This is a genomic window from Streptomyces sp. NPDC050743, assembly GCF_044456925.1.
Classification (GTDB): domain Bacteria; phylum Actinomycetota; class Actinomycetes; order Streptomycetales; family Streptomycetaceae; genus Streptomyces.
Genome location: NZ_JBITGJ010000026.1, coordinates 1 through 48,031, shown reverse-complemented (window position 1 = coordinate 48,031; position 48,031 = coordinate 1). Strand labels below are relative to the sequence as shown.

The 48,031-nt window shown below is 71.1% G+C and carries 40 protein-coding genes and 1 pseudogene; 14 read left to right on the top strand and 27 right to left on the bottom strand.

Going from position 1 to position 48,031, the window contains the following annotated elements; all coding sequences use genetic code 11:
* Window positions 1-112 precede the first annotated feature (112 nt).
* A pseudogene (locus ACIBJF_RS24390) lies at window positions 113-548 on the bottom strand (glycoside hydrolase family 92 protein); the annotation flags it as partial.
* A 488-nt stretch (window positions 549-1,036) separates the two neighbouring features.
* Here ACIBJF_RS24390 and ACIBJF_RS24385 point away from each other — a divergent pair.
* Window positions 1,037-3,706, top strand: a complete 2,670-nt coding sequence (locus ACIBJF_RS24385) for a SpoIIE family protein phosphatase (protein ID WP_399176645.1) — start codon at window positions 1,037-1,039, stop codon at window positions 3,704-3,706.
* Here the strand turns inward: ACIBJF_RS24385 and ACIBJF_RS24380 are convergent.
* The 3 genes from ACIBJF_RS24380 to acnA all read right to left on the bottom strand — a co-directional run bounded on the left by ACIBJF_RS24380 (window position 3,667) and on the right by acnA (window position 7,201).
* Window positions 3,667-3,933, bottom strand: a complete 267-nt coding sequence (locus ACIBJF_RS24380) for a hypothetical protein (protein ID WP_399176643.1) — start codon at window positions 3,931-3,933, stop codon at window positions 3,667-3,669. The genes ACIBJF_RS24385 and ACIBJF_RS24380 overlap by 40 nt on opposite strands.
* A 190-nt stretch (window positions 3,934-4,123) precedes the next feature.
* A complete protein-coding gene (locus tag ACIBJF_RS24375) occupies window positions 4,124-4,396 on the bottom strand; it encodes a hypothetical protein (RefSeq protein ID WP_399176641.1) in 273 nt (90 codons plus the stop codon).
* A gap of 87 nt (window positions 4,397-4,483) precedes the next feature.
* Window positions 4,484-7,201, bottom strand: coding sequence for an aconitate hydratase AcnA (gene acnA / locus ACIBJF_RS24370; RefSeq protein ID WP_399176640.1), 2,718 nt, complete (start codon window positions 7,199-7,201; stop codon window positions 4,484-4,486).
* A 380-nt stretch (window positions 7,202-7,581) separates the two neighbouring features.
* Between acnA and ACIBJF_RS24365 the strand changes: the two genes are divergently transcribed.
* Together ACIBJF_RS24365 and ACIBJF_RS24360 are read left to right on the top strand one after the other, a co-directional pair.
* Complete coding sequence (locus tag ACIBJF_RS24365; RefSeq protein ID WP_399176638.1) at window positions 7,582-9,111, top strand: helix-turn-helix domain-containing protein; 1,530 nt, start codon at window positions 7,582-7,584, stop codon at window positions 9,109-9,111.
* A gap of 108 nt (window positions 9,112-9,219) precedes the next feature.
* A complete protein-coding gene (locus ACIBJF_RS24360; RefSeq protein ID WP_399176637.1) occupies window positions 9,220-10,236 on the top strand; it encodes an Lrp/AsnC family transcriptional regulator in 1,017 nt (338 codons plus the stop codon).
* A 75-nt stretch (window positions 10,237-10,311) separates the two neighbouring features.
* Here the strand turns inward: ACIBJF_RS24360 and ACIBJF_RS24355 are convergent, their stop codons facing one another.
* From ACIBJF_RS24355 to ACIBJF_RS24310, 10 genes are all read right to left on the bottom strand, one after another.
* Window positions 10,312-11,766 carry an MFS transporter gene (locus ACIBJF_RS24355; RefSeq protein WP_399176635.1) on the bottom strand — a complete coding sequence of 485 codons (1,455 nt, stop codon included), beginning with the start codon at window positions 11,764-11,766 and terminating at the stop codon, window positions 10,312-10,314.
* 234 nt (window positions 11,767-12,000) lie between these two features.
* The gene (locus tag ACIBJF_RS24350; RefSeq protein ID WP_399176633.1) at window positions 12,001-13,194 is read right to left on the bottom strand and encodes an MFS transporter; all 1,194 of its coding nucleotides are present in this window, start codon (window positions 13,192-13,194) and stop codon (window positions 12,001-12,003) included.
* Window positions 13,194-13,697, bottom strand: a complete 504-nt coding sequence (locus tag ACIBJF_RS24345; protein ID WP_399176631.1) for a GNAT family N-acetyltransferase — start codon at window positions 13,695-13,697, stop codon at window positions 13,194-13,196. Before ACIBJF_RS24345 ends, ACIBJF_RS24350 begins: the two co-directional genes overlap by 1 nt.
* A gap of 1 nt (window position 13,698) precedes the next feature.
* Window positions 13,699-14,949 (bottom strand): alanine racemase, encoded by a 1,251-nt coding sequence (locus tag ACIBJF_RS24340; RefSeq protein ID WP_399176629.1) that lies wholly within the window; start codon window positions 14,947-14,949, stop codon window positions 13,699-13,701.
* 32 nt (window positions 14,950-14,981) lie between these two features.
* The gene (locus tag ACIBJF_RS24335; RefSeq protein WP_399176627.1) at window positions 14,982-16,271 is read right to left on the bottom strand and encodes a DUF6271 family protein; all 1,290 of its coding nucleotides are present in this window, start codon (window positions 16,269-16,271) and stop codon (window positions 14,982-14,984) included.
* On the bottom strand, window positions 16,268-17,314 hold the full coding sequence (locus ACIBJF_RS24330) for a phytanoyl-CoA dioxygenase family protein (RefSeq protein ID WP_399176626.1): 1,047 nt from the start codon (window positions 17,312-17,314) through the stop codon (window positions 16,268-16,270). The genes ACIBJF_RS24335 and ACIBJF_RS24330 overlap by 4 nt, the downstream gene beginning before the upstream one ends.
* Window positions 17,315-17,424: 110 nt before the next feature.
* Window positions 17,425-18,912 carry a glycoside hydrolase family 3 protein gene (locus tag ACIBJF_RS24325; RefSeq protein ID WP_399176625.1) on the bottom strand — a complete coding sequence of 496 codons (1,488 nt, stop codon included), beginning with the start codon at window positions 18,910-18,912 and terminating at the stop codon, window positions 17,425-17,427.
* A gap of 8 nt (window positions 18,913-18,920) precedes the next feature.
* Window positions 18,921-19,751, bottom strand: coding sequence for a carbohydrate ABC transporter permease (locus ACIBJF_RS24320; RefSeq protein WP_399176623.1), 831 nt, complete (start codon window positions 19,749-19,751; stop codon window positions 18,921-18,923).
* Entirely contained in the window at window positions 19,748-20,746 is a 999-nt protein-coding gene (locus ACIBJF_RS24315) for a carbohydrate ABC transporter permease (protein WP_399176621.1), read from the bottom strand. The genes ACIBJF_RS24320 and ACIBJF_RS24315 overlap by 4 nt, the downstream gene beginning before the upstream one ends.
* An 84-nt stretch (window positions 20,747-20,830) precedes the next feature.
* On the bottom strand, window positions 20,831-22,111 hold the full coding sequence (locus ACIBJF_RS24310) for an extracellular solute-binding protein (protein WP_399176619.1): 1,281 nt from the start codon (window positions 22,109-22,111) through the stop codon (window positions 20,831-20,833).
* A 324-nt stretch (window positions 22,112-22,435) separates the two neighbouring features.
* Here ACIBJF_RS24310 and ACIBJF_RS24305 point away from each other — a divergent pair, with 324 nt between their 5' ends.
* On the top strand, window positions 22,436-23,215 hold the full coding sequence (locus ACIBJF_RS24305; protein ID WP_399176617.1) for a GntR family transcriptional regulator: 780 nt from the start codon (window positions 22,436-22,438) through the stop codon (window positions 23,213-23,215).
* Between the two features lie 55 nt (window positions 23,216-23,270).
* Here the strand turns inward: ACIBJF_RS24305 and ACIBJF_RS24300 are convergent, their stop codons facing one another.
* On the bottom strand, window positions 23,271-23,816 hold the full coding sequence (locus tag ACIBJF_RS24300) for a DUF6299 family protein (protein WP_399176615.1): 546 nt from the start codon (window positions 23,814-23,816) through the stop codon (window positions 23,271-23,273).
* A 233-nt stretch (window positions 23,817-24,049) separates the two neighbouring features.
* On the opposite strand from ACIBJF_RS24300, the gene ACIBJF_RS24295 reads away from it, so the two are divergent.
* A complete protein-coding gene (locus ACIBJF_RS24295) occupies window positions 24,050-24,244 on the top strand; it encodes a DUF5999 family protein (RefSeq protein WP_351806179.1) in 195 nt (64 codons plus the stop codon).
* Between the two features lie 10 nt (window positions 24,245-24,254).
* On the opposite strand, the gene ACIBJF_RS24290 is transcribed toward ACIBJF_RS24295, so the two are convergent.
* Window positions 24,255-24,653 (bottom strand): RidA family protein, encoded by a 399-nt coding sequence (locus ACIBJF_RS24290; RefSeq protein ID WP_399176613.1) that lies wholly within the window; start codon window positions 24,651-24,653, stop codon window positions 24,255-24,257.
* A complete protein-coding gene (locus tag ACIBJF_RS24285) occupies window positions 24,650-25,783 on the bottom strand; it encodes an acyl-CoA dehydrogenase family protein (RefSeq protein ID WP_399176612.1) in 1,134 nt (377 codons plus the stop codon). Before ACIBJF_RS24285 ends, ACIBJF_RS24290 begins: the two co-directional genes overlap by 4 nt.
* A 352-nt stretch (window positions 25,784-26,135) precedes the next feature.
* On the opposite strand from ACIBJF_RS24285, the gene ACIBJF_RS24280 reads away from it, so the two are divergent.
* Window positions 26,136-27,728: an AMP-binding protein gene (locus ACIBJF_RS24280; RefSeq protein WP_399176611.1), complete on the top strand. Its 1,593-nt coding sequence runs from the start codon at window positions 26,136-26,138 to the stop codon at window positions 27,726-27,728.
* A gap of 15 nt (window positions 27,729-27,743) precedes the next feature.
* Window positions 27,744-28,556 (top strand): PaaX family transcriptional regulator C-terminal domain-containing protein, encoded by an 813-nt coding sequence (locus ACIBJF_RS24275; protein ID WP_399176610.1) that lies wholly within the window; start codon window positions 27,744-27,746, stop codon window positions 28,554-28,556.
* Between the two features lie 90 nt (window positions 28,557-28,646).
* Here the strand turns inward: ACIBJF_RS24275 and ACIBJF_RS24270 are convergent, their stop codons facing one another.
* Together ACIBJF_RS24270 and ACIBJF_RS24265 are read right to left on the bottom strand one after the other, a co-directional pair.
* Complete coding sequence (locus ACIBJF_RS24270; RefSeq protein ID WP_399176608.1) at window positions 28,647-30,911, bottom strand: bifunctional salicylyl-CoA 5-hydroxylase/oxidoreductase; 2,265 nt, start codon at window positions 30,909-30,911, stop codon at window positions 28,647-28,649.
* A 6-nt stretch (window positions 30,912-30,917) separates the two neighbouring features.
* On the bottom strand, window positions 30,918-31,745 hold the full coding sequence (locus ACIBJF_RS24265; protein ID WP_399176606.1) for an enoyl-CoA hydratase family protein: 828 nt from the start codon (window positions 31,743-31,745) through the stop codon (window positions 30,918-30,920).
* 295 nt (window positions 31,746-32,040) lie between these two features.
* Here ACIBJF_RS24265 and ACIBJF_RS24260 point away from each other — a divergent pair, with 295 nt between their 5' ends.
* Window positions 32,041-32,496, top strand: coding sequence for an ATP-binding protein (locus ACIBJF_RS24260; RefSeq protein ID WP_351806165.1), 456 nt, complete (start codon window positions 32,041-32,043; stop codon window positions 32,494-32,496).
* Here the strand turns inward: ACIBJF_RS24260 and ACIBJF_RS24255 are convergent.
* The 3 genes from ACIBJF_RS24255 to ACIBJF_RS24245 all read right to left on the bottom strand — a co-directional run bounded on the left by ACIBJF_RS24255 (window position 32,453) and on the right by ACIBJF_RS24245 (window position 36,323).
* Window positions 32,453-33,904 carry an amino acid permease gene (locus ACIBJF_RS24255; RefSeq protein ID WP_399176604.1) on the bottom strand — a complete coding sequence of 484 codons (1,452 nt, stop codon included), beginning with the start codon at window positions 33,902-33,904 and terminating at the stop codon, window positions 32,453-32,455. The two genes, ACIBJF_RS24260 and ACIBJF_RS24255, sit on opposite strands and share 44 nt — an antisense overlap.
* A gap of 122 nt (window positions 33,905-34,026) precedes the next feature.
* Window positions 34,027-35,037 (bottom strand): ornithine carbamoyltransferase, encoded by a 1,011-nt coding sequence (gene argF / locus ACIBJF_RS24250; RefSeq protein WP_399176602.1) that lies wholly within the window; start codon window positions 35,035-35,037, stop codon window positions 34,027-34,029.
* A gap of 62 nt (window positions 35,038-35,099) precedes the next feature.
* On the bottom strand, window positions 35,100-36,323 hold the full coding sequence (locus ACIBJF_RS24245; RefSeq protein ID WP_399176600.1) for an arginine deiminase: 1,224 nt from the start codon (window positions 36,321-36,323) through the stop codon (window positions 35,100-35,102).
* Window positions 36,324-36,468: 145 nt separating this feature from the next.
* On the opposite strand from ACIBJF_RS24245, the gene ACIBJF_RS24240 reads away from it, so the two are divergent.
* Window positions 36,469-37,647 (top strand): SPFH domain-containing protein, encoded by a 1,179-nt coding sequence (locus ACIBJF_RS24240; RefSeq protein ID WP_399176598.1) that lies wholly within the window; start codon window positions 36,469-36,471, stop codon window positions 37,645-37,647.
* Window positions 37,644-38,534 carry a hypothetical protein gene (locus ACIBJF_RS24235; protein ID WP_399176596.1) on the top strand — a complete coding sequence of 297 codons (891 nt, stop codon included), beginning with the start codon at window positions 37,644-37,646 and terminating at the stop codon, window positions 38,532-38,534. The genes ACIBJF_RS24240 and ACIBJF_RS24235 overlap by 4 nt, the downstream gene beginning before the upstream one ends.
* Here ACIBJF_RS24235 and ACIBJF_RS24230 read toward each other — a convergent pair.
* From ACIBJF_RS24230 to ACIBJF_RS24210, 5 genes are all read right to left on the bottom strand, one after another.
* On the bottom strand, window positions 38,531-39,064 hold the full coding sequence (locus ACIBJF_RS24230) for a DUF5825 family protein (RefSeq protein ID WP_399176595.1): 534 nt from the start codon (window positions 39,062-39,064) through the stop codon (window positions 38,531-38,533). The two genes, ACIBJF_RS24235 and ACIBJF_RS24230, sit on opposite strands and share 4 nt — an antisense overlap.
* On the bottom strand, window positions 39,061-40,908 hold the full coding sequence (locus ACIBJF_RS24225) for a RiPP maturation radical SAM C-methyltransferase (RefSeq protein WP_399176593.1): 1,848 nt from the start codon (window positions 40,906-40,908) through the stop codon (window positions 39,061-39,063). The genes ACIBJF_RS24230 and ACIBJF_RS24225 overlap by 4 nt, the downstream gene beginning before the upstream one ends.
* A gap of 220 nt (window positions 40,909-41,128) precedes the next feature.
* Window positions 41,129-43,711 carry a polynucleotide kinase-phosphatase gene (locus tag ACIBJF_RS24220; RefSeq protein ID WP_399176591.1) on the bottom strand — a complete coding sequence of 861 codons (2,583 nt, stop codon included), beginning with the start codon at window positions 43,709-43,711 and terminating at the stop codon, window positions 41,129-41,131.
* Window positions 43,708-45,171 carry a 3' terminal RNA ribose 2'-O-methyltransferase Hen1 gene (locus tag ACIBJF_RS24215; RefSeq protein ID WP_399176589.1) on the bottom strand — a complete coding sequence of 488 codons (1,464 nt, stop codon included), beginning with the start codon at window positions 45,169-45,171 and terminating at the stop codon, window positions 43,708-43,710. The genes ACIBJF_RS24220 and ACIBJF_RS24215 overlap by 4 nt, the downstream gene beginning before the upstream one ends.
* Window positions 45,172-45,212: 41 nt before the next feature.
* A complete protein-coding gene (locus tag ACIBJF_RS24210; protein WP_399176587.1) occupies window positions 45,213-45,443 on the bottom strand; it encodes a winged helix-turn-helix domain-containing protein in 231 nt (76 codons plus the stop codon).
* 140 nt (window positions 45,444-45,583) lie between these two features.
* Here ACIBJF_RS24210 and ACIBJF_RS24205 point away from each other — a divergent pair, with 140 nt between their 5' ends.
* The 4 genes from ACIBJF_RS24205 (at window position 45,584) to ACIBJF_RS24190 (ending at window position 47,754) form a co-directional block, all read left to right on the top strand.
* The gene (locus ACIBJF_RS24205; protein ID WP_399176585.1) at window positions 45,584-45,892 is read left to right on the top strand and encodes a hypothetical protein; all 309 of its coding nucleotides are present in this window, start codon (window positions 45,584-45,586) and stop codon (window positions 45,890-45,892) included.
* 389 nt (window positions 45,893-46,281) lie between these two features.
* On the top strand, window positions 46,282-46,500 hold the full coding sequence (locus tag ACIBJF_RS24200; protein ID WP_399176583.1) for a hypothetical protein: 219 nt from the start codon (window positions 46,282-46,284) through the stop codon (window positions 46,498-46,500).
* A 623-nt stretch (window positions 46,501-47,123) separates the two neighbouring features.
* Window positions 47,124-47,597 (top strand): recombinase family protein, encoded by a 474-nt coding sequence (locus ACIBJF_RS24195; protein WP_399176581.1) that lies wholly within the window; start codon window positions 47,124-47,126, stop codon window positions 47,595-47,597.
* Between the two features lie 19 nt (window positions 47,598-47,616).
* Window positions 47,617-47,754, top strand: coding sequence for a hypothetical protein (locus ACIBJF_RS24190; protein ID WP_399176579.1), 138 nt, complete (start codon window positions 47,617-47,619; stop codon window positions 47,752-47,754).
* Window positions 47,755-48,031: the final 277 nt, after the last annotated feature.

Below are 48,031 nucleotides of genomic sequence, written 5' to 3'. Positions count from 1 at the left end.
ACCGTGTAGTGGCCGGGCTCGGCGGTCTCGTCGGCGTGGGCGAAGTCGGAGGCGTAGACGGCGTCCTCGGTGTCGCTCGCCGGGGAGGAGGTGACCCCGGAGGCGAGGCCCACCGTGTAGTGGCCGGGCTCGGCGGTCTCGTCGGCGTGGGCGAAGTCGGAGGCGTAGACGGCGTCCTCGGTGTCGCTCGCCGGGGAGGAGGTGACCTCGCCGGCGTACGGGAAGAAGGGGACGTCGCCGCTGCCGCCGGCGCAGCCGGTGCCGGACATGTGGGTGAGGCTGAAGCCCCGGATGCGCGTGGCGTCGTACTGGTAGCCACCGGGCGCGGCGGTTCCGGTGGCGTCCCCTCTGGTGTTCTCGGGGCTCCAGGAGAGCATGCCGAAGGGCACGACGGCGCCCGGGAAGACATCGCCGCCGTTCCGGGTGCCGATCAGCGGGTCGACGTACCCGGTGGGATCCTCGACGAGGCCGGGAGGTACGGCGGTCGCCGCGAGGGCGAGGGTCGCGGCGGCGCCGGTGGTGAGAAGCGCGGCCAGTAACAGGGACACGGGGCGAAAACGCCTGACGCGGCCCCTCCTCCTTACGGACGGGTCGCGCACCACAGGTCGCACAAGCCGCAGGGACGGTAACGGGCCCAGCGGTACCACGGAAGACCGCGTACGCCCCGGTAGGCACACGTCGGGGACCACCCGGACGGGCTACCCCAAGTAGGTTGACATCGTTGTCGGTTCAGGCGGTAGAGTCATGTACAGACCATAGACAACGTTGTCGTATGCTCAACGCGTCTCACAAGCCAGCACCATCCGGGCGGGTTTCCCCGCACCCCCCTCACCCGCCCGGCTCGCGGACCCGGTGCACCTGAACACCGGGTCCGCCCAGAGCGGTTCGCGGCGCGGGCGCCGGAATCTCGAAGCGATCTCCGGCCCCGCCCTCACGCTCGCAACCAGGGACGATGCGCGTCGATCGGGACGGAGCGGGCGTCCGGCTCGTGGACGAGGCATAGCCACGGGGTGAACCCCGGTGCTACAAATGCCGCATGTCGGACATTACTGACCGACTCAGGCGTCACTCCTGGCGGTCTGTGATCGGCAAAAGCCCGAGGAGCGTCGCCGGGCAGGTCTTCGTCCTGCAGGTGGCGCTGGTCGCGGCCCTCGTACTCAGCGCCGTGTTCGCCCTGGTCCTGCAGTCGGAACGGGACACCGGCACCGAGGCCCGGCGGCGGTCCATCGCCGTCGCCCAGACCTTCGCGCACTCCCCCGGCGTCCTGCAGGCGCTGAGTACGCCCGACCCGTCCAAGATCCTGCAGCCGCTCACCGAGGCGGGGCGCAAGTCCGCCGGTGTCGACTTCATCGTCGTCATGGACACCCACGGCATCCGTTACACCCACCCGATTCCCAGCAAGATCGGAAAGCGGTTCGTGGGCCGGATCGGCCCGTCGCTGGCCGGCAAGGTCTACACGGAGAGCGTGCACGGCCCGCTGGGCCACGAGGAACAGGCGACCGTGCCGATCGACGACACCCACGGCAAGGTGGTCGCTCTCGTCTCCGCCGGGATGAAGGTCAAGAACGTCACCCACGAGGTCAACCGGCAGCTGCCGCTCATCCTGGCCGCCGGGGCCGCGGCGCTGGTGGTGTCGACCGGGGGCACGGCACTGGTGGGCAGGCGGCTGCGACGGCAGACCCACAGCCTGGCCCCGGACGAGATGACCCGGATGTACGAGCACCACGACACGGTGCTGCACTCGGTGCGGGAGGGAGTGCTCATCATCGGCGCCGACGGGCGGCTGCTGCTGATCAACGACGAGGCCAGGCGGCTGCTGGAGCTGCCCGCCGAGGCCGAGGGGGCGCACGTGGCCGGGCTCGCCGGTCTCGATCCCGACTTCGTGGACCTGCTCCTGTCCGGGCGCGAGGCCACCGACGAGGTGCTGTTCGCCGGGGACCGGCTGCTGGCGGTCAACATCCGGCCCACCGACCGGGCCGGATGCCCCAGCGGCACCGTGGTGACCCTCCGCGACACCACCGAGCTGCAGGCGCTGTCCGGACGGGCGGAGGTCGCCAAGGAACGGCTCAAACTGCTGTACGACGCCGGTCTGGGCGTGGGCACCACCCTGGACGTGGAGCGCACCGGGAGCGAGCTGGCGCGGGTCGCCGTGCCGCGCTTCGCCGACTTCGTCACCGTGGACCTGGCCGACGCCGTGCTGCACGGCGAGGAGCCGGCCGCCACCGCCACGGACATGCGGCGCATCGCCGTCCACGGTGTCCGGGACGACCACCCGCTCTACGAGAAGGACCGGCTGATCGACTTCCTGCCGTTCACACCCCAGGCCCGGGGGTACGGCAGCGGCCGCTCGGAGCTGGTGACCGACCTGTCCACCGCCGATGACTGGCAGGCCCAGGATCCGCAGCGCACCAGGGAGATCCTCGACTACGGCATCCAGTCCCTCATCGTCGCCCCGATCCGGGCCCGCGGTGTCGTGCTGGGCATGGCGAACTTCTACCGGGCCAAGCGGGACCCCTTCGACCAGGAGGACCTGTCGCTTGCGGAGGAACTGGTGGCGCGCGCCGCGGTGAGCATCGACAACGCCCGCCGCTACGCCCGTGAACACGCGCTGGCGGTCACCCTGCAGCGCAGCCTGCTGCCGCGGGCACTGCCCGAGCAGAGCGCCCTCGACGTCGGATACCGCTATCTGCCCGCGCAGTCGGGGGTGAGCGGGGACTGGTTCGACGTGATCCCGCTGCCGGGCAGCCGGGTGGCGCTCGTCGTCGGTGACGTGGTCGGCCACGGCCTGCACGCGGCCGCCACCATGGGACGGCTGCGCACCGCGGTGCACAACTTCTCCACCCTCGACCTGCCGCCCGACGAGCTGCTGGGCCACCTGGACGACCTGGTCGGCCGCATCGACCAGGACGAGGCCGACGCGGAGGCGGCCGGGGAGATCGCGGGTGCCACGTGTCTGTACGCGATCTACGACCCGGTGACGCGCCGCTGCACCATGGCGCGGGCCGGGCACCTGGCGCCGGCGCTGGTCCACCCCGACGGCAGCGTCACCTTCGCCGACGTGCCGGCCGGGCCCCCGCTCGGCATCGGGGGCATGCCGTTCCAGACGGCTGAGTTCGAGCTGGCCGAGGGCACCGAGCTCGTGCTGTACACCGACGGTCTCATCGAGGACCGCGCCCGCGACCTGGACGTCGGCATGGAGCTGCTGGGGCAGGCGCTGGCGGGCCATCCCGGCCGGGCACCGGACGCGAGCTGCCAGGCGGTGCTGGACGAGCTGCTGCCCGGGCGGCCCACGGACGACGTCGCGCTGCTGGTCGCGCGCACCCATACGCTGACGCCCGGCCAGGTCGCCGAGTGGGACGTGCCGGCCGATCCGGCGGCCGTGTCGGACATGCGCCTGGCCGTCTCCGCGAAACTGGAGGAGTGGGGCCTCGCCGAGCTGGGCTTCGCCACGGAACTCGTGCTCAGCGAGCTGATCACCAACGCCATCCGGTACGGCGGCGCGCCGATCCGGGTACGGCTGATCCGTGACCGCACCCTGATCTGCGAGGTGGCCGACGGAAGCAACACCTCGCCGCATCTGCGCTACGCGGCGACCACCGACGAAGGCGGCCGGGGGCTGTTCCTGGTGTCGCAGATGACCGAGCGCTGGGGCGTTCGCTACAGCCCTCAGGGCAAGGTGATCTGGGCGGAGCAGGCGCTGCCGTAGGGCGCGGCCGGGCGGGTCATGGCCGCGGCAGCCTCCCCGCGGACCGGTCCGTCGAGCGTGTGCCGTACGTCGTCCACGGGCGGGCCGGCCAGGACGCGGATGCCGCTGGCGTCGAGGGCGATGACGCGGCAGGCGCCGAGTCCGGGGGCCGTGCGGGTGTGGTCCGCGCCGTCGTCGACCAGCCCCGGCGAGTGGCGTCCGGTGCCGAGGAAGGCCAGGACGGTCAAACAGCAGGCGCCGAGTCCGGGGACCGTGCGGGTGCGGGCCGCTTCGTCGTCGGGGACACCGCCGCGAGCGGCCGGGGGCTGTTACTGGTGTCGCAGATGACCGCGGCGGCCAGGATGCGCCCATCGCAGTCGAACCGGGCGGCGACCAGCCCCGGCGGGTGGCCTCCGGTGCCGAGGAAGGCCAGGACGGTCAAACAGCAGGCGCCGAGCCCGGGGACCGTGCGGGTGCGGGCCGCGCCTTCGTCGGGGACACCGCCGCGAGCGGCCGGGGGCTGTTCCTGATGTCGCAGATGACCGCGGCGACCAGGATGCGCCCGCCGCAGTCGAACCGGGCGGCGACCAGGCCCGGCGGATGGCCTCCGGTGCCTTCGGGGTGCCGCGCGGCACCCGTCACTCGCCCGTCCGACTCGCCCATCAGGTGGGCGCCTTGAGCGAGGAGGTGGTCAGCGCGAGCACGGCGCACGCAGACGAGGGTGGCGGTGAGAACCTGTGCCGAGGGCCGCACCCCCGCTGCCGGGGATGCGGCCCTGAACCGCTGTTGCCGGTCCGCTTACTTGCGGATCAGGTTGCGCAGCACGTACTGCATGATGCCGCCGTTGCGGTAGTAGTCGGCCTCACCGGGGGTGTCGATGCGGACGACCGCGTCGAACTCGACACCGGTGTCGGTGGTGACCTTGACCGTGCGCGGCGTGGTGCCGTCGTTCAGCTCGGTCACGCCGGAGATGGAGAAGGTCTCCTCGCCGGTCAGGCCCAGGGAGGCGGCGGAGGCGCCCTCCGGGAACTGCAGCGGCAGGACGCCCATGCCGATGAGGTTCGAGCGGTGGATGCGCTCGTACGACTCGGCGATGACGGCCTTGACGCCGAGCAGCGCGGTGCCCTTGGCGGCCCAGTCGCGGGACGAACCGGAGCCGTACTCCTTGCCGGCCAGGACGACCAGCGGGATGCCCTGCTCGATGTAGTTGCGGGAGGCGTCGTAGATGAACGACACCGGACCGCCGTCCTGGGTGAAGTCGCGGGTGTAGCCGCCCTCGGTGCCCGGCGCGATCTGGTTGCGCAGGCGGATGTTGGCGAACGTACCGCGGATCATGACCTCGTGGTTGCCGCGGCGGGAGCCGTAGCTGTTGAAGTCGCGGCGCTCGACGCCGTGCTCCGTGAGGTACTGGCCGGCCGGGGTGTCGGCCTTGATGGCACCGGCCGGGGAGATGTGGTCGGTGGTGACCGAGTCGCCGAGCTTGGCGAGCACGCGGGCGCCGGCGATGTCCTCGACCGGGGCCGGCTCCATGCCCATGCCCTCGAAGTACGGGGGCTTGCGGACGTAGGTGGACTCGGCGTCCCACTCGAAGGTGTTGCCGGTCGGGACCGGGAGGGACTGCCACTGGGCGTCGCCGGCGAAGACGTCCTGGTAGGACTTGGAGAACATGTCCTCGCCGATGGCGCTCGCGACGACCTCGTTGACCTCGGCCTCGGTCGGCCAGATGTCCTTCAGGTAGACCGGGTTGCCGTCCTGGTCGGTGCCCAGGGCGTCACGGGTGATGTCCACCTTCATGGAGCCCGCGATGGCGTACGCGACGACCAGCGGCGGGGACGCCAGGTAGTTCATCTTGACGTCGGGGTTGATCCGGCCCTCGAAGTTCCGGTTGCCGGACAGGACCGAGGTGACCGCGAGGTCGTGGTCGTTGACGGCCTTGGAGACCTCCTCCGGCAGCGGGCCGGAGTTGCCGATGCAGGTGGTGCAGCCGTAACCGACGAGGTTGAAGCCCAGCTTGTCCAGGTACGGGGTGAGGCCGGCCTTCTCGAAGTAGTCGGTGACGACCTTCGAACCCGGGGCGAGGGTGGACTTGACCCACGGCTTGCGGGTCAGGCCCTTCTCGACCGCCTTCTTGGCGACCAGGGCGGCGCCGATCATGACGTACGGGTTGGAGGTGTTGGTGCAGGAGGTGATGGCCGCGACCGTCACCGCACCGTGGTCCAGCTCGTAGGTGGTGCCGTCGGGGGCGGTCACCGGGACCGGGTTGGACGGGAAGCCGTTGGGGTGGGCGGCCGGCGCGTCGGAGGCCGGGAAGGACTCCTTGCCCGCCTCGTCCACGTCGTCGACGTAGTTGCGCACGTCCAGCTTGAACTGCTCGGCGGCGTTCGCGAGGACGATGCGGTCCTGCGGGCGCTTCGGGCCGGCGATGGACGGGACGACCGTGGACAGGTCCAGCTCGAGCTTCTCGGAGAAGTCCGGCTCGGCCTTCGGGTCCAGCCAGAGGCCCTGCTGCTTGGCGTAGGCCTCGACCAGGGCGACCTGCTGCTCGGAGCGGCCGGTCAGGCGCAGGTAGTTCAGGGTCTCGTCGTCGATCGGGAAGATCGCGGCGGTGGAGCCGAACTCCGGGGACATGTTGCCGATGGTGGCGCGGTTCGCGAGGGAGGTGGCGGCGACACCCTCGCCGTAGAACTCCACGAACTTGCCGACCACACCGTGCTTGCGCAGCATCTCGGTGATGGTGAGCACGAGGTCGGTGGCGGTGGTGCCGGCCTGCAGCTCACCGGTGAGCTTGAAGCCGACGACGCGCGGGATGAGCATGGAGACCGGCTGGCCGAGCATGGCGGCCTCGGCCTCGATGCCGCCGACGCCCCAGCCGAGGACGCCGAGGCCGTTGACCATCGTGGTGTGCGAGTCGGTGCCGACCAGGGTGTCCGGGTAGGCCTTGCCGTCGCGGACCATCACGACACGGGCCAGGTGCTCGATGTTCACCTGGTGGACGATGCCGGTGCCCGGCGGGACGACCTTGAACTCGTCGAAGGCGGTCTGGCCCCAGCGCAGGAACTGGTAGCGCTCCTTGTTGCGGCCGTACTCCAGCTCGACGTTCTGCTTGAAGGCGTCGTTGGTGCCGAACTTGTCGGCGATGACGGAGTGGTCGATGACCAGCTCGGCCGGCGCCAGCGGGTTGATCTTGGCGGGGTCGCCGCCGAGCTCCTTCACGGCCTCACGCATGGTCGCGAGGTCCACGACACAGGGCACGCCGGTGAAGTCCTGCATGATCACGCGGGCCGGCGTGAACTGGATCTCCTGGCTGGGCTGGGCCTGGGAGTCCCAGCCGCCGAGGGCGCGGATGTGGTCGGCGGTGATGTTCGCGCCGTCCTCCGTGCGGAGCAGGTTCTCCAGCAGGACCTTGAGGCTGTACGGCAGGCGGGCCGAGCCCTCCACCTTGTCCAGCCGGAAGATCTCGTACGACTCGTCGCCCACCTGCAGCGTGCTGCGGGCGTCGAAGCTGTTCGCCGACACGACAGTCTCCTTCATTGATGTGCGCGTACCACCGTCAATCCTGCCGCCACGCCGGTCTGGCCGATCCGCTAAGGTAAGGCTAAGTTAGGTAACCCTTAGTGGCTGGCGGCTGCGGTGCACCTGGCAGATATCTCGATGTCGAGATAACACTAGTACATGGGGGCCGGATGGTCATGCCCGGACACCCCGCCGGACCGGTCGCGCGATATGAGGCGACGAGGCCACACGCTGGATTCGTCCCCTACATGGAGGGTAGGGGAGATACCGGGCACTCACCATGAATGGGACGTAGTGCCGCGTCTCCGCAGGCCACTGACGTGTCGTCACCCGAATGGACCCCCCAGCGGGCGCCATCTCATATCTGAGATAACCTCAACCACATGGCAGACGACTATCTCGTACGCATCGGCAAGCTCATCCGTGACGCCCGGCAACACCGAGGCTGGACACAGACGCAGCTCGCGGAGGCGCTCGGCACCAGTCAGAGCGCGGTCAACCGCATCGAGCGCGGGAACCAGAACATCAGCCTTGAGATGATCGCCCGCATAGGAGAAGCCCTGGACAGCGAGATCGTGTCGCTGGGGTACGCGGGTCCGATGCATCTGCGCGTGGTCGGCGGTCGCCGTCTGTCCGGCGCCATCGACGTCAAGACCAGCAAGAACGCCTGCGTGGCGCTGCTGTGCGCCTCGCTGCTCAACAAGGGACGCACGGTGCTGCGCCGCGTCGCGCGGATCGAGGAGGTGTACCGCCTGCTGGAGGTCCTCAACTCCATCGGCGTGCGCACCCGCTGGATCAACGACGGCGTCGACCTGGAGCTGGTGCCGCCGGCCGAGCTGGAGATGGCGGCGATCGACGCGGAGGCCGCCGTTCGCACCCGCTCGATCATCATGTTCTTCGGCCCGCTGCTGCACCGCATGGACCACTTCAAACTGCCGTACGCCGGCGGCTGCGACCTCGGCACGCGGACCATCGAGCCGCACATGATCGCGCTGCGCCGGTTCGGCCTGGACATCGCGGCCACCGAGGGCCAGTACCACGCGCGGGTCGACCGCACGGTCCGCCCCGACCGTCCGATCGTGCTGACCGAGCGCGGCGACACCGTGACCGAGAACGCGCTGCTGGCCGCCGCCCGGCACGACGGCGTGACCGTCATCCGCAACGCCTCCTCCAACTACATGGTCCAGGACCTGTGCTTCTTCCTGGAGGCCCTGGGCGTCAAGGTCGAGGGCATCGGCACCACCACGCTGACCGTGCACGGCGTGCCGAACATCGACGTCGACGTCGACTACTCCCCCTCCGAGGACCCGGTCGAGGCGATGAGCCTGCTGGCCGCCGCCGTCGTCACGGAGTCGGAACTGACGGTCCGCCGGGTCCCCATCGAGTTCCTGGAGATCGAGCTGGCGGTCCTGGAGGAGATGGGCCTCGACCACGACCGGTCGCCCGAGTACTTCGCGGACAACGGCCGCACCCGCCTGATCGACCTGACGGTCCGCCCCTCCAAGCTCGAAGCCCCGATCGACAAGATCCACCCGATGCCCTTCCCGGGCCTGAACATCGACAACGTCCCGTTCTTCGCGGCGATCGCGGCCGTCGCGCAGGGCAAGACGCTGATCCACGACTGGGTCTACGACAACCGCGCGATCTACCTCACGGACCTCAACCGCCTCGGCGGCCGCCTCCAGCTCCTCGACCCGCACCGGGTCCTGGTCGAGGGCCCCACCCGCTGGCGCGCCGCCGAGATGATGTGCCCGCCGGCCCTGCGCCCCGCCGTGGTCGTCCTGCTGGCGATGATGGCGGCCGAGGGCACGTCCGTGCTGCGCAACGTGTACGTCATCAACCGGGGTTACGAGGACCTCGCCGAGCGCCTGAACTCCATCGGGGCGCAGATCGAGATCTTCCGGGACATCTGACCGGTTGCCGAAGGAACGCCGCCGCACCCCGACCGACTCGCACCATGTGAGGGCGGGAGGGGGCGGCGGCCCCTGTGCCCGGGGCCGGCCCCACTGAAGGATGCGTGCATGCTCGACGACCTGGACCGTGCCCTGATCCACGCGCTGCACGTGGCCGGCCGCGCGCCGTTCAGCCGGATCGCTGCCGCACTCGGCGTATCGTCCCAGACGATCGCCCGCCGCTACCGACGGCTGCGGGAGGTGGCATCGCTGCGTGTCGTCGGGCTCGCGGACCCGCACCGAGCCGGTCAGACACAGTGGCTGGTCAGAATGACCGCCGCGGCGGGCTCCGCGGAGGACCTCGCGCACGCCCTGGCCCGTCGGCCGGATACGTCGTGGGTCAAACTCACCTCCGGCGGCACCGACATCGTCGCGATCATCCACGCCCCGACCGACGCCCCCGGCAACTCCCTGCTGCTGCGCGACATCCCGCGCACGAACACCGTCACGGCCGTGTCCGCCCACTGCCTGCTGCACATCTACCTCGGAGGTCCCACGAACTGGCGCCGGAGCGCGAGCACCCTCGACGAGGAGCAGCAGCGCATGCTGCGGTCGGACGAGGCCACCGGCACCGCATACGTCCCCGTGCCGCGTCAACTGACCGACGCGGACGCCGATTTGCTGGTCGCACTGCAGAAGGACGGGCGTGCCAGTCACGCGGAACTCGCCCAGGCGACCGGCTGGTCTCCCGTCACCGTCGCGCGCCGCCTGGCCGATCTGCGGGCGGGCGGCGCCCTCTTCTTCGACGTCGAGGTCGACGCCGGGCTGTTCGGCGCCAACACCAGGGCACTTCTGTGGATGTCGGTGAGCCCCGCGCGTCTGGATCACGTGGCGACGGCCCTGGCGGGCCACGACGAACTCGCCTTCGTCGCCGCGACCACGGGCCCCGCCAACCTGGTGGCCCAGGCGCTGTGCAGCGACCCCGCCGACCTGCACCGTTACCTCACCCGGCGGCTCGGCTCCCTCGACGCGATCCACACCCTGGAGACCAGCCCGGTGCTGCGGAACGTCAAGGCGGCGAGCCCGGTGATCACCGATCTCGCCCGTATCCGACGAGCTGTTCCGGCTTCGCGCGTGCGGCCGTGAAGCGGTGGGGTGCCCGCGCACGCCGATGCGGCGACCGCGAGGCCGCCGCGGGGACCGCTAGGTTGCGTGGCTCGATCAGCGCTGTGCCCCGGCCTTGTCCGAGGCGTCCTTGGCGAGCATCGACCTGCTGGTGACGAAGCCGACCACCACCAGCGCGACGGCGACCCAGAAGGCGGCCTGGACCGCGTGCAGCGCGGCCGACGGGCCGCCGGGCTCCGCGCTGTCGAGGTAGACGCTCCCTAGGACGGCGACCCCGAGCGTGGCGCCCAACTGCTGCACGGCGTTCAGCAGTCCGGCGGCCGACCCGATCTCCTGCGGCTGCAGCGGCTTCAGGGCGATGGTGAAGAAGGCCGGGCTGAAGAGCCCGGCTCCCAGACCCGCCACACCCAGCGCGATCAGCAGCGGCTCGGGGTAGGACGTGGGGTCCGCCTCGTGGTAGACGGCGATGGCGGCCAGTGCTCCGAGCAGGAGTACGGCGAGGCCCAGGGACATCACGCGGTGCCCGTGGCGCCGGACCAGACGGGCGCCGGCCACCCAGGAGGCCACGGCCAGGCCGACCGACCAGGGCGCGAGGGTCAGCCCCGCGTCGAGCACATCGGTGCCGAGCCCCAGCTGGAGCTGCAGCACGATGACCGTCATCAGGCCGTTGGTCACCGCGAAGAACGATGCCGACGTCACCAGGGCGGCCGGGAAACCCCGGTGCGCGAACAGGCTCGGCTCCACCACCGGGCTCCGGCCGGCGGCGGCGACGCGGCGCTGGTGCAGCGCGAACACGACCATCACGATCGGACCGGCCACGACGGCACCCCGGCTCCACGCGGACATCGCGGCGATGTCGGCACCGACGAGGGGGTAGACGACGAGCCCGACGCCGATCGTGGCCAGGAGCGTGCCGGTGAGATCGAGTGTGGGCCGCTGGGGAGCGCGGTTCTCCGGCAGTTTGGGGGCCAGGGCCAGCACGGCCAGGGACACGGGCACGTTGACCAGGAATGTCGCGCGCCACGACGAGCCGAACAGGTCGGCATGCGTCAGGACACCGCCGAGCACCGGACCGCAGACGGCGGCCAGGCCCATCACCGGGCCGATGCTGCCCAGGGCCCTGGACATCTCGTCACCGGTGAACATGGCCTTGATCAGACCGATGGTCTGGGGAATGATCACGGCCGCCGCCGCCCCCTGCACCGCACGGAAGGCGATCAGAAACCCCACCGTGGGCGCCAGGGCGCAGGCGGTGGACGCGAGCATGAATCCCGTGACGCCGACGACGAACAGCCGTCGTCGGCCGGCGATGTCGCCCAGCCGGCCACCGGTGATCAGCAGCACCGCGAACGGCAGGGTGTAGGCCGTCGTGAACCACTGGATGTCGGACACCGACCCGCCCAGATCGGCGTGGATCGCCGGTGCGGCGACCTGCACGATGGTCGCGTCCAACAGGTTCATCGCCTCACCGAGCAGCAGGGCGGTGAGCGCCGGCCACCGCCATCGGTACGCCGTCGTGGGAGTCGGCGCGAACACACGCTCAGCAGTCATCGGGGTTCCTCTCCACCGTTGTCGACGCGCCGACCCGATCCCCTGGGGTGAGGGCATCGAGTTCGGCCAGGGGTCAGCGTGGAGGGACGGGCCCGGGGCCTCCAGCCAGAGCGGGAAGTTGGAAGATTCCTGCCGCGGAGGACGCCTGCGGTGACGATTTCCCACACGCCGGCCGGGGTGCGGGCACCCCGGCCGGCGCGGTGATCTGCCGGCATGTGGATGCCCCGGAGATCCTCACGGGCCGCTGAGCGAAGGGCGGGGTTCGGCCGCGGGTGCCGGGGTGCGATGGCCGACCCAGGGGATACGGAACGCGGTCAGTGTCACGATCAGCGCCGACGCGGCGACGGTCGCCATGCCGAGGGTCAGGCTCGTGGTGCTCGCGACGAAGCCGATGAGGGCCGGGCCCGCCAGCAGGCCCGTGGTGCCCATCGCGGCGACCAGGGCCAGGGCGTCCGAGCCGTGGCCGGCGGCGGCGACGTAGACGCACGGGGTGACGGCGGCCGCGCCGAGGCCGACGCAGGCGAAGCCGAGCAGGGTCGGGACCAGCCCGCCGGCGAGCAGGGCGAGGGCGAGGCCGGCGGCGGCCACCGCGCTGCCGGTCCGGACCACCCGGCCGTCGCCCCAGCGACTGCGCCAGCGGTCCGCGCTCAGGCGGGCCAGCAGCATCATCACGGAGACGACCGCGATGCCCAGCGGAGCCACGGACGCCGAGGCCTTGACGACGTCCTTCAGGTAGAGAGTCGACCAGTCGTTCATCGCGCCCTCGGTGATGGTGCCGAAGGCCATGGCGCAGCCCATCAGCAGGGTCGTCCAGGAGGGCAGGGCCGGGCGGCGGTTCCGCCTCGGCTCGCCCGGTGTGCCCGGCTGCGTGTGGGGGAGCAGCCCGGAGCGGGCGCCGGCGAGCAGGAGCAGCAACAGCGCCCCGGCCACGGCGAAATGCGCCGGCACCGACGCGGTCAGCGTGGTCACGCCCGAGCTCAGCAGGGCGGCGGCGAGCAGACCGGCGCTGAAGGTGGCATGCAGCTGCGACATGGCGGTGCGGCCGTAGGCCTGCTCCAGCGCGGCGCCCTGGGCGTTCATGGCGACGTTGAGGCAGCCGACCGCGACTCCGTCGGCGCAGACGGCCAGGAGGGCGAGCGGGTAGTTCGGCACGGCGGACAGGACGGACAGTACGGCGACCAGGCCGAGGGCGGAGGCCAGGGACAGCCGCCGGGAGCCGAGACGCCGCATCAGGACGGCGACCAGCGGGAAGGAGGCCGCGGCGCCGGCCCCACACACCATCAGCAGCAGGCCCACCTCCCCGGAGCCCAGGTCCAGCCGGGTCTTGAGCGCGGGCAGGCGGGAGACCCAGGTGCCGTACTGGAAGCCGAGGAAGCAGAACAGCGCCGCGATCGACCACTTGGCGCGCGGGAAGGAGGGTGTGGGCATCAGCTCGCCTTCCGTACGGCGGCGACCCGCGTCGACATGTACACCGCGCCGCCGCCGTAGCCGGCTGGGACGTGCGTCTCGTGGTGGGCGCGGTAGCCGTTGGCCCGCCAGAAGGGTTCCTTACCGGCGACGGCGATCAGGGACATGGTGCGGAAACCGCGGGTGCGGGCCGTGTCCGTCAGGTGGCGGGCCATCCGGCTGCCGAGCCCCCTGCGCCGCAGGGGCGCGGTGATGACGAGGTCGTGCAGGTGCAGATTGGTGGAGCAGTGGGCGGCCTGCTCGGCGCGGGCCAGGTCGGGGCAGCGGAACATCGGGTAGGGCAGGGCCAGTGCGTAGCCCGCGATCCGGCCGTCGAGGTCCAGGACGAGGCAGGTGCCCGCGGCGGCCCGTGCGCGCAGTGCGGCCTCCCCCTCGGTGAGCGCGGTGACCGCGTACGCCTCCGCCTCCAGGGCCACGACCTCGGGCCAGTCGGCCTCGGTGATGCCGCGGATCAGGTGGGTCATGTCAGTGGTGTCCTTCCTGGCCGCGGACGCACACGCAGGGCAGCGGGCGGACGCCGTTGAACCCCTGGGTCATGTAGCTGGCGGCGTAGGCGCCGGCGGAGAGGATCCAGACCGGGTCGCCGGAGGTGACGGACGCCGGCACACGCACCGGATACCGGCCCGCGCCGTAGGCGTCGTCGCTGTCGCAGGTGGGACCGGCGACGACGGCGAGGACGTGCTCCTGCGCCCCGAGGTGGCCCGGGAACACCATGCGGTGCGTCACCTGGTCCATCTCGTAGAGGCCGTTGAACTTGCCGCAGCTCAGGTAGAGCCAGTGGGCCTCGGTTCCGTCCGGCCTGCGGCGCCGGGTCAGCCGGGAGACGTGGGCGCGCACGGCACCGTGGTCGGCGACCAGGTGGCGGCCCGGTTCCATGACGAAGTCGAGCGGGGAGGAGGTGAGGTCGCGCAGCCGGTCCATGCCCTCGCGGAGCACGGTGAAGATCTTGTCCAGCGGCGGGTCGAGGGCGTTGCCGTGGCGGTCCCGGTAGCCGAGCGCGGGCAGGCCGCCGCCGAGGTTGACGAGGTCGGGTACGATCCCCCGCCCGGCCAGCGCCGTCAGGGTCCCGGCGAGGGTGTCGAGGGCCTGCTGCCAGGCCTCGCCGGTCATCTGCTGGGAGCCGACGTGCACGGACAGGCCGGCCGGGGTGAGTCCGGCGTCACGGGCGGTCTCCAGCACGCGGACGGCGTCGTCGGGGGCGCAGCCGAACTTGTGGTTCAGGCCCCACAGTGCGCCGGTACCTCCGGTGGTCAGGCGGCAGAACACCCGGGCGCGGGGCGCGTGCGCGGCGATGGCGGTGACGTCCTCGACGCTGTCGGTGGCGAAGGTGCGGATACCCAGGCGGTGGGCTTCGGCGATGTCGCGGTCGGACTTGATGGTGTTGCCGTAGTGGATTCGGTCGGCTGAGGCGCCAGTGCGTAGTGCTTGCGTGATTTCAGCAGGGCCGGCCGCGTCGAACCCGGCTCTGCGGGCGGCCAGGCACTGCAGGACGTCGTCGACGGGGCAGGCCTTGAGGGCGAAGCGGATGTGGGTGCCGGGCAACTCGCTCAGCAGGGCGTCGTATTGGTGCTCTATGCCGGTCAGGTCGTAGATGACGCGGTCGGATTCGGCTGCGGCGAGTGCGGTGCCGAGCGCGCCTACGGAAGTGCCCGGATGTGCCGTCGCGCGAGTGCGGGTCCACCGTGGTTGATCGCGCCCGCGCGGCGGTAGCCCCATATCAGACAGGGCCCCGCGCCCCTTTGGGGCGCTCATGAGCGGGCTGCTTTGATCAGTGCCGGCCAGGCCTCGACCAGGTGTGCGAAGTCCTCCATGTCCGACTCCGCCTCGTCCGATAACCGTTCACGCTCTTCCGCGAGTTGGTCGGCGAACGTCGCGTACCGGCCACCCAGCTTGCGGTACGCCGTGTCTACCCGGTCCAGGCGCCAGACGTTCTCCGTGCGGTCCAGGCCCGTGCTCTCCCGCAGGAACTCCACGATCCGGTCGGGCCGTACCCGATGCCGCTCGTCCAGCAACCCCACACCTTCGGCGGCCATGCGGTCGTAGACGTGGTGGAAGTAGAGCATCGACAGCAGGAACTTCACGAACCGCCGCTGGTAGGCCGGGAAGCCGGTGTCGGTGCGGCGTTCGGGGGTGTGGAAGTTCTCTATGTGGCGGTTGTGCAGGATGCCGGGCAGGCCGGCGTCGTGGACCAGGTGGAGGAGGAAGTAGTCGCTGCCGATGGTGTCGGTGGCGGGTGGCAGGGGGACGCGTTCGTAGATCGCGCGGTCGAAGGCGATGTTGCACATGTCGACGCGCATGGGGTCGACCACGGTGAGGGTCGCCCGGTCGCCGGTGAAGGGTGCCGTGCCCGCGCCGGTGAAGGACTCCTCGACCAGGTGCCGTTTGCGTTCCTCGGACCAGTCGCCGGGCGCCCAGAGGCTGACGATGTCGTGGTACACGCCCTCGTCCAGGTGCCGCATCTCCCCCAAGTCCACGGAGAGTTCGCCGATAAAGGAGGCTCCGGCCAGTGACACCGGGCGGCGCAGCGGCGCCCGGTCGAGGTCGGTGGGCAGACCGGCGGCCGTGGCCTCGGCGGCCGGATCGCCCAGCCAGGGCAGCTCGTGGTGGACGGGGAACACCGGCTGTCCTGCGTGGAGTTGGTAGGTGCTGTCGGAGTCCCTGCGGTGCAGCGAGTGGCAGCCGAGGGCGGCGGCGAGCAGGAAGGCCCGGTTGGTGCAGGCGCCGTAGGAGACGGCGGGCGGGAGCATCAGACGCAGAAGGCGCTCGGGCTCCGCCGGGCCCGCTCGCTCGATCGTCCGGCGCAGGAAGGCGCGCTGGGCGTCCTCGTCGAGGTGGTGGACGGTGACGCCGGTCGCCGGGTGGAGTCCGGCGACGGCCCGGGCGTGCCCGGCGCGGGTGCGGGCGTCGGAGGAGTCGAGGATGAGCAGCCGGACGTCGGCGCCGAAGCGCCGGGCAGCGTAGGCGGCCTCGTCGTGGAGGGCGGTGAGGGTTGCGGAGCAGGCCCGGTTGGTGGGCAGGCAGAGGCAGATCCGGTTCACTGTGCCTCTTCCGCGGCGGTGGTCCAGGAGTCCAGGCCGAGCAGTCTCCTGCCGAGCGGGTCGAGCGTGGCGGGGCCGTAGCGGTCGGCCTCCGGCATACGGGCGTCGCCGAGGAGGGTGGCGTTCCAGTCGGGGGTCGCGAGGGTGCGCCAGGAGTGGACGCGGGAGTCGCGTAAAGCGGTCGCCTCCTCCAGGGCGGGCATCATCGACAGGTACTGGACGGCTCGGACAGCGTTGTCAGAGAGGTTCGGTGCCACGCCGTGCGCCAGCAGCCCGTTGAAGATGAGCAGGTCGCCGGCCTGGAGGTCGGGGCGGATCACCGGGAACTCGGCACGGTCGGTGCCGGGGCGTACCGGGTCGCGGCCGGGCGGCTGGGCCACGCGCCACTCCTCGAAGCGGCGGAAGAGCTCGGGGGCGCACTGGAAGCCGCCGAGTTCGGGCCGGGTGTCGTTCAGGGCGATGATGCCCTGGACGCGCTGCGGGAGGACGGCGAGGGTGGTGTCGACGTCCCAGTGCAGCTCGATGTCGAAGCCCTCGTCGGTGGGCTCGATCCGGGAGCGCGAACGGGTGCGGGTGTTGGGCGGGTTGAGGTTGAGCCGGTCCAGGGTGACCCACAGCTCCGGGCAGTCCCACACGTCCACGAACGCGTCGTAGACCCGCCGGGTCTGTCGGCTGTCCCACAGGAGCTGGTGGTGGTAGGCCTCGACGAAGCCGTAGATGAACAGGTGCCGGTCGAGTTCGGAGCGGAACCGAGGTTCCTCATACCAGGTGTCGGGGCGGTCGGGGTCGAGGCCCTGGAACTGCCAGGCGAAGTCGAGGAGTTGCTTGGCCTCGCCGGGGGTGATGGCCTCCCGTACGACGACGTAGCCGTAGGTCTGCCAGAAGGCGAAGTCCTCGTCCGACAGCACCCTGAGGGGCTGGGACTTCTCGATGTGGCGCAGCGGGGTCGGGGCGAGGTAGGTCTCGCCGTCGGCGCTGAAGTAGGGGCGGGCGGAGGCTGCTCGGTGAAGGTGGGGGTGGGGGTGGGGGTGGGGCGTTTGCATGCGATTCCTCTGGACAGCACGTGCGAGCAGGTGCGGTTGGGATCCGGGAAAAGAGCAAGGTCGAGCGGGCCGCCCGCGACCAAGCGGGCGGCCGGTGGTGGCCGCTTCGGTCAGCCCGCGACGACGGCCTCCGCCGCCGCCACACCGCAGACCCGGGCGGCGCCGTAGGTGGCGATGTGCAGGGCGCCGCGCGGGGCGGCCTGCGGCAGGCCCATCTCCACGACGACGGTGTCGGGGCGGGCGGCGAGCAGGGTGTCGAGGGCGGAGCGCATCCAGTCGTGCCGGTGTTCGTCGCGGACCACGGCGACGATCCGGCGGCCGTCGGCGGCGGCGAGGGCCTGCGGTCCGCCGCCCTCACCGGTGAAGGTCCCGGACACGGTGCCGGGCAGCAGCCGTTCCAGCTCGGCGGCCACGCCCCACGGGGTCTGGTCGCCGACGGCGATGTTGCGGGCCGGCTCGAACTGGGCGACGTACACGGGTTTGTCGGCCGGTACGGCGGCGCCGGCCCGGGTCACTCTCAGTGCGCGGCGGGCCGCGACCAGGCCCACCTCGGGGTCGGGCACGGTGGCGGAGGCGGCGGCACGCGCTCCGGCGGTCCACGCGGCCAGGTCGCGCACCCGGGCCGCCGCGTCCGCGAGCCGTTCCTCGGGCAGTTCGCCGGAGCGTACGGCGGCCACGAGCGCGTCCCTGAGTCCCAGCACGGTGCCCTCGTCGCACAGCCCGCCGCCCACGCAGATGGCGTCGGCGCCGGCCGCGATCGCGAGGACGACGCCGTGCTCCAGGCCGTACGTGCCGGAAATGGCGCGCATCTCCATGCCGTCGGTGACGATCAGGCCCCGGTAGCCGAGTTCGTCGCGCAGCAGCTCGGTGAGGATGCGGCGGGAGAGGGTGCCCGGCCGGTCGGGGTCGAGGGCCGGGACGAGGATGTGGGCGCTCATGATCGCCCGGGTGCCGGCGGCGATGGCCGCGCGGAAGGGGGGGAGTTCGCGCGCGTAGAGGGTGTCGGCGTCGACGTCGATGCGGGGTACGGCGTGGTGGGAGTCGACGTTGGTGTCGCCGTGGCCGGGGAAGTGCTTGGTGCAGGCGGCGACGCCGGTGGACTGCAGGCCCTCGACCCAGGCGGCGGTGTGCCGGGCGACCAGGTCGGTGCTCGCGCCGAAGGAGCGCACCCCGATGACGGGGTTGTCGGGGTTGGCGTTGACGTCGGCGGACGGCGCCCAGTCGAAGTTGACGCCGCAGGCGGCAAGGCGCCGGCCCAGTTCGCGGGAGACGGCCCGGGTGAGGCCGGGGTCGTCGACGGCGCCGAGGGCGTGGTTGCCGGGGAAGGAGGAGCCGGTGCGCACATCCAGGCGGGTGACGTCGCCGCTCTCCTCGTCGATGGCGACCAGCAGGTCGTCGCGTTCGGCGCGCAGTTCGGCGGTGAGGGCGGTGACCTGCTCCTCGGTGACGACGTTGCGGCCGAACAGGGCGACGGAGGCGAGGCCCTCACCGAGGCGCCGGCGCACCCAGTCGGGCGCGGTGGTGCCGTCGAACCCCGGCTGCAGCACCGCGAGGGCGTCCCGGGTGAGGGTGTCCGGGCCGGTGGCGAGTGTGGTCATCGGCGGTGTCATCCCTTCACGGCGCCGTCGGTCAGGCCGCTGACGGCCTTGCGTTGCAGGAAGATGAAGAGGATCAGGATGGGCAGCGCGAACAGGGACGAGGCGGCCATGGTGGCGCCCCAGTCGTCGCCGAAGGCCGTCTGGAACTGCGACAGCCACAGCGGCAGGGTCTGCTTCTCGACGTCCTTGTTGAGGATCAGGACGAGCGGGAACTCGTTCCAGGCGGTGATGAACCCGAACAGCGAGGTCGCCATCAGGCCGGGCGCGAGCAGCGGGAAGATGACCCGGACGAAGGCCTGCGTGCGGGTGCAGCCGTCGACCATCGCCGCCTCCTCCAGGTCCTTCGGCACGGCGGCCACGTACCCGCGCAGCGTCAGGACGGTCAGGGGGAGCACCATCATCGTGTAGAAGACGGTGAGCGGGACCAGGCTGTCCAGCATGTCGTTGTCCCGGACGATCATGTAGATGGCGATGATCATGACCTCCCAGGGGGCCATCTGCGCCAGCATGAACGTCACGATGAGCCCGCGCCGGCCCCGGAACCGCATCCGGGCCAGGGCGAAGGCCGCGAACAGGGCGATGACGAGCGAGAAGACGACCGACAGGACCGTGACGGTGACGGAGTTGGCGACCAGGGTCCAGAAGTGGTCGGCGTCGACGGCCTTCTTGAAGTGGCCGAGGGTGACGTTCGTCGGGAACCACACCGGGTTCTCGGCGATGATGTCGCCGGTCGGCTTGAAGGCCGTCGCGAACATCCAGTAGACGGGGAACACGAAGCCGATGAAGAGGACCACGGCGGTCGCGTTGGGCCAGAGACGGCCGAAGAGCGAGCGCTTCACAGCTCGTCCTCCTCTTGCTTGAGCACCATGCGCAGGTAGTACGAGGTGATGACGAGCAGGACCACGATGGTCAGGAAGGAGATCGCCGCGCCGACCCCGAAGTGCTGGTTGCCGACGCCCTCGACGTAGGCGTAGATCGGCAGGGTCTCGGTGAGGTGGTCGGGGCCGCCCTCGTTCATCGCGAAGAGCTGCGTGAACGACTTGAACACCCAGATGACCTCCAGGAAGGTCGTGGCGTACAGGAACGGCCGCAGGAAGGGCAGGGTCACCGAGGCGAAGCTCTGCCAGGCGCCGGCGCCGTCCAGGGACGCGGCCTCGTACAGCTCCTTGGGGATCGTGGTGGTGGCGGCGTACAGGTTGATCGCCACGAACGGGACCGACTGCCACACGATCAGCAGGATGACCACGGAGAAGGTGGAGAACTGGGAGCCCATCCAGTTGTAGTCGGCCATGGAGTGCCAGCCCAGCTTGTCCAGGACCCAGTTGACGACGCCGAAGCGCTGGGCGAACAGCCACTGGTAGACGGTGGTGGCCGCGACGTAGGGCATGGCCCAGGCGAGGACGAGGCCCACCATGAGCAGCAGCCGCATCCTCCTGCCGAGCCGGGCCAGCAGCAGGCCGATCAGCGTGCCGATGCCCATGATGAGGACGACGTTGGCGACGGTGAAGAAGACGGAGCGCTCCAGGACGTGCCAGAACTCCGACTCGGAGAGCACCTGCCGGTAGTTGTCGACGCCGTTCCACTCGGTGAGGTGCTGGATGAGCTGCCGCGGGTTGAGGTTCTGGAACGACAGCATGCCGTTCTTGACCAGGGGCCAGCCGAGCAGGACCACTGTGGCCAGCAGTGCGGGCAGCAGCAGGAGGTAAGGGGCGGCGGCACCGCGGCGGGACGGGGACGCGGAGTCACGGTCCGCACCCCGCGGCGGCCCCGGTATCCGGGCCTTGCGGACAGCGGGCTCCCCGGCCGTGTCCGTGCCTTGGGTCTGCACTGACATGAGTTGCCATCTCTTCCGTGGCCGAACCGGCCGTACGAACGACTGAGCCGGGGGCGCCTGCGGCGGCGCCCCCGGCGCTGGTCATCAGTTCTGCTGGGCCAGGCGCTTGTTGATCTCGCTCTCGACCTGCTTGGCCGCGTCCGCCGGGGACTTGCCGTTCAGCACCGCGGTCATGTAGGCCTTGATCGGGTTCGGGGTGTTCTCCACCGCGGCCCACTCCGGGATCAGCGGGGTGGTGCCGCCGACCGCGGCGGCGGGGGCCGCGGCCTCGGCGGCGCCGTTGCCCTGGAGGTTGCTCTGCAGGGACGTCTTGTTCGGGATGACGCCGTTGAGCTTGGCCAGTTCGCCCTCGTACTGGTCGGACAGGGCGATCTTCAGGAACTCCTTGGCCAGGGACTGCTTCTTGCTGTTCTGGGCGACGGCGAGGTTGGAGCCGCCCAGGAAGACGCCCTCGGGCTTGTCGGCGGTGGCGCCGGGGATGGTGAAGTAGCCGAGGTCCTTCTCGATGGCCTTGTTGGCCTGGATGGCGGTGCCGGCCTCCCAGCCCATGCCGATGAACGCACCGGTCTTGCCCTTGGCGAAGATGGTGGCCTGCTGCGGGGTGGCCTCGTCCTTGTCCTTGGGCGCCTTGGAGTAGGAGGCGTACTTCTTGTAGGTCTCCATGGCCGCGGCGACCTTGGGGTCGGCGAGGTTGGAGACGTACTTGTCGCCCTGCTTCTTCACCAGGTCGGCGCCCTGGCCGATGGTCAGGCCGTCGAAGAAGTACCAGTTCTGGCCCGGCAGGTAGAGCGGCTCGGCGTCGGTCTTCTTGCCGATGGTGTCCAGGTCCTTGAAGAACTCGTCGCGGGTCTTCGGGGTGGACTTGATGCCGGCCTTCGCCCAGATCGCCTTGTTGTAGATGACGACGCGGTTGGCGAAGTACCAGGGGGCGGCGTACTGCTTGCCGTCGTACACGGAGGACTGCGAGACCGACGGCGTCCAGTCCGCGCCGATCCCCTTCTTCAGGTCGGCGAGGTCGGCGAGGCCGCCGGTGGCCGCGTAGGCGGGGGTCTGGGTGTTGCCGACCTCCAGGACGTCCGGCGGGTTGTCCTCGGAGAGCGCGGTGGTGATCTTCTGCTGGATCCCGTCCCACTTCTGGATCTCGAACTTCAGCTTCGCGCCGGTCTTCTTCTCGAACGCGGCCTGCACGTCCTTGCTCCACTGCGGCGGTGCGGAGCCGTCCATGGTCCAGACGGTGAGCGTCTGGCCCTTCCAGCTGTCCGGTCCCGCGTCCTTGCCGCTGTCCTTGCCGTCGTTTCCGCCACACGCCGCAACGGAGACCATCATGCCCGCGATCACGATCGCGGCAGCGAGCTTGCGCTTCACGCCACCCTCCTCAGGGATGCCACTAACCCCCCACGCCCTCGGCGGTGACCTGCGTACGACGCTGTTGCACGTAGGGCTCGGGACCTGGCCACTAATGGTGTAGACCAGTACGGTGGAGCTTGGCCTAGACCTTTCGGGGTGTCAAGGGTGGTCAGGGAAGCCGATTCCGGCCGTTACGAGAACGTCACCGGAGCGCGTCCGTCCGCATCCGCCCCTTTCGCCCGGCCTTCGGGTTGGACCGGACCTGAGCGAGCGGGTTGGACTAGACCATAGGGCAGTTGGTCGCTATAACGGGAGACCGTCGACACAGCCGGGAAGGCAGGCATGACCACCGACGTCAGCAGCGCCCAGCCGCACACGGGGGCGTCCGGCCGCACCGCGCGCGTGCCGAAGTACTACCGGATCAAGCAGCGACTGCTCGCCATGGCCGAGGAGTTGCAGCCCGGCTCGGCGATGCCGGCCGAGCGGCTGCTCGCCGTCCGGTTCGACACCTCCCGGACCACCATCCGGCAGGCGCTCACCGAACTCGTCGGCGAGGGCCGCCTGGACCGGATCCAGGGCAAGGGCACCTTCGTCTCCCAGCCCAAGCTGTACCGCACGCTCCAACTGACCTCGCACACCGAGGACATGCACGCTCAGGGCCTCACCCCCGCCTCTCAGGTGCTGGACATCGGGGAGATCCCGGCCGACCAGCGGCTGTCGGAGCTGCTCGGCATCGGCATCGGCGAGCGCGTCCTGCGCATCGAGCGGCTGCGGCTGGCCAGCGGCGACCCGATGGCGATCGAGACGACCCACCTGTCCGCGCGGCGCTTCCCCGGTCTGCGCCGCTCGCTGGCCACCCAGCCCTCGCTGTACACGGCGCTCGCCGAGGTGTACGACGTCCATCTCGCCGAGGCCGACGAGACCATCGAGACCTCGCTGTCCACCCCGCGCGAGGCGCAGTTGCTCGCCACCGACGTGGGGCTGCCGATGCTGCTGCTGTCCCGGCACTCGCGGGACGCGGAGGGCACCCCGGTGGAGTGGGTGCGCTCGGTGTACCGGGGTTCGCGGTACAAGTTCGTGGCGGCCCTGCGCCGGCCGGTGCCGGGTCCGGCGCAGGGATGAGCACGGCTCAGCCCGCTGGAAGTCGGTGCCGGAGGCGAGCCGATGGCCGGCGGGGTCATGGGACGGTCCCGGGCGGCCCGTGGGCGGGGCCGCCCGGCGTCCGGCGGCAGGGGACGAGTGGGGGGTCGGGAACCGGGGCAACGGCGGCAAGCGGCGCGACGCCGAGACGGCCGCTCACCCCTGGTCGAGGGTGATGTCCTGGTCCGTGACGGCGTGGAAGGCGGGCAGGGGGGGCGATGCCCGAGGGGCGCAGTTCCATGAGCGTGGCCTGCACATGGGCGGGGCCGGCCCTCAGGGCCTCGGAGTCGGCCTTGCCGGTGTTCCGCCACCGGTGCTCGGCGCCGTCGCACTGGGCGACGCTGCCGCCGATGCCGTGCGTGACCCGGGCGTCGCTCTGGCTGAGCGAGGAGCTGACGAACACCGGTCCGGTGCCGGCGGTGCAGCGGTAGCTGCCGGAGAGCGTAAGGGTGCCGTCGGACGCGAGATGGCCGGCGGTGTCGACGGTGACGGTCTCAAAGGGGTCGGCGCCGGCCGGGCCGACGGCGGCACACAGCAGGGCGGCGGCGCCGAGGGCCGCGGCGAGGGCGGGGCGAACGGGCATGGGAACCTCCCGGTTCCATGGGGTCGGGGGCCTCCACTCGTACCGGCCGGCCGTGTCACCGGGCGTGATCGTCACTCCATCGGTGGCGCGTCATGGAACCGTCCGGGAGTTGTCCGGGAGTTGTCACGCTTCACGGCGCACGGTTCCGGGGCGTTCACGGCGGGAGCATGGTCTAGGCATGACGGGCGGCGGCCGCATCCGCCGGCCCCTCGCATCCGATGTGGAGGTGCGCCATGTGCTCCAACCAGTCCTCGTGCCCCGCGTCCGGCCCCGCCCTGCGGCACCCGGTGGCCGCCCACCCCGAGCAGGGCTGGACCTTGCTGTGCGACGGCTCGATCGTGTTCGACGACAGCGGCGAACTGCACCCGGACGGCAGCGTGGTCCCGCCGTGCCGCGTCCCGGCGGAACGGCTCGCCACAGCGGCCTGACCCCGGCTCCCTACGGCAGCACCGCGAACCCGTCCAGCTCCACCATCGCCCGCTCGTCCCACAGCCGTACGACCTGCACGACGGCCATCGCCGGGTAGTCCCGGCCCGCCAGGTCCCGCCAGATGCGGCCGAGCCGGCCGGCGTGGGCGCGGTACGCGGCGACGTCCGTGGCGTAGACCGTGACTCGGGCGAGGTCGGCGGGGGTGCCGCCGGCCGCGCGCAGGGCCGCGAGGAGATTGCCGAGGGCCCGCTCGAACTGCTCGGGGAGCGTGTCCCCGGTGACCTTGCCGTCGGCGTCGAGGGCGGTCTGGCCCGCGAGGAACACCACGCGCGAGCCGGAGGCGACGACGGCGTGCGAGAACCCCGTGGGCGGGGACAGCTCGGGCGGGTTGACGCGCTCGGTCGTCACCGGTCGGCCTCCTCGGTCCTGGCGTACAACTCCTTGGCGATGATGCCCCGTTGGACCTCGCTGGCGCCCTCGTAGATACGCGGGGCGCGCACCTCGCGGTAGAGGTGTTCGAGGAGGTGGCCGCGGCGCAGGGCCGCCGCGCCGTGCAGCTGGACGGCGGTGTCGACGACGTACTGCGCGGTCTCGGTGGCGAGCAGCTTGGCCATCGCGGCGCGCCCCGGCACATCGGCCGCGCCCTCGTCGTAGGCGGTCGCCGCCGCGTACACCATCAGCCGGGCGGCCTCGGTGCGCACGGCCATCTCGGCGACCTGGTGGGAGACGGTCTGCAGGTCCATCAGCCGGCCGCCGAATGCCTCGCGGCGGCGGGTGTGGGCGAGGGTGGCGTCGAGCGCGGCCTGGGCCATGCCGACCGCGAAGGCGCCGACGCTGGGGCGGAAGAGGTTGAGGGTGCCCATGGCGACGGCGAAGCCGCGGTCGCGCTCGCCGAGCACGTCGTCGGCGGTGACCGGCACGGCGTCGAAGTCCAGGGCGCCGATGGGGTGCGGAGAGAGCATGTCCAACGGGGTGCCGGTGAGGCCGGGCCGGTCGGCGGGGACGAGGAAGGCGGTCACGCCGCGGGCTCCGGCGCCGGGCGTGGTGCGGGCGAAGACGGTGTAGAAGTCGGCCTCGGGCGCGTTGGAGATCCAGCGCTTGGCGCCGGTGAGCCGCCAGCGGTCGTCGCCGTCGGGCTCGGCCGCGAGGGACAGCGCGGCCGCGTCCGAGCCGGCCCCCGGCTCGCTCAGCGCGAAGGCGGCGACCGCGCTGCCGTCGGCGACCCGGGGCAGCCAGTGCTCGCGCTGGGCGGCGCTGCCGTGGGCGTGCACCGGATGGGCGCCCAGGCCCTGCAGGGCGAGCGCGGTCTCGGCCTCGGTGCAGGACTGTGCGAGGGACTCCCGCATCAGACACAGGTCCAGCGCGCCGGAGCCGAACAGCCGGGTCAGCAGACCGAGTTGGCCGAGCTCGGCGAGGAGCGGCCGGTTGACGTGCCCGGGCTCGCCCTTGTCGGCGAGCGGGCGCAGCCGTTCGGCGGCCGCCGTGCGCAGCTCGGCACACCAGGCCGTCTGCCGCGGGTCGAGCGAGAATGCGGGCACTGCCGGTCCTCCCTCCGGTCCGGGCCACCGTGACCCCTCCCGTTCGCCGTCCGGGACGGGGCCACCACGGCCCGCCCCAGCGCCTTCCGGCGACGGGTCGGCAGGACCCCTCGCCGCCATCTCCCGGGGTCGGGCCACCACGGCACTCCCCGTCAGCTGGTGGGGCCGGGCCGCGACAGCCCTTCCCGTCACCGCCGGGCACCCTCCTGGCCTACCCCGTCCCACCCGACGTTATCGCGCAACCTTGACTGCCGTCACCAAGCCGATACGCTCGTTCCGCGAGCCCACCAGGACGCCGGTGCCCACCACGACGCCCGTCTCGACGCTTGTCACGGCAAGGGGGCGAACCGCCATGCATCGCTCGGCCCATGTCGACACCTTCGCGCGCGACCATCTGCCGCCGCCCGACGAGTGGCCCGAGCTGCGGTTCGCCCTGCCGGAGCTGCGCTATCCCGAGCGGCTGAACTGCGCCGCCGAACTCCTGGACCACACCGAGGCGGACCGGCCGGTCTTCCACACCCCGGACGGCCCCAGCTGGACCTACGGCGAGCTGCGCGCGCGGGTCGACCGGATCGCGCACGTGCTCACCGGCGAGCTCGGCGTGGTCCCCGGCAACCGGGTGCTGCTGCGCGGCCCCACCACGCCCTGGCTCGCCGCCTGCTGGCTGGCGGTGCTGAAGGCGGGCGCGATAGCGGTCACCGTGCTGGCCCAGCAGCGCCCGCACGAGCTGGCCACCATGTGCGAGATCGCCCTGGTGCGGCACGCGCTGTGCGACATCCGGTCCGTGGACGACCTGGCGAAGGCCGACATACCCGGGCTGCGGATCACGACGTACGGCGGTGACGGCCCCGACGACCTCCTCAACCGCCCGGCACCCGGCACGCCGTACCCGGCGGTCGGCACCGCGGCCGACGACGTGGCCCTGATCGCGTTCACCTCGGGCACCACGGGTCGCCCGAAAGGGTGCATGCACTTCCACCGGGACGTGCTGGCGATCGCGGACACCTTCTCCCGGCATGTGCTGCGCCCCCGGGCGGACGACGTCTTCACCGGCAGCCCCCCGCTCGGCTTCACCTTCGGCCTGGGCGGTCTGGTGGTCTTCCCGATGCGGGCCGGCGCCAGCTCCCTGCTCCTGGAACAGGCCGGGCCCCGCCAACTGCTCCCCGCGATCGCCGAGCACCGCGTCTCGGTCCTGTTCACCGCCCCGACCGCGTACCGCGCCATGCTGGAGCAGCTCGACGGGTACGACGTCTCGTCGCTGCGGCGCTGTGTGTCGGCCGGCGAGAACCTGCCCGCGGCCACCTGGCGGGCCTGGCACGAGCGCACCGGTCTGCGCGTCATCAACGGCATCGGCGCGACCGAGCTGCTGCACATCTTCGTCTCCGCGGCCGACGAGCGGATCAGGCCGGGCACCACGGGGGTGCCGGTACCGGGCTGGCAGGCGCGGGTGCAGGACGCGCACGGCACGCCGGTGCCGGACGGCGAGCCCGGCCTGCTCGCCGTGCGCGGCCCGGTCGGCTGCCGCTACCTCGCCGACCCGCGCCAGCGCGCCTATGTGCGCGGCGGCTGGAACATCACCGGTGACACCTATGTCCGCGAGCCCGACGGCTACTTCCGCTATGTGGCCCGCGCCGACGACATGATCATCTCCGCCGGGTACAACATCGCCGGACCCGAGGTGGAGGACGCGCTGCTGCGGCACCCGGACGTGGTGGAGACGGCGGTCGTCGGCCGCCCGGACGAGGCCCGCGGACAGGTGGCGGTCGCCTACACCGTGCTACGCGAGGGCGCCCGGCGCGACCCCGAGGCCCTGCGCACCTTTCTCAAGTCCGAACTGGCACCCTACAAATGCCCGCGCGAGTTCGTCTTCCTCGACGCGCTCCCCCGCACCGCCACCGGCAAGCTGCAACGCTTCCGGCTGCGCAGCGAAGGTGACCGGCAGTGATGCCGACGACCTAAAATGATCAACGTGTCCGAGCAGCACGCCCCCAGGTCCCTCATCGTCACGCTCTACGGCGCGTACGGCCGCTTCATGCCCGGCCCGGTGCCCGTCGCCGAGCTGATCCGGCTCCTGGCCGCGGTCGGCGTGGACGCGCCCTCCGTCCGTTCCTCGGTGTCCCGGCTCAAACGGCGCGGCCTGCTGCTGCCGGCCCGCACCGAGCAGGGCGCGGCCGGCTACGAACTCTCGCCGGAGGCCCGGCAGTTGCTGGAGGACGGCGACCGGCGCATCTACGCGACCACGCCCGTGGCGGACGCGGGCTGGGTGCTCGCGGTGTTCTCCGTGCCCGAGTCGGAGCGGCAGAAGCGGCATGTGCTGCGCTCCCGGCTGGTCGGCCTGGGCTTCGGCACGGCGGCCCCCGGGGTGTGGATCGCCCCGGCGAGGCTGTACGAGGAGACCCGGCACACGCTGCGCCGGCTGCACCTGGATCCCTACGTGGACCTCTTCCGCGGCGAGCACCTGGGCTTCGCCCCGACGGCCGAGGCGGTCGCCCGCTGGTGGGACCTGGCCGCGATCGCCAAGGAGCACGAGCGGTTCCTGGACGCGCACGCCCCGGTGCTGCGCGCCTGGGAGCGCCGCGGCAGCACCCCGCCCGAGGAGGCCTACCGGGACTACCTCCTCGCCCTCGACTCCTGGCGCCACCTGCCGTACAGCGACCCGGGGCTGCCCGCCCGGCTGCTGCCCGCCGGCTGGCCGGGCGTGCGCTCGGCGGAGGTGTTCCAGGGGCTGCACCGACGGCTGCGGGACGCGGGAGCGGGGTTCGCGGGGGCGTGAGGCGGCCGACGGCTGCGGGACGCGGGAGCGGGGTTCGCGGGGGCGTGAGGCGGCCGACGGCTCGGAACCCGGTGGCGCCCGGGGGCCTGCTCAGGAGAGCGACAGCCGCGGCTTCGGGGCGTCCGTGCGGCCGGTCTGCGGGCGCCGGCTGCCCGCGCGGTAGGGCGCCGGCCAGACGACACCGGGCCCCTCGTATCCCTGCTCGGCCGCCGCGTGCAGAGTCCAGTGCGGGTCGTACAGATGCGGGCGGCCCAGCGCGCACAGGTCCGTGCGCCCGGCGAGGATCAGGGAGTTGACGTCGTCCCAGGACGAGATCGCGCCGACCGCGATCACCGGGACACCCGCCTCCTGCCGGATCCGGTCGGCGAACGGCGTCTGGTACGACCGCCCGAGCTCCGGCCGCTCCTCGGCCACCACCTGCCCGGTGGAGACGTCGATCGCGTCGGCCCCGTGCGCGGCGAAGGCGCGGGCGATCTCCACCGCGTCCTCGGCGGTCGTGCCGCCCTCGGCCCAGTCCGTGGCCGAGATGCGCACCGTCATGGGCCGCTCCGCCGGCCACACCGCGCGTACGGCGTCGAAGACCTCCAGCGGGAACCTGAGCCGTCGCTCCAGCGAGCCTCCGTAGGCGTCGGTGCGCCGGTTGGTGAGCGGGGAGAGGAAGCCCGAGAGCAGATAGCCGTGCGCGCAGTGCAGTTCGAGCAGGTCGAAGCCGGCCCGCGCGGCCCGCCAGGCGGCTTCGGTGAACTGCTCGCGGATGTCGGTGAGTTGAGCGCGTGAGAGCTGCCGCGGGGTCTGGCCGTCGGGCTTGTAGGGCAGCGGGGAGGCGGCGACGAGGGGCCAGTTGCCGTGGGGCAGCGGCTCGTCCATGCCCTCCCACATCAGCTTCGTGGAGCCCTTGCGGCCGGAGTGCCCGAGCTGCACGCCGATCGCGGTGCCGGGTGCCTGGGTGTGCACGAAGTCGGTGACCCGCCGCCACGCCTCGGCCTGCCGGCCGGTGTAGAGACCGGCACAGCCCGGCGTGATCCGGCCCTCCTCGCTCACGCACACCATCTCGGTCATGACCAGCCCGGCGCCGCCGAGCGCGCGGGCGCCGAGGTGGACGAGGTGGAAGTCGCCGGGGACGCCGTCGGTGGCGGAGTACATGTCCATCGGCGACACCACGACCCGGTTGCGCAGGGTCAGGTCGCGCAGCCGGAACGGGGTGAACATCGGGGGTGTCCCGGGCGGACAGCCGAACTCGCGTTCGACCGCCTCGGTGAAGTGGGCGTCGCGCAGCCGCAGGTTGTCGTGGGTGACGCGGCGGCTGCGGGTGAGCAGGTTGAAGGCGAACTGGCGGGGCGGCTGGTCCAGGTGGAGCCGCAGGTTCTCGAACCATTCGAGGCTGGCCCGGGCGGCGCGCTGGGTGGAGGCGACGACGGGTTTGCGCTCCTCTTCGTAGGCCGCCAGGGCCGTTGCGAGTGTGGGCTGTTCGCGCAGGCACGCCGCGAGGGCGAGGGCGTCCTCCACGGCGAGTTTGGTGCCGGAGCCGATGGAGAAGTGGGCGGTGTGCGCGGCGTCGCCGAGGAGGACGACGTTGCCGTGGGACCAGCGTCGGTTGACCACCGTACGGAAGGTGGTCCAGGCGGAGTTGTTGGAGTGCAGCGGGCGGCCGCGGAGCGCGTCCGTGAAGATCTTGGCGCAGCGCTCGACGGATTCCTGCGGGATGACGTCGTCGAATCCCGCCGTCTTCCAGACCTCCTCGCGCATCTCCACGATCACGGTGGAGGCGTCGGCCGCATAGGGGTAGCCGTGCAGCTGCATCACGCCGTGTTCGGTCTCGGCGATCTCGAAACGGAAGGCGTCGAACGCGAAGTCCGCGGCGAGCCATATGTAGCGGCAGCGGTGTGTCGTCAGCTGCGGGTCGAACACCTCGGCATGGGCGGCGCGGGTGGTGCTGTTGACTCCGTCGGCGGCGATCACGAGGTCGTACTCGGCGGAGAGCGTGTCCGGGTGGGGCGCCTCGGTGGAGAACCTCAGGTCCACGCCGAGGGAGCGGCAGCGCTCGTGCAGGATCGCGAGGAGACGGCGCCGGCCGAGGGCGGCGAAGCCGTGGCCGCCGGAGCGGTGGGTGACACCCCGGTGGACGATGTCGATGTCGTCCCAGCGGACGAAGTCGCGTTGCAGGGCCTCGTAGACGACCGGGTCGGCGTGTTCGATGCCGCCGAGGGTCTCGTCGGAGAGGACGACGCCGAAGCCGAAGGTGACGTCCGGGGCGTTGCGCTCCCAGACGGTGACCTCACGGGTGGGATCGAGCCGCTTGAGGAGCGCGGCGGCGTACAGGCCACCGGGGCCGCCACCGATGATCGCCACGCGCATGAGGGCTCACCTCCCCCGCCACTTCGGCGGGCGCTTCTGCGTGAAGGCCGTGTGGAACTCCGCGTAGTCCTCGCCGTTCATCAGCAACGCCTGGGTCGAGGCGTCCAGCTCGATCGAGGCCGCCAGCGGCATGTCCAGCTCGGCCGTCAGCAGGGCCTTCGTCTGGGCGTGGGCCAGGGCCGGGCCGTCGGCCAGGCGGCGGGCCAGCGCGTGAGCCGCCTCGTCGGTTCGGCCGTCCTCCGTCAGCTCGCTGATCAGGCCGATGCGCTCGGCCTCGGGGGCCCGGACCGGTTCGCCCAGCATGAGCAGGCGGGTGGCGTGGCCGAGGCCGACGACGCGGGGCAGCAGGTAGGCCGCGCCCATGTCGCCGCCGGACAGGCCGACGCGGGTGAAGAGGAAGGAGAAGCGGGCGGTGGGGTCCGCGACGCGGAAGTCGGCCGCCAGCGCCAGGACCGCTCCGGCGCCGGCCGCCACCCCGTGCACCGCGGCGATCACGGGGAACGGGCACTCCCTGATCGCCCGTACGACCTGGCCGGTCATCCGGTTGAAGTCGAGCAGCTGGGCGGTGTCCATGCCGAGGGTGGCGCCGATGATCTCGTCGACGTCGCCGCCGGAGCAGAAGCCGCGCCCCTCGCCGGCCAGCACCAGGGCTCGGACGGCACGCTCCCGGGACAGCTCGGCCAGCAGGTCGCGCAGGTCGGCGTAGGCGCCGAAGGTGAGCGCGTTGAGCTTCTCGGGACGGGCGAGGGTGACGGTGGCGACCCCGTCGGCGAGCTGGACCCGCAGGTGCTCCCAGTCGCAGGTGCGGGCGGCGGAGCCGGTGAAGGGACTCATGACGTGCGGCCTCCTAGGGCGGCGGTGCCGTACGTTGCGCTGTCCCATGAAGTTATCACTTGTTTGTGACTGTCGTCACGACTGCGCGACAGGCAGCGGTCGATCGGCCGGATCCGGTCACGTCCGTCACCGGTCGGCGACAGCGCCGTAACAAGGGGCTCGGGCGGGCGAGGCGGGGCGTTCGGCGGGGTACGCCGCCGGTACCGGGGCCGAGGGTCCCGGGCGAAGCCCGCCGACGGTCCGAAGTGGCCGGGCCCGTACCATTCCTACAGTCGAAAGCAGGACAGCCTGCTCCATGAACGGACTCGCCTTGCACGAACGCCCCACCGAACCGGCCTCCTGGCGCATCGCACTGCCGCACACCGCAGCGGCGGTGCCCGTGGCCCGTGCCCTGGTGCGTACGGCCCTCGCCGAGGTGGAGCACCCGGCCGACAGCGACACCGCGGAGCTGCTCACGGCGGAGCTGGTGGCCAACGCGGTGGAGCACACCGCCGGGCGCGGCCCGATAGAGCTGGTGGTGGAGCTGTTGCCGACCGGCTGCCAGGTCGAGGTGCACGACCCGGACCCGGCGCCGCCCGGCCGGCTGACCGCGCCGGCCATCGAGGAGCCCGACGTCTGGCAGGAGGGCGGGCGCGGCCTGCTCCTGATCCGCGCCCTCAGCTCGTCCTGCGGTCACCGCCCCACCCCGTCGGGCAAGGCGGTGTGGTTCAGACTGCCTGTGGTTCCCGCTCAGCGGCGGCGCTCGGCGTGACCTCGGGGGCGGCCGTCCGCGCCAGCGTGGAGTGCCGGCGGCCGTAGCCGGCGTAGATCGCCAGGCCCACCGCGAGGAACACGGCGAACTGGACCCAGGTCTGCCAGCCGGTCTCGTACGTGAGGTACAGGCAGAAGGCGACGCCGAGCAGCGGGCCCACCGGATACAGCGGCACCCGGAAGCTGCGGGTGAGGCCCGGCTCGCGGCGGCGCAGCGCGATCACCACGATGTTGACGACGGCCATGATCGCGAGCGTGCCGATGGTGCACAGGTTCATCACGGCGTCGAGCGAGGCGAAGGCCGCCGGGAGCGCGAAGACCACGGCGACGATCAGCGTGCCGGCGACCGGGGTGGAGGTCTTCGGGTTCACCTTCTCGAAGACGCGCGGGATCAGGCCGTCGCGGGACATCGACATCAGGATGCGGGTCTGGCCGTACATCACCGCGAGGACGACCGAGGCGATGGCGACGACCGCGCCGAAGGCGATCACTCCGCCGCCGACGGCGGAGCCGGTGACCTCGTTGACGACGTAGGAGAGGGCGGCGGGGCGGCCGGCGACCTGCTTGCCGCCGATGGCGCCGATCGCGGCCAGCGCGACCGCGCAGTACAGCAGGGTCACGATGCCCATGCAGACCATGATCGCGACCGGGATGTCCCGGCGCGGGTTCTTGGCCTCCTCGCCGGCCGTGGTGATCGCGTCGAAGCCGATGTAGGAGAAGAAGGCGGCCGTGGTGCCCGCGCCGATGCCGCCGAGGCCGGCCGGGGAGAACGGGGTGAGGTTGCCGTGCTTGAAGGCGCTGTAGCCGATGGCGCAGAAGGCCAGCAGGATGACGAGCTTGACCGCGGCCATGGCGGCCGTCGCCCGGGCGCTCTCCCGCACGCCGCGCACCAGCAGCACGGAGGCCATGGCGATGACGATCACGGCGGGGAGGTTGATGATCCCGCCGTCGCCGGGGCCCGCGGACAGGGCGGCCGGGAGCTGGACGCCGGTGAGGCTGTGCAGCAGCTCGTTGACGTACTGGCTCCAGCCGACGGCGACGGCCGAGATGGAGATGCCGTACTCCAGCAGCAGGCACCAGCCGACCAGGAAGGCGGTGGACTCGCCGAGTCCGGCGTAGGCGAAGGAGTACGAGGAGCCGGAGACCGGGATCGCGCCGCCCAGCTCCGCGAAGGAGAAGGCGGTGAAGACGCAGGTGATCGCGGCGAGGACGAAGGAGACGACGACGGCCGGGCCGGCCTGGGCGACGGAGTCGGACAGGCCGACGAAGATGCCGGTGCCGACAATGGCGCCGACGCCGAAGCAGATGAGCTGGAAGAGGCCCATCGTGCGCTTGAGGCCGTGGCCCTCGCGGTCGGCGCCGGATTCGGCGACGAGCAGGTGCGGGGACTTGATGCGGGAAGCGGGCATTGCGGGTTGGTGCTCGTTTCTGGGTGGTGCGGGCGACCCGGTGGGGTCGCGGCGTCGGCCCGGGCTGGGGTGGTGCCGGGCCGCCGGTCAGGATAAGGGCTGGTCGGGGCGGTGGACCAGGGTCAGCGGGCGAGTGTGGCGACCAGCACCGCCTTGATGGTGTGCAGGCGGTTCTCGGCCTCGTCGAAGACGACCGAGTGGGCGGACTCGAAGACCTCGTCGGTGACCTCCAGCGAGTCGAGGCCGTAGGTCTCGTGGATCTCGCGGCCGACCTGGGTGCCGAGGTCGTGGAAGGCCGGCAGGCAGTGCAGGAACTTCACGTCCGGGTTGCCGGTGGCGCGCAGGACGTCCATGGTCACGGCGTACGGCTTCAGCGCGGCGATGCGCTGCGCCCACACCTCCTTCGGCTCGCCCATGGAGACCCACACGTCGGTGGCGACGAAGTCCGCCCCCGACACGCCCTCGCGGACGTCCTCGGTGAGGGTGATCCGGGCGCCGCTCGTCTCGGCGAGCTTGCGGGCGTGGGTGACGACGTCCTCGGCGGGCCAGTACGCCTTCGGGGCGACGATCCGCACGTCCATGCCGAGCAGGGCGCCGGTGACCAGGTAGGAGTTGCCCATGTTGAAGCGGGCGTCGCCGAGGTAGGCGAAGGCGATCTCCGTCAGCGGCCGGGCGCTGTGCTCGGTCATGGTGAGCACGTCGGCGAGCATCTGGGTGGGGTGCCAGTCGTCGGTGAGCCCGTTGTAGACGGGCACGCCCGCGTACGCCGCCAGCTCCTCGACCTTGGCCTGGCTGTCCCCGCGGTACTCGATGCCGTCGTACATCCGGCCCAGCACCCGCGCGGTGTCCTTCACGGACTCCTTGTGGCCGATCTGCGAGCCGGACGGGTCCAGGTAGGTCGTGTGGGCGCCCTGGTCGGCGGCGGCGACCTCGAACGCGCAGCGGGTGCGCGTCGAGGTCTTCTCGAAGACCAGCGCGATGCTCCGGCCGCGCAGGTACTGCGTCTCGGCGCCCGCCTTCTTGGCCGCCTTCAGCTCGGCTGCCAGCTCGACCAGGCCGCGGAACTCCTCCTCGGTGAAGTCCAGCTCCTTGAGGAAGTGGCGGCCGGCGAGGGCGGTCGGGACAGTCGCCATGGGGGGCGCTCCAGAGGTACGGCTACAGCGGACACTGTAAGTCTATACGATCCTTCACATTTCTATACGGCGTCTCGTTCCACGGGACAGCTCATGCAGCGCGGCCCGCCCCGGCCCCGGCCCAGTTCGCTGCCCGGGATCTCGATCACCTCGATGCCCTGTTTGCGCAGATGCGTGTTGGTGGTCGAGTTGCGCTCGTAGGCGACGACGACCCCGGGCTCGACGGCGAGCACGTTGCAGCCGTCGTCCCACTGCTCGCGCTCGGCGGCGTGCACGTCCTGGGTGGCGGTCAGCACCCGGATCTCGCCGAGGCCCAGGGCGGCGGCGATGGCGCGGTGCATGTGCTCCGGCGGATGGTCCGTGACCTTCAGCTCCTTCTCGGAGACCCCCGGCTCGATGGTGTACGAGCGCAGCATGCCGAGCCCCGCGTACTGGGTGAAGGTGTCGCCGTCGACCATGGTCATCACCGTGTCGAGGTGCATGAAGGCGCGCCGCTTGGGCATGTCGAGCGCGACGATGGTGCGCGCCGAGCCGGCCGCGAACAGCTTGTACGCCAGCATCTCCACGGCCTGCGGGGTGGTGCGCTCGCTCATGCCGACCAGCACGGCGCCGTTGCCGATCACCAGGACGTCGCCGCCCTCGATGGTGGAGGGGTGGTCCGCCTGCCCCTGGGACCAGACGTGGAACGTCTCGTCACGGAACAGCGGGTGGTGCCGGTAGATCGCCTCGAAGTGGACGGTCTCCCGCTGCCGCGCGGGCAGCCGCATGGCGTTGATCGCCACCCCGTCGTAGACCCAGGCGGAGGTGTCGCGGGTGAAGAGGTGGTTGGGCAGGGGGCCGAGGAGGAAGTCGTCGAGGTCCATCACATGGAAGCGGACGGAGGTCGGCTCCGCGTGCGCCTGCAGGAACTCGCGCTTGGTCATGCCGCCCACGAGCGCCTCGGCCAGCTCCCGTGCGGGCAGGGACTCGAAAGCGGCGCGCAGGTGGTCGGCGGCGAGGGGGCCGTACTCCTTCTCGTGGAAGACCCGGTCCAGGACGAGGGCGCGGGCCTCGGGGAGCTCCAGGGTCTCGGTGAGCAGGTCGCCGAAGAGGTGGACGGCGACCCCGCGATCACGCAGGACGTCGGCGAATCCGTCGTGCTCGGCGCGCGCCCGGCGCACCCACAGCACGTCGTCGAAGAGCAGGGCGTCCTTGTTGCTGGGGGTGAGCCTTTTGAGCTCCAGGTCGGGCCGGTGCAGGATCACGCGGCGCAACCGCCCGGCCTCGGAGTCGACGTGGTATGCCATGCCTCCATCCTGGCCGTCCCCGCCCGTCTTCACGCCCTTGTTGACCGTTTCCGATCCCTCCTGTTTTCGTCCTCTTGACGAGAAGTGACGTCCAGGCTTATCGTCGCTATGACGAAAAACGGGGGTTCGCACACGAGGGGGATCCATGGCCGACATCACCCGGCGTCTTGGCCGGCGCCACCTGCGCGGCGCACCGACCGCCCACATCCGGCACCACCGCTCGGGCACGCTGGTACACGACGGTCCCGGGCTCAGCTTCTGGTTCCGGCCGCTCACCGCGGCCCTGTCCGAGGTACCGGTCGACGACCGCGAACTGGCGATGACCTTCCACGCCCGCACGTCCGACTTCCAGGACGTGTCCGTCCAGGCGACGGTCACCTACCGCATCGCCGACCCGGCCGTGGCCGCCGCCCGCCTGGACTTCTCCATCGACCCGGACACCGGCGCCTGGCGCGGCACCCCGCTGGAGCAGCTGGGCACGCTCCTGACCGAGACGGCCCAGCAGCACGCGCTGGACGTGCTCGCCCGTACGCCGCTGTCGGCGGCGCTGGTCGACGGCGTCGCGGCGGTGCGCGAGCGGGTCGCGGCCGGGCTGGGCGCCGAGCCCCGGCTGCCGGCGACCGGGATCGAGGTGGTCGCCGTACGGGTGATGGCGCTGCGGCCCGAGCCCGAGGTGGAGCGCGCGCTGCGCACCCCCGCCCGGGAACAGATCCAGCAGGAGGCCGACCGGGCGACCTACGAGCGGCGGGCCGTCGCGGTCGAGCGGGAGCGGGCCATCGCCGAGAACGAACTGGCGAGCAGGATCGAACTCGCCCGCCGCGAGGAGCAGTTGGTCGAGCAGCGCGGTACCAACGCCCGCCGCGAGGCCGAGGAGCAGGCGGCGGCTGACGCGGTGCGCGCCCGGGCCGAGGCGGCCCGCTCGGTGCGGCTGGCCGAGGCGGAGGCCGAGCGGTCGGTGAAGCTCGCGGAGGCGGAGGCCGCACGGCAGCTCCGGCTCACCGAGGCCGAGGCGGCACGGTCGCGGCAGCTCGCCGAGGCCGAGGCCGCGCGCACGGCCCTGCTGGCCGACGCCGAGGCGGCGCGGGCGGTACGGATCGCCCGGGCCGAGGCCGAGGGCGCGCGGGAACAGGGCGCGGCGCGGGCCGAGGCCCAGGCGGCCTGGCTGCGGGTGCACACCGAGGCCGGCGTCGACGGGGCGACGACCCTGCGCGCGCTCACCGCCGCCCGGCTGACGGAGAACCTGCCGCACATCGACAGCGTGACCGTCTCACCGGACGTGCTGACCGCCCTGCTCACCCGGCTCACCCCCGGAGGATCCGCGTGAGCCTCGCCCCGCGTGCCGTGCTGGTCCATCGGACCACGGAGTACGAGGAGCTGGTGGCCCGGCACGGCACGCACGGCCAGGCCGCGTTCTTCCTCGCCTCCCGGGGGCGGGACATCGAGGAGGTGGCCGAACGCCACCGGCGCACCCGCCGCGCGCTGGCCGAGGTGACCGCGGCGGTACCGCTGACCTGGCGGCAGGCGCAGGTGGAGCGGGGTGACCTCGACCGGTTCCTGTTCGCGCCCGAGGACGTGGTGGTGGTCATCGGCCAGGACGGACTGGTCGCGAACGCCGCCAAGTATCTGGCGGGCCAGCCGGTGATCGGCATCGACACCGATCCCGGCCGCAATCCGGGGGTGCTGGTGCGGCACCGCCCGGCCGACGCGGCGAAGCTGCTGGCGGCGACGGCCGCGGCGGTGGACGAACTCACCATGGTGGAGGCCGTCGCCGACGACACCCAGCGGCTGCTGGCACTCAACGAGATCTACCTGGGCACACCCGGTCATCAGACCGCCCGGTACCGCCTGGGCCTCGAGGACGACGGGGGTGTCGTCGAGGCCCAGGCCTCCTCCGGGGTGCTGGTGGGCACCGGCACCGGCGCGACCGGCTGGCTCCGCTCGGTGTGGCAGGAGCGAGGCAGCCGGATCCCGCTGCCCTCCCCCACCGAGGACCGGCTGGTGTGGTTCGTCCGCGAGGCCTGGCCGTCACCGGCCACCGGTACGAGCCTGGTGGCGGGCGAACTCGCCGCCTCGGCGGCGCTGACGGTCACCGTGGAGTCCGACCGCCTCATCGCCTTCGGCGACGGCATCGAGACGGACGCGCTCCAGCTGACCTGGGGGCAGACGGTCCGGGTCGGGGTGTGCGGACAGCGGCTGCGGCTGGTCGGCTAGATCGCGGTGCAGGGCACCGGCCAGCGCCGGATGCGCGGCGGCAGGGCCACCGCCCAGCCCGAGGCGGACAGCACCAGCCGCTCGGCGACGAGCAGGCCCACGGCCTCGCGCTCGACCGCGTCCACCGGCGTCGGCTCCTGGAGGCGGAGGAAGGCGGCGAGGAGCTCGGGGTGGTCGAGGGTGAGCCGTACGGCCGTGCCCCGCCCCGCCCGCCGGTCGAGGACGGTCACGAACCCGGGCCCGCGCCGGTGGTACAGGCTGCCATAGGCGTATCCCTCCCGCCAGACGGCCAACTCGTCCTCGGCTCCCGGCAGTTCGTCCGGCGGCGACAGATGGCTCAGCAGTCCGATGTCGTACGGCGGCCTGCCCACGGCCCGCCAGGTCACCCGCAGGCCCTGGCTCTGGCACTCGCGCAGGAAGCGCACCGCCTCCGCCGTCCCCCGCCCCGCGCCGCTCAGATCCAGCGGCCCCGTCACCTCGGCCCGCCGTCCGGTGAGCCGGTACGGCACGACGGCCGACAGCGCGCTCATCCGGCGCCCTCGGGCAGGCGGACCGGCTCGCCCCAGGTCGGCAGGGACACATAGGTGGCCCCGTCGCGGAACAACAGGCCGAGCCCCAAGGCCTGTCGCACCCACTCGGCCAGCGTGTCGACGCCCAACCCATGCCCGTCGGCGGCCAGCAGCCGGTGCAGCGCCGGTACGGTACGGCCGTCTTCCAGGCGCCGCAGGGCCTCGGCGCGCCAGCCGGAGAAGCGGTGGGTGACCGGTGCCCGGCCGTGCCTCCGGTCGTGCACCAGCAGCTCCTCGCCGTCCTCCGCGAACAGCAGCCGGGAGTGCGCGTACCCGGCCCGCCACGCGGCGACGGCGGCCTTGAGCCGTCGCTCGGCCGGGCCCGTGATCCCGGCGTCCTCGCTGTCGAACAGGTAGACCAGGTCGGCGAGTTCGTCCTCGGGCAGCTCATAGACGTGCCGGTACATCCGGGCCGGGCGGCGCTTGCCGAAGCCGAGGTCCGGGTCGGTGAAGTGCGGGCTGAACCGCTCCAGCTGGATGCGATGGGCGCCGCTCGGCGGCTGGAGGTGCACCAGCGCGGGGAGCTGGTCGATCACCGGTGCGTAGTCCTCGGCCGTCTCGCCGGGGAAGCCGTACAGGAGGTTCCAGGAGCAGGTCAGCGCGTGGTTCTCGCACTCGCGCAGGGTGCGGACGTTACGGGCGCCGGTGACGCCCTTGTCCATCAGGTCCAGCACCCTGCTGCCCAGGCTCTCGATGCCGGGCTGGATGTGCACGGTGCCGGACTCGCCGAGGAGGCGGAGCTGGGCCGGGGTGAGGTTGGACTTGACCTCGTAGTGCAGCCGCAGGTCCCAGCCGCTCCCGGCCACGCGGGGCAGGAAGTCCCGGAAGTAGGCCATGTCGATGATGTTGTCGACGGTGACCACGTCGAGGATGCGGTGCCGGCGCACCAGCCGGTCGATCTCGGCCCACAGCCACTCCCCGGGCTTGGCGCGGAAGGCCATGGCGGAGCCGTTGAGCCCGCAGAAGGTGCAGTGGTGCTTCTCGCCCCACCAGCAGCCGCGGGCACCCTCCACCACGAGCTTCGGATGGACGTGCTCCCGCACCGGGGAGGCGTCCAGCGCGGCCTGCCACTGGTCGTAGTCGGGCGAGGGGATGTCGGCGGGGGCCACGGTCCGCCGGGTCGCGGGGTTGGCGCGTGACACCGGCCCGTCCCACCAGCACAGGCCCGGCACGTCGCCGGGGTCGGTGCCCTCGGCCAGATGCCGCAACAGAGCCGGGAAGGCGTACTCGGCCTCGCCGCGCACCACATGGTCGACGAAGGGGTGGTTGCGGTGCAGGGCGTGGCCCATCGGCCCGTCGCAGTTGCTGCCGCCGAGGACGACCGTCACCTCCGGGCGTCTTCGCTTCAGTTCGCGGGCGAGCGCGAGGGAGGAGACGTTCTGCATGAAGGTCGTGGTGAACCCGACGACGTCGGGCTCCGCCGCGAGCACCTCATCCGCGCAGGCGGCGACGAAGGCGGCGGCGTACGGCCGCATGGCGACGGCCGTGTCGATGAAGACGTCCCGGTCGGCGGCGTAGTCCCGCAGCCGGGCCAGGCCCCAGTCCGGATCGTCGTACAGGACGCCGGAGAAGACCCAGTCGCCGAGGCCGTGGAAGATGGCGTCGCTGCCGACGGAGACGTAGTCGCCCGGCCGCAGCCGGCCCCCGGAGCGCTCCAGCAGGAACTCGGCCCAGCGCAGGGAGCCGTGGAACTCCGCCACCTCGGCCTCGGGGCGGGCCTGCCGGACCAGCCGGTTCAGCAGGCCGAGTTGCAGCGACGGAAGGTCGAGCGGATGCCAGGGCATCGTGACCAGGTGGACGCGCATGCTCAGCGGGTCGGCCGCTTCTCCAGGATCGCCGGCCGGCGGCCGGTGCCCCGCTCCTCCTCGCGGACCACGACCTTCTTGATCTCCACGTCCACCACCCCTCCCCGCCGGACGCGCGAACACCCCTGTGCCGCACCGGCTGTCCACCATATGGACAGATCTGTGTGCGACACAAGGGCGTTCTGTGACGGACGGATGCGGCCCGCCTCGGCGTGCCGGGCTACAGGCGCGGGTCCACCGGCTCCGACTCCAGGGCCAGCACCCCGAACACCGCCTCGTGCACCCGCCACAGCGGCTCCCCGTCCGCGAGGCGGTCCAGGGCCTCCAGACCGAGGGCGTACTCGCGCAGCGCGAGGGACCGCTTGTGGTTCAGGAAGCGCTGCCGGAGCCTGGCGAGGTTGTCCGGGCGGGTGTACTCGGGGCCGTAGATGATCCGCAGGTACTCCCGGCCGCGGCACTTGACGCCGGGCTGGACCAGCCGTCCGTCCGGGTTGCAGACCAGCGCGCCGAGCGGCTTGACGACCATGCCCTCGCCGCCGCGGCCGGTCATCTCCAGCCACCAGTCGACACCCGCGCGCACCGACTCCGGGTCACCGGTGTCGACGTACAGCCGCCGGGTGGTCTGGAGGAGTCCGGTGCCGTCTTGCTCCACCATGCGGTCGATCAGGGCCAGTTGCTCGTCGTGCGGCAGCGCGGCGAGGCTGCGGCCCTGGACGGCCAGCAACTGGAAGGGCGCCAGGCGTACGCCGTCCAGGCCGTCCGTGGTCCAGCAGTAGCGGCGGTAGGCCGCGGTGAACGCGGTCGCGTCGGCGGCCCGGTCGCGCTGCCGGTCCAGCAGTCCGGTGAGGTCGACGCCCCGGGCCGAGGCGGCCTCCAGCGCGGCCAGCGCGCCCGGGAACACCGCGCCGGACGCGGCGCCGACGGCCGCGTACTGACTGCGCAGCAGCCCCGAGGCCTTCAGCGACCACGGCATCAGCTCGGCGTCCAACAGCAGCCAGTCGGTGGCCAGTTCGTCCCAGAGACCGGCATCCGTGATCGCCGAGCGCAGGCGTCCGAGGATCTCCTCGGTCACCCGCTCGTCGTCGAGGAACGGCCGCCCGGTACGGGTGTAGAGCGACCCGGTCGGCCCTCCCCCACTCTCGGCTTCGCTCGAGCGGGAGGTACCCCCAACACCAAACCGCTTGCGCGCCGCCTCCGCGTCCCGGCACACCAGGGCCACGGCCCGCGAGCCCATGTGCTTCTCCTCGCACACGACCCGCTCGACGCCGTCCGCCGCGTACTGCGCGAAGGCCTCGGCCGGGTGCTCCAGGTAGCCCTCGACCCGCGAGGTCGGCGTCGGTGCCATGGTCGGCGGCAGATACGGCAGCAGGCGCGGATCGGTCGCGAAGCGGCTCATGACCTCCAGGGCCGCGGCCGCGTTCTCCTCGCGGACCGCCACCCGGCCGGCGTGCCGGGTCTCCACGGCCCGGCGGCCGTACACGTCCGCCAGGTCCAGCGGCCGGCCGTCCTCACCGCCGGGCGCCTCCGAGCGCAGCGGGCGGGCCGGCTCGTACCAGACCCGCTCGGCCGGTACGTCGACCAGCTCGCGCTCCGGCCAGCGCAGCGCGGTCAGCTTGCCGCCGAAGACCGCGCCGGTGTCCAGGCAGATCGTGTTGTTGAGCCAGGATGCCTCCGGCACCGGGGTGTGGCCGTAGACGACCGCGGCGCGGCCCCGGTAGTCCTCCGCCCACGGGTAGCGCACCGGCAGCCCGAACTCGTCGGTCTCACCCGTGGTGTCGCCGTACAGGGCGTGCGAGCGGACCCGGCCGGAGGTGCGGCCGTGGTACTTCTCGGGCAGGCCGGCGTGGCAGACGACCAGCTTGCCGCCGTCCAGGACGTAGTGGCTGACCAGGCCCGCCAGGAACCGTCGTACCCGCTCCTTGAACTCCTCGCTCTCGCCCTCCATCTGCGCGATGGTCTCGGCGAGCCCATGGGTGTGCTGGACCTTGCGGCCCCCCAGGTAGCGGCCGTACTTGTTCTCGTGGTTGCCGGGCACGCACAGCGCGTTGCCCGACTCGACCATCGACATCACCCGGCGCAGCACGCCCGGGGTGTCCGGGCCGCGGTCGACCAGGTCGCCGACGAAGACGGCGGTACGGCCCTGCGGGTGGACGCCGTCGGCGTAGCCCAGCTTGGCGAGCAGCGCCTCCAGTTCGGCGGAGCAGCCGTGGACGTCGCCGATGATGTCGAAGGGGCCGGTGAGATGCGTCAGGTCGTTGAAGCGCTTCTCGGTGACGACGGTGGCGTGCTCCACCTCCTCGACCCCGCGCAGGACGTGCACCTTGCGGAAGCCCTCCCGCTCCAGGTGCCGCAGCGAGCGGCGCAGTTCGCGGATGTGGCGCTGGATGACCCGGCGGGGCATGTCGGCGCGGTCGGTACGGGCCGCGTTGCGCGCGGCGCACACGTCTTCCGGCATGTCCAGCACGATGGCGATGGGCAGCACGTCGTACTTCCTGGCCAGCTCGATCAGCTGACGCCGGGCGTCCTGCTGCACGCTGGTGGCGTCCACGACGGTGCGGCGGCCGGCGGCCAGCCGCTTGCCGGCGATGTAGTGCAGGACGTCGAAGGCGTCGCTGCTCGCGCTCTGGTCGTTCTCGTCGTCGCAGACGAGACCGCGGCAGAAGTCCGAGGAGATCACCTCGGTGGGCTTGAAGTGCCGGCGGGCGAAGGTGGACTTGCCGGAGCCGGAGGCACCGACGAGGACGACGAGGGAGAGGTCGGTGACGGGGAGCACCCGTCCCCGGTGCTCTGTCGACTCGGTCATGCTGCCTTCGCCTCCTTCTCGGTCCTGATCGCGAACAGTGCCATCTGGGTGGGCGGGCCCACCTCGGGGTCGTCGGGGCCGATGGGCCCGAACTCCACCGTATAGCCGTGCCGTTCGGCCACCGTGTGCGCCCAGCTGCGGAACTCCGCCCGGGTCCACTCGAAGCGGTGGTCGCCGTGCCGGGCGTGTCCGGCGGGCAGGGTCTCCCAGCGGACGTTGTACTCGACGTTCGGGGTGGTCACGAGGACCGTGCGCGGGCGGGCGTGCCCGAACACGGCGTACTCCAGGGCGGGCAGGCGGGGCAGGTCGAGGTGCTCGATCACCTCGCTGAGCACGGCGGCGTCATAGCCCTTGAGCCGGTTGTCGGTGTAGGCGAGCGAGCCCTGCACCAGCTTGACGCGAGAGGCCTGCCGCTCCCCCATGCGGTCCAGCTTCAGCCGGCGGGAGGCGATGGTGAGCGCCCGCACGGACACGTCGAGGCCGACGATCTCGGTGAACCGCACGTCCTTCAGCAGCTCCCGGACCAGCTCGCCCTGTCCGCAGCCGAGGTCGAGGACGCGAGCGGCGCCGGAGTCCCGCAGGGCCGCGAGGATCGCCTCCCGGCGCTGGACGGCGAGCGGGGTGGGCCGCTCTTCCTCCTCGGTCTCGGCCTCGACCGCGTTGTCGATCTCCTCGACCTCGCTGTCGTCGGCCTCGGCGAGGCGCACCAGCTCCAGCCGCTCCATCGCCTGCCGGGTCAGCGCCCAGCGGCGGGAGAGGTACCGGCTGGTGATCAGCTTCTGCTCCGGGTGGGCGGGCAGCCAGCCCTCACCGGCCCGCAGCAGCTTGTCGACCTCGTCGGAGGAGACCCAGTAGTGCTTGGCGTCGTCGAGGACCGGCAGCAGGACGTACAGATGGCGCAGCGCCTCGGCGAGGGTCAGTGTCTCCCCCTCCAGGACCAGGCGGACGTACCGGGAGTCGCCCCACTGCGGGAACTCGGTGTCGAGCGGGACGGGCTCGGCGGTCACCGTCCAGCCCAGCGGCTCGAACAGCCGTCGTACGAGGTCAGGGCCGCCGCGGGCGGGCAGGGCCGGTACCTCTATGCGCAGGGGCAGCGGGGCGGCGGCCCGCTCGGGACGGGCGGTGCACACGCCGCGCAGGGCGCTGGAGAACACGCCGCTCAGCGCGACCGCGAGCAGCGAGGAGGCCGCGTAGGGGCGGTCGTTCACGTATTGCGCCAGGGCCGCGTCGGGGGCGCCGCCGCGGCCCTTGCCCTTGCCTCGCCGGACGAGCGCGAGCGTGTCGATCTCCAGCAGCAGCGCGGCCGTGCAGCGCCGGTCGTCCGCCTCGGGGTAGAAGACGTGCGCCGTGCCGTAGGACAGCTTGGTTGAGAACGGGTTGTCAGGGTGCTTGTAGAGGAGAAACCCCAGGTCAGTGGCCGGGTGCTGCTCGTCGCCAGTAGTCGAGATTGTCAGGAACACGTGATCGAGTATGGGTGTCGGTGGGCCAGGTTGGTACTGGATTACCTGGTCTCTGAGACGAAGTAGCCACGGCCACTGACCACGTACACAACTCCCTCAGCGCGGAGCCTGGCCAGTGCTCGGGATGCCGTTGACTGCGACACGTCGAACTCTGTTGCCAGCGCCACCGTCCCCGGTACGCGTGCACCAGGGGCGTACACGCCCTCTCGGATGCGTCGCCGGATCTCCTCTGCAACCTGCGGCCAATGCGGCTCTGCCCTGTTGATCTCCACCTATTCAGGGTGCGAGAGATTCACCCAACGTGCTATCGAGGTAGTCAGGTACTCAGGTAGTCTGGTTAGCCAAGAAAGGACCCCCGCGACAGCGCGAACTGTCCGGGGGCGTGGCCACACCTGACGAAAGCAGGGATGACATGGGAGAGCGTAGCGCTCACGTTCGGCTGTTGCCGTTCTCTGGGCCGGAAGGGAAGAGGGCACACCTGATCACCGATGGGACGGCATCAATGCTGTCTCTGCTGGCAGACAACATCGAGAGTCAGCAGATCCAAACGGCAACGGTGATTGTGGAGTTGGCGCGGCCGATGATCGCAGAAGAGGCCAAGCTGACGGCTGATGAACTCCGCTGGATTGCCCGGCGTCTCATCGAGAGCCTGACGGACGTACTGAACATCACAGAGAGCCGGGGGCAGAGGATTCCCAACTACGAGGAAGAGGCGGAGTAGCTACCCACCCCGAGAGCCCCTGGACGCTGTACCGGTCTGGGGTTCTCTCATACCCAACCGCTGATGTTCCTCAAGTGCCGGTGCAACAGGTTTGCCGCTGGGCATCCTTGATCCATGTCGCTACCAGTCATCGCGATCATCATTGCGTCCGTCAGTGCGGTGTTCACCGGGTCCAACATGGTCATCTCCGCGTTGACCTACCGTCGCGTAAGGCCACGAGTCGAAGTCGACTCCAGGTGGGGACTGCTAGGAGACCTTGAACACCCCAGGAAGGGTAAGAACACTTTCGGTTTCCGTCTGCACGTCAAGAATGTCAGCCCCACAGCCGCCAAGGTGGAGAGATCAAAATCCCCCGCGTTGGGGCTGCACGCTCCCTCAAGGCGCCGAACATGGAACTTCCAGCCTTTGGCGGATTGAGTTGGGAGATCCCGTATGACTTCGAAACCATCTCGCCTCCCCCTGGTTGGGGCTCCGTGACGGTTGTAGTGCGGCTGACTAACGGTGAAGAGGTGTACGGAAAGCGGATCTCTCGTAGCGCACTGGACGATCAGATCACCAGGATCAACGGCTACTACCCGGAACTCGGGCTGTCATCTCCATCTGTGTGACAGGGTGCCTTCGTCTCCGCTAAGCGGAATCACTCCATCTCGTTTGTCAGTGCCTCATGGGACAGTCATAGCTCAAGACCAATCGACGTCCCATGAGGAGGAAGCATCAACAAGCCAGAACGTAAGAGAGCCGATAAGCTGAAAGCAGGGGATCACCTGAAGCTTTGGAATGGGAAGACTGCTGAAGTGCTCTCGATTGAACCAGCGATTAACCAGGTAGGAAGAAAGGCGCTGATCCTCACCCTGTACAAGTCACCCAAGATGGCGGTGAAGACAGGGCGCATCATGACCATGCACTATCCGGCATAGCAGTAACCCGAGCCAACCACACCCCCAGGGATGGCCGTAGAGCCACCTGTACGCCCCTGAGAGCCCCTAGCGTCCACTCCTGGCTCCCCAGTGCCGCCAAGGGCGAGACAGACTCTCAGAGACCCCGTAGAGCCTTGGGGCAGATTCGAGGTCCCTGGATAGTATGGGAAATGGGGAACATCTAGAGAAAAGATATATTCCTCCTTCGGGGGAATTAATATCTATCAGAATATCTTCCCTATTTACTTATACAAAAGAACCAAGTCTAACCAAGGTTCTATCACGCCTGCCGTCTCGTCTCGGCACTGGAGTACATGCGCGAGGGAGACATGCTCACGGTCCAGGAAGTTGACCGGCTCGGCCGGAACCTCCTTGAGGGGCTGCTAATGCTGACTGAGCTGTTCGAGCGTGGCGTAGCCGTGAAGGTGCTGGACGGTGTGGCCAAGGGTGAGCACACAGAGCGCAGCCTGATCCTGGACCTAGCGTTTGCCCTTGCCGAGGACCGTCGCAGGGACATCGTGAAGAAGACGAAGAACGGCCTTGAGGCTGCGAAGAAGCGCGGGCGGGTAGGTGGACGCCGACCGGTCATGAACGAGGCTCTGACGGCTCAGGCCGTGGCTCTGAGGGACAAGGGATATACGATCCGGCAGATTCAGCCGCACCTCACGTACAGGACCCAGAGCGGAGAGACCCGTAACCCCTCGTCGGTGCCATCTCTCAGGCTCTCAAGGCGTATGACGGGCAGGAGGGTTCGTAGGCCGCTCCAGGTAGCATCATCGCGCACTTGACCTAGGGGTGGGGAGAAGCATGGGGATCATTCAGACCGTTGTCGGGGCCATCGTGGGATGGGCGTTCGTCATCATTGCGGTAGGCAACGCAATACTCTGGCCGGTTGTAGCGGTGATCGAGTGGGTTCAAGATCGCAAGCGCAACCGCCAGAGCTGACACCCCATCAATCCCTCTGACTGCCTGTCAGGGGGATTTTCTTTATCGAATTGAGATTTAAAAGAATTGCCGAAAATGGGTTGACGAATTCAAAAAGCTGACCCCCCTACCTTCACGAAACTTTATTAAGGTTTTGCCCTACCTGGTCTGTCACGCGTGAGGCTACTCCCTACCTAGACCAGTGAGCCTTTCCCGGTAACCGACGGTCGCTGAGGGTGATCGCCTCCGGGAGTCTCGTGGTGTACTCCCAACTCCGGGCAGACGTAAGGCCCCTGGT

Excerpts from the sequence above, each read along its gene's own strand:
- ACIBJF_RS24385 (WP_399176645.1), top strand. The coding sequence starts at position 1,037 with ATGTCGGACATTACTGACCGACTCAGGCGTCACTCCTGGCGGTCTGTG.
- ACIBJF_RS24365 (WP_399176638.1), top strand. The coding sequence starts at position 7,582 with ATGGCAGACGACTATCTCGTACGCATCGGCAAGCTCATCCGTGACGCC.
- ACIBJF_RS24360 (WP_399176637.1), top strand. The coding sequence starts at position 9,220 with ATGCTCGACGACCTGGACCGTGCCCTGATCCACGCGCTGCACGTGGCC.
- ACIBJF_RS24355 (WP_399176635.1), bottom strand. The coding sequence starts at position 11,766 with ATGACTGCTGAGCGTGTGTTCGCGCCGACTCCCACGACGGCGTACCGA.
- ACIBJF_RS24350 (WP_399176633.1), bottom strand. The coding sequence starts at position 13,194 with ATGCCCACACCCTCCTTCCCGCGCGCCAAGTGGTCGATCGCGGCGCTG.
- ACIBJF_RS24345 (WP_399176631.1), bottom strand. The coding sequence starts at position 13,697 with ATGACCCACCTGATCCGCGGCATCACCGAGGCCGACTGGCCCGAGGTC.
- ACIBJF_RS24340 (WP_399176629.1), bottom strand. The coding sequence starts at position 14,949 with ATGGGGCTACCGCCGCGCGGGCGCGATCAACCACGGTGGACCCGCACT.
- ACIBJF_RS24330 (WP_399176626.1), bottom strand. The coding sequence starts at position 17,314 with ATGCAAACGCCCCACCCCCACCCCCACCCCCACCTTCACCGAGCAGCC.
- ACIBJF_RS24325 (WP_399176625.1), bottom strand. The coding sequence starts at position 18,912 with ATGACCACACTCGCCACCGGCCCGGACACCCTCACCCGGGACGCCCTC.
- ACIBJF_RS24315 (WP_399176621.1), bottom strand. The coding sequence starts at position 20,746 with ATGTCAGTGCAGACCCAAGGCACGGACACGGCCGGGGAGCCCGCTGTC.
- ACIBJF_RS24305 (WP_399176617.1), top strand. The coding sequence starts at position 22,436 with ATGACCACCGACGTCAGCAGCGCCCAGCCGCACACGGGGGCGTCCGGC.
- ACIBJF_RS24300 (WP_399176615.1), bottom strand. The coding sequence starts at position 23,816 with ATGCCCGTTCGCCCCGCCCTCGCCGCGGCCCTCGGCGCCGCCGCCCTG.
- ACIBJF_RS24295 (WP_351806179.1), top strand. The coding sequence starts at position 24,050 with ATGTGCTCCAACCAGTCCTCGTGCCCCGCGTCCGGCCCCGCCCTGCGG.
- ACIBJF_RS24280 (WP_399176611.1), top strand. The coding sequence starts at position 26,136 with ATGCATCGCTCGGCCCATGTCGACACCTTCGCGCGCGACCATCTGCCG.
- ACIBJF_RS24275 (WP_399176610.1), top strand. The coding sequence starts at position 27,744 with ATGATCAACGTGTCCGAGCAGCACGCCCCCAGGTCCCTCATCGTCACG.
- ACIBJF_RS24270 (WP_399176608.1), bottom strand. The coding sequence starts at position 30,911 with ATGCGCGTGGCGATCATCGGTGGCGGCCCCGGTGGCCTGTACGCCGCC.
- ACIBJF_RS24265 (WP_399176606.1), bottom strand. The coding sequence starts at position 31,745 with ATGAGTCCCTTCACCGGCTCCGCCGCCCGCACCTGCGACTGGGAGCAC.
- ACIBJF_RS24260 (WP_351806165.1), top strand. The coding sequence starts at position 32,041 with ATGAACGGACTCGCCTTGCACGAACGCCCCACCGAACCGGCCTCCTGG.
- ACIBJF_RS24255 (WP_399176604.1), bottom strand. The coding sequence starts at position 33,904 with ATGCCCGCTTCCCGCATCAAGTCCCCGCACCTGCTCGTCGCCGAATCC.
- argF (WP_399176602.1), bottom strand. The coding sequence starts at position 35,037 with ATGGCGACTGTCCCGACCGCCCTCGCCGGCCGCCACTTCCTCAAGGAG.
- ACIBJF_RS24245 (WP_399176600.1), bottom strand. The coding sequence starts at position 36,323 with ATGGCATACCACGTCGACTCCGAGGCCGGGCGGTTGCGCCGCGTGATC.
- ACIBJF_RS24240 (WP_399176598.1), top strand. The coding sequence starts at position 36,469 with ATGGCCGACATCACCCGGCGTCTTGGCCGGCGCCACCTGCGCGGCGCA.
- ACIBJF_RS24230 (WP_399176595.1), bottom strand. The coding sequence starts at position 39,064 with ATGAGCGCGCTGTCGGCCGTCGTGCCGTACCGGCTCACCGGACGGCGG.
- ACIBJF_RS24225 (WP_399176593.1), bottom strand. The coding sequence starts at position 40,908 with ATGCGCGTCCACCTGGTCACGATGCCCTGGCATCCGCTCGACCTTCCG.
- ACIBJF_RS24220 (WP_399176591.1), bottom strand. The coding sequence starts at position 43,711 with ATGACCGAGTCGACAGAGCACCGGGGACGGGTGCTCCCCGTCACCGAC.
- ACIBJF_RS24205 (WP_399176585.1), top strand. The coding sequence starts at position 45,584 with ATGGGAGAGCGTAGCGCTCACGTTCGGCTGTTGCCGTTCTCTGGGCCG.
- ACIBJF_RS24200 (WP_399176583.1), top strand. The coding sequence starts at position 46,282 with ATGGAACTTCCAGCCTTTGGCGGATTGAGTTGGGAGATCCCGTATGAC.
- ACIBJF_RS24195 (WP_399176581.1), top strand. The coding sequence starts at position 47,124 with ATGCGCGAGGGAGACATGCTCACGGTCCAGGAAGTTGACCGGCTCGGC.
- ACIBJF_RS24190 (WP_399176579.1), top strand. The coding sequence starts at position 47,617 with ATGGGGATCATTCAGACCGTTGTCGGGGCCATCGTGGGATGGGCGTTC.